This window comes from Bacillus sp. JJ664 (assembly GCF_036962205.1).
Taxonomy (GTDB): Bacteria; Bacillota; Bacilli; order Bacillales; family Bacillaceae_G; genus Gottfriedia.
In genome coordinates this window covers 1-57,671 of record NZ_JBALMS010000005.1, presented here as the reverse complement: position 1 = coordinate 57,671, position 57,671 = coordinate 1, and the positions used below count along the sequence as shown (strand labels likewise).

Below are 57,671 nucleotides of genomic sequence, written 5' to 3'. Positions count from 1 at the left end.
TTGGCCAGTAATGAAAGCAATGTATAAAAAATACCCAGATTTAGCAATCATTCATTTTGATGCACATACTGATTTACGTGATTCATATGAAGGAGAACCATTATCTCATTCAACACCAATTAAAAAGGTTTGTAATTTAATTGGACCAACGAATGTTTATTCTTTCGGAATCCGTTCAGGTATGAAAGAAGAATTTGAGTGGGCTAAAGAAGTGGGAATGAACTTATTTAAATTCGAGGTTCTTGAGCCGTTGAAGAAGGTTCTTCCAACACTTGCTGGTCGTCCAGTATATGTAACGATTGATATCGATGTACTTGACCCAGCTCATGCTCCTGGTACAGGAACACTTGAAGCTGGTGGTATTACATCAAAAGAAATGATCGATAGCATCTTAGCGATTGCAAACAGTGATATTAATGTAGTTGGTGCGGACTTAGTAGAAGTAGCTCCAGTATATGATCACGCTGAACAAACTCAAGTTGCAGCAAGTAAATTCATCCGCGAAATGTTATTAGGGTGGGTTAAGTAATATTAGAGACGATTTTCCGTTCACTATGAACGGAGAATCGTCTTTTTTATAGTTTCCTTTAAATCTGTTTCTAAATGAACCTTTAGCCCATTTCATTAATTATTTATATTCTTTTCTACTAGCTTGTTATTTTAAAGAGGTTTTATTAAGTCGAAATGTTGTTAAAGTCGTTAGTTAGAGCGTAATCCATCAAATCTCCTTGTTAAATAGCACCTACTTTACGAAAACTTCAAAAAAACATTGATAATGATAATCATTACCCTTATAATTGAGAACGATTATTGTTATCATTTTATGGGGAATTTGTGTTAAAGGGAGAAGAAGAGGATGAAAAAAAATTTCAGGAAATTTATATTAACATTACATCTTATAAGTAGTTTAGTTTTTGGACTATTTATTATTACTGTATGTGCAACAGGTAGTGTATTAGTGTTTGACGACCAAATAGAGAAGACACTTAATCCACAATATTTTACACCGGCTAGTAGCGAAAGAAATGTTGGTATAAAAGAGGCTGAACAGATCTTCCGTCAAAATTACCAAGGTTACCAAATATCAAGGCTAGATGTTCCATCAAAAATATCAGATATCTATCATGCTAATCTGTCAAAAGGTGAAAAAGAGGTTGATGCTTATTTAGACCCGAGTAATGGTAAATTATTAGGTAATTACAATAAGGATGCATCATTCGTTTCTTTTGTTAAGGAACTTCACACTCATTTATTAATAGATGACATTGGGGAAATAATTATTGGCATTATTGCAATTGCACTTATTATCATTCTTATTACTGGTGTTTATTTATGGTATCCAGGTATAAAAAATTGTTCAAAAGCTTAAAGATTAGATGGAATAATAGTCAAATGGCACTTAACTTTTCTTTACATAATTTTATTGGAGTCATAACTTTGCCATTTTTACTTGTTGTTGCAGTAACAGGAATGTTATTTCCTTTCCAAGAGAAGATAGAAGAATCATTAAAGCTAAACTTTAAATCTAACTATCCAGAAGAGTTGAAATCGATTGATAAAGGTAAAGGACTTGTTGGTTTAGATAAAATTTCATCACAAATAAAAAAATTACATCCGGATGGCGAACTTTATAAAATGAGATTCCCATCTGATAAATCGGGTGTTATAGAAGTACAATTAAACGATGGCAGTTATGATCCAGAAGGTAAAGGAAACACATCGGAGTTTTTTGATCAATTTAGTGGAAAACATATAGGTACTTTTTCAAAACATACTGAAACTACATACGATAAGTTTTTTGTTTGGAGACAAAGTTTACATAGAGGTACATTTGGAGGACTTTTCACAAAAATCATTTACTCTTTAGTTGGAATTGCACCGCTTGGATTAGGTATTACAGGTGTAACGATGTGGGCATTGAAACGTAAAAACAAATCTAAAAAGTTTCAAAAATTGCAACAAACAGCATAACTTGGTGTTGGGCTTTAACCCAGTGTTTTAGAAAAAATAATAGACTTTATTTTACAAAAACCCGAATAGATTATTCGGGTTTTTTTATTTTTACCAAGTATCTAAATAAAAAAACTGAAAGAAAAGTTTTTATTTAGTAAAAAAAGCGATTTGTAGAAAGATAAAAATAGAAAAACACACAAAGTTAACGTTGACGTTAACGATAGGTTGGGAGTAATATAGAAAAGTGATGAATTTAAGGATTTAGTTTTTAGCGAAAGGGGGATTTAAATAATGCAATATAAAATTGATGATGTTGCCAAAGAGTGTGGATTAACAAAAAGAGCGATTCGATATTACGAAGAGATTGGATTGATTCCTCCGCCGGAAAGAAGTGAAGGTGGATTTCGTTTATACACAGATCAGCATATTGAGCGACTGAAACAAATTATGAATGTGCGTGATGTACTGGGGTTTTCATTGCAGGAGGTACAAGAATATATTTCAATAAGTGATACTTTTGAAGAACGACGTCTAGAATATCGAGCTGCAAAGGAAACATTGGATAATGAAAAAATAAGAGAAAAGCTGACTGAGATCGAACCTATTTTATCTAAGCAATTAAACATGATTGATGAAAAGCTTAGGAAGATGAACGATATCCGTAACAATATGAATGATATGTACCAGAAAATACTTAAAGCTTTAGAAAAATGATAAATATGGGGGATGGAGAAAGTTATGTCAAATTTGGCAAATAGTAAAAACCTAAAGACAGATTCGAAACAAAAATCTAGTCTTTTAGACCAACCAAAGGCAATATGGGCAGTAGGTTTTGCATGTATTATTGCTTTCATGGGAATAGGTTTAGTTGACCCAATTTTACCTGCAATTGCAGAAAAAATGCATGCTTCTCATAGTGACGTAACTTTATTGTTTACAAGTTACAACTTAGTAATGGCATTCGCTATGTTAATTACAGGATTTATTTCTTCTCGAATAGGAATAAAATGGACACTTCTTTTAGGAATTATCATTATTGCAGTTTTCGCAGGACTAGGTGGTAATTCAAATAGTATTTGGGAATTAGTTTGGTTACGTGGAGGATGGGGTTTAGGAAATGCTTTATTCGTAGCCACTGCATTATCGGCAATTGTTTCATTATCTAAGTCAGGTGTTGCACAATCAATTATTTTATACGAAACGGCAATTGGTCTTGGTATTTCTGTAGGACCTTTACTAGGCGGAGAACTTGGATCTATCTCTTGGAGAGGACCATTTTATGGCGTAGCATGCTTAATGATCATTGCATTTTTATTTCTTTCCATTATGATGCCAAAAACAAAAGTCACAAAAAATACTAAAAAAACATCGTTCCTTGATCCATTCCGTGCATTAAAACATAGATCACTTTTAACTTTAGGGATTACCGCATTTTTATATAATTTCGGCTTCTTTACACTTTTAGCATTCTCGCCTTTCTTTATGGGATTAGATGAACACGGTTTAGGTTATGTATTCTTAGGTTGGGGACTTTTACTAGCGATTACATCAGTATTTATGGCACCAAAACTACAACAGAAGTTTGGTACACTTAAATCGATGTATGCAATGTTAACGCTATTCGCCATTACATTAATCATAATGGGAATAGGAACTGAAACAAATAATGTTATCATTTTCTGTGTAATCATTGCAGGTGCATTTTTAGGTAATAACAATACACTAATCACAACAGCAGTTATGCAAGCAGCTCCAGTTGAAAGATCAACAGCATCAGCAGCATATAGCTTCCTACGTTTTATTGGTGGTGCAATTGCTCCTTATTTAGCTGGTAAACTGGCTGAGTGGTTCAATCCTCATGTTCCATTCTATGTAGGTGGATGTTTCGTTTTACTTTCAGTTTTCTTCCTATTTATGAATAAGAAACATTTAATTCATATCGATAAAGCTGAGTCAGCACATTAATTTCTAGTAAACTATATAGACTGTTTGCCGAACGCTTGATTTCTTCGGTGTTTCGTCTACTTGCGTTGCACATTACCTTCTCAGGTAACCTACGCTCCTCATCAGGCTTCACGCCTTGAATGACAAGCGTTTTGAATCAGTCTTACCATCTACATTTTTACACACAAAAAGGTATCTAAAAGATGCCTTTTTCTTATGTAACGAAATATAAAGTATATTTTTCAATATTTTTTCTTCACTATTTTATTTTTTTTATTAGATTATGCTAAAATGGGAAAAGATGATTTTTGGATGTGACTCGTTACGTTCAGTGGAAAAGGACGTGTAAAAGTGAAAGAACAGTTAGGAATTCCTGTTTCAATTGATTTTGAGACTTTGATTAAAGACCCAAGTGGACGTGAAAAGATCAGTTTTCAAGCAAATGGTCTATACTATAAAAAAGATGATCTTACATACTTATTATTTGATGAAAATCATGAGGACCGAAAAGTTAAAGCCACGATGAAGATCGGTAAGGGCGAAGTAACAATCATTCGAAATGGTGGTGTTACAATGCGCCATCTATACAAAGTCAATCAGACTACTGAAGGTACATTTTCAAATGAATTAGGTGTATTCTACACGAAAGCATATACTAAAAAATGTCAATTTCTAGTATCAGAAGGTCCATTAAAAGGCGTCCTTCAATTAGGATATAAGTTATTTGTTGGTGATGAAAATGCTGGTTCGTATAACATTACAGTATCAATAAAGGAGGCTACGACATGAATACTTTAGAACAAGTAAAAAGTCGTTTAAAAGATGAGATAGAAGCTGCAGTATTAAAAGCAGAATTAGCTACAGAGGATCAATTGCCACAAGTAGTTTTAGAGACACCAAAAGATAAGGCTCACGGTGACTTTTCAACAAATATGGCAATGCAATTAGCTCGAGTTGCTAAAAAAGCACCAAGAATGATTGCAGAAGAATTAATAAATGCTTTTGACCAAAGTAAAGCTAGTATTAAAAAAGTAGAAATTGCTGGACCAGGTTTTATTAACTTCTATATGGATAATAGTTATCTGACAGATTTAATACCGACGATCATTGAAGCGGGCCAAGATTATGGACAAACTACTTTTGGAAACGGTGAAAAGGTTTTAGTAGAGTTTGTTTCAGCAAACCCAACTGGTGATTTACATTTAGGACATGCTCGCGGTGCTGCATTTGGTGATTCTTTAAGTAATATTTTAAATAAAGCAGGCTATAGTGTTACACGTGAATACTATATTAATGATGCTGGAAACCAAATTAATAACCTTGCACTTTCTGTAGAAGCTCGTTACATGCAAGCACTTGGTATGGAAAAAGAAATGCCTGCAGATGGTTATCACGGTGCAGATATTATTGAAATTGGTAAAACACTTGCTGCTGAATTTGGCGATCGTTATGTAAATGAACCAGAAGAAGCTCGTTATAAATTTTTCCGTGAGTACGGTTTAAAGTTAGAAATGGAAAAATTACAACGTGACCTACGCAATTTCCGAGTAGAATTTGATGTTTGGTATTCAGAAACTTCATTATATGAAAATGGTAAAGTATTAGAGGCTCTTGCAGATTTAAAAGAACGTGGCGAAACATATGAAGAAGAAGGAGCAACTTGGTTCCGTTCTACTACATATGGTGATGATAAAGACCGTGTATTAATTAAAAGTGATGGTTCTTACACATATTTAACACCGGATATTGCTTATCACCGTGATAAATTAGGTCGTGGAGCGGATAAATTAATTGATATACTTGGAGCTGATCATCATGGTTATATTCCTCGTATGAAAGCAGCAATCCAAGCTTTAGGATATAATGCTGATACGCTTGAAGTTGAAATTATTCAAATGGTTCAGTTATACCAAGATGGTGAGAAAGTAAAAATGAGTAAACGTACAGGTAAGGCTGTTACGTTACGTGACTTAATGGAAGAAGTAGGCGTTGACGCAACTCGTTATTTCTTTGCAATGCGTGGTTGTGACTCACATCTAGACTTTGATATGGACTTAGCTGTATCAAAATCAAATGAAAATCCAGTGTACTACTCTCAATACGCACATGCTCGTGTGTGTAGTATCCTTCGCCAAGGTGAAGAAACGGGTATTGTTTTTGATGGTTCTGCTGATTATGGACTTGTATCATCTGAAAAAGAGTATGAGTTATTAAAGAAATTAGGAGAATTCCCTGCTGCTGTTTCTCATGCGGCATCAAAACGTTCTCCACATCATATTACAAACTATGTATTTGAATTAGCGGGTACGTTCCACAGCTTCTACAATGCAGAAAAAGTACTTGATGCAGAAAATGTTGATAAGTCTAAGGCGCGTCTTGCATTAATGAAAGCTGTTCAAGTAACACTTCAAAATGCATTAGCACTAGTAGGCGTAGCTGCTCCAGAAAAAATGTAAATTATAAATAGTAAATACCATGGACTTACATTGGTCCGTGGTATTTTTTTGGTATGACATTAAAACCAGAAGTTGTTTATAAAGGAAAATCCTAGAAATGTGTTTGCCTTACTCATTCTTAAACGTCAAAATACCACTAACAATCCTCTACGTGAATCCGCAGAAATAAACAATTTTTTTCATTAAATGACAAATATATTTATTTTTTTTTATTTTGACCCCCTTAAAATGAAAACTTCTTTCGAATGTTTATAGTGAGATAACTTAAAAGGGGAGAAAATTCATGAAAAAATTATTCGTACATACAACTGCAACAGCTTTATTATTATCACAATTGGGAATGGCACATACAGCACTAGCTGATACAAATGAAACAACATTACCAGTAGATGCATTAAAACAAGAAGATCCATCTTTAGTAAAAGGTGATTTCCTTTATTTTGTTAAAACAACTGTAGAAAAAATTCAACTTTTACTAACAACTAATAAAGTAAAAGAAGCTGAATTATTAGCAGAGTTTGCTGGAGAGCGTATTCATGAAGCACGCGTTTTAATTAAAGAAGGTAAAGAGGATTTAGCAAAAGAAACAATCAAAGAAGCTGTATCAAAAATGGAAATTGCTCAAAAAGAAGTTGATGTTGAGCTTCCTACTATGAATGACACAACGACAAACACGGATACTACAACGACAGGAACAGATACAACAACAAACACAGATACTGCAACGACAGGAACAGAAACAACAACAAGCACAGAAACAACAACAAGCACAGAAACAACAACAGAAGATAAAGAAACAACAACAGAAGATAAAGAAACAACTACAGAAGACGAAAAGTCTGAAGCAGAAAAAGAAACAAAAAAACTAACAAAAGAACAAAAAGAAATCGCTAAAATCCAACATCACTTAAATAATAACTTACTAGTTTTAGCGAATGTCTTAGACCAAGTTAAAAATCCTAAAGCTAAAGCTGCAATCGCTAATAATATCGAAAAAAGCTTTAATAAAATTGCTGATAAGTTAGAAAAGTTAATGAGAAACTCAGATGGCAATGAATCAGTATTAACACCGGTAATCGAAATTAAATATCCAGAAAGCACTACTGATACTTCTAAAGAAACTACACCAGAAGTAATTACAACAATTACAAAAATTGAAGATGTAGAAGAGCAAGAAGACATGGATACAAATAAAGTTATTGAAGAAGAAAAAACAGTAGAAGAAAATGATGAAGTTGCAGTTGTACCGACAACTACTAAAAAAGAGCATCCTAATGCTGAGAAAAAAGCTTTAAAATTAGTAGAAAAAGAAGAGAAACGAGTTAAGAAAGAAGAGAAACGCGCAGCTAAACGTACGGAAAAAGAAGAAAAACGTGCAGCAAAAAAAGTTGAAAAAGAAGAAAAGCAAAACGAAAAACACGGAAATACAGCACACCATGAGAATCACGGGAAACACCAAGAGAAAGAAAATGGTGGTCATCACGGTAAAGATAACAAAAAAGACAATAAGTAATTAATTACCATTAACCTTTCTATAAAAATCACATGAAACATTATTAAAGATACGATATGCTTTAGTAATGAGGTTCATTAAAACGGTGCCTTACTCATTCATTTATTTTCATGAATGAGTGGCGCCTTATGTTTTGATAACCAATCCAGGAATTTATTGAGAGGAGATGTGGTCTTGTTACTAGCAATTTTTCAGACGCTATATAAACGAAAAGAAAAAATTGAAGATATTGTTTTAACAATCCAACAATCTTCTTCAAAAGAGCTAGATGATTTTATCGTTCAATATGAACCATTTATTTTGAATACTACTTCTACAATTTGTGGGAGATATATTACTAAGCAGGATGATGAATATAGTATTGGCTTACATGCTTTTCATGAGGCGATCAATTTGTACTCCTATAAAAAAGGAGCATCATTTTTATCATTTGCTAAGCTAATCATTAAAAGAGAGTTGATAGATTACTTTAGAAAAGAATCTAGGCATCAACATGTTACATTAACGCAACCTGAATCTGATGAACTACATAATGAATATGACCATCATGCATATGATTCATATATTAAGAATTTTGATGAATTAAATCGCAAAGAAGAGATTATTCACTTTAATGAAATGCTAAACCAATTCGGGATATCCCTAGATAGTTTAGTAGATGTTTCACCTAAACATGAAGATACGAGAGAGCATATATTCTCAGTTGTTGAAATCATTACTTCTGATGAAGAAATGCTAACCTTATTATATAAAAAGAAAAAACTACCTATGAATTTACTAGCAAGTAAAGTCGAACTTAGCCGTAAAACGCTCGAGAAACATAGAAAGTTTATTATTGCCATGTGCATCATTGCAGCGAATGATTATATTTATTTACAAAGTTATTTAAAAAGGGGGGACTGAAGATGAACAAAGGAATCGTTTTAAAAATAAATTCTCATTCTGTTATTGTGCTTACACCAGATGGGGAATATTTAAAATGTAAAAAATTATTGTCTTCATATACAATTGGTGAAGAAATTCAGTTCCCTAACTATGCAGTCGTCGTAAATAATAAAGTGAAAAAATTTATTCCTAAATTAGTCCCTGTTATGATTGCTAGTGCTCTAATTTTAATGTCTTTTGTACTTGTAGATTTTAATAAAAAAAGAGTACTAGCTGCAGGTTATGTAAATATTGAATCTAAAGCAAAAGTTTCATTGATTCTAGATAAGCAATTAAAAGTTATTGCCTTGAAAGCAAAAAATGATCAAGGGAAAAAGATCATTGCGGAGTTAAAGGGCTGGGAAAAAGAGCCAGTAAAAGATGTTACTGAGAAACTGATGGTTGAATTAGAGGAAAATGAAATCATACAGCATGATGAAAAGGTTTCGATTTCAGGTTCAATGGATAAGAAATTTAGTAATGAGCAAAAGAAATTGAATAAAGAAATAAATCATATCAAGCAAAGCAATGCTCATTTTGAAAATGAACAACCAGTTAAAGAAGAACAAAAAAATAAAGATGCGAAAAATAAAAAAGATAAGAAGAACGGTGTAAGCAAACAACCAAGTAATAAGTTTAATACGATAAAAAATGAATCAAAAAATGATTCAAAAACCGTAGTGAAACAAGTGAATCAAAAGGGTAATAAAAATAAAGAGAATAACAATCATTCAAATTCAGGTAGTGGGTCTAATAAAAATCATCAAGAAAACAAAGAGCATCAAGAAAATAAGCATAACCATGATGATCATAAGAAAGACCCTTCAAAAAAAAACAAGAAAAATGATAATAGAGGGCATCAAATAGGCAAAGGGAATCATCATTCAAATAATCGTAAACAAGATGATTACAATAACCATCAAAATAACAGATATAACAAAGGCCATGATCGTGAACGAAATAAAAAATCGATATGATTGCAAAAGAAAACGCTAGGAAGGTATTCCAAGCGTTTTTTGCTTTTTAAATATTTATGTGTTCATGAAAGTATCTTTAACGAAAATTGGGTGCTTGTGGTCGTTTTAAACTTCAATAGTTCCTCCGTCAATTCGTTTGTAGCCTCGAATTTTTGATAAATCATCCATTAATTGTAGCAATGCAATATCCTTCTTTTTGGCTTCAATCATTATATCAATATCCTCGCCGATTGCTTTTGCTATATCAAAAAATGGTTTGATAAAATCGATATTGATTAAGTCGGAGTGAGCTCGAAACTCTTTTTCTGATTTTGGAGAAGAGATATGTATTTTAGGTGTTAAGCTAGTTGATTTCCAAGTATGATAAATTTTTGGTAATAAGCATTCTAAAGGCTCTTCACAGTTATTTGCTATGTGATGATGATAATCAAATACCAATGGGATATTTTCTTTAACACAGATCTCAAGCGTTTCAGCAGTAGTATATGTTTTATCGTCATTTTCAAGCGTCATTTGTTTCTTAATATGAGCAGGTAGTTTTTTTATATTTTCATAAAAACGATTGACCGCTAGCTCCTTATTTCCATAAGCACCACCAACATGAATGTTGATCACACTCTGATTAGCTATTCCCATAGCTTTTAGAACATTATAATGATATTCCATATCAATAACTGCATTATCACTAATATGTGGTTTATCACTTGTAAAAAGCGTAAATTGATTTGGGTGAAAGCTGACTCTTAATTGATGTTTTTTAATAAATTCCCCAATTTCTTTAAATTGGTCTTGAAAGATAGTAAGATAATCAAATTCAACTTCAGGATGAGTTGCTAATGGAACCATAGAAGATGACATTCTATATAAAGGGATTTGCTGGCTTACATTATAATGAAGTGCTCTAAAAGTATTTTTAATATTTTGGGTTGTAACATCTATTAATTTATCTAACCGTTCGTTCTCTTCCATTGCTTTATAACGTGTTAAAGTGAGCGTTTTTGCTGGTGAACAATTATATATAGATAATGCATGTGACACGTATCCAAAGCGAATTTTCATATTTTTCACCTCAAAATGTTTACATTAGTGGAGAAAGTAGTTTAGAAATCCACTTACGACATTTCCAAAAAAATGAAGTGTTCTTATAATGATCAATCGGAAATGTTTTCGTGTTTTCCAAATCTTTTATAAACATTTCTTTGATTTTTAAAATAAAGGGTTTACTTGAAAAAATACAACTCCACTCATCGTTAATGCATAAGCTCCTACGATCGAAATTCACTGAACCAACGTCACATATACAATCATCAATTAATAAAACTTTGGCATGGAAAAAGCCTTTTTGATAATGAAAAACTTTACCTCCACCCTCTAAAATGAGCAAAAGATGAGGAAATGAAGCTTCTTTTACAAGTCTGTGGTCTTCTTTTTCAGGAACCATGACACAAATATCGACACCACGATTAAGTGCTGCTAGCAATGCATTCATTAACTTCTTAGTTGGGATAAAATACGGAGTTCCAATATAAATATGCTTTTCGGCATTTTCTATTAGTTCCTTGTAAAGTAATTCTATACGAGTAAAATCTGAAGAGTAGAAATGGTGTTCTGTATCCCCTTTAATCACTTCATTCGATACTTCAAATGGAAAGTAATTTCCGCCACTCCTAACCCAATCGATTAAAAATTGAGCGTGGAGGTCTCTAACACCCTCACCAATCATGCGGATATGATAATCTCTCCAATAACCTAATTCTTCGTCGAATCCTATATATTCTTTACCAATATTAAAGCCACCAAAGTATCCTACTTTAGAATCGATCACTGTAATTTTCCGATGATTACGGTGTTGTAATCGATAAAATGTATATGGAAAGCCTGCACGTCGATTAAAAAGAAATTCTACGCCGTTTTCCTTTAATTCCTTAATTCTTTTTCGTTTGAGACCGAAGCTACCAATCCAATCCACCAACAGTTTAACTTGGCAGCCTTCCTGCGCTTTTTGTTCAAGTAAAGAGAGGAATTGTTCACTAGTATCATCATTTCGGACAATGTAAAATAGCATCGTTATACTTGATGTTGCTTCTTTAATGTCATCGAGAAGGTGTTTGTAAAGGACATTTCCATCAGTAATTAATTTTGTATGACTGTCCCTTGTAATAAATGGACATGGTTTCTCACGTTTATGAAAAGCTTTGTAGCCAAAATAAAGGTCTAGACCAGCAAGGAGTATAAGCAATAGCAGTGCTATGATAATACAAATAAAAAGAAACATATGATTAAACTCCTTTATCTTGTACGTGTTGATAGTATGACCATTTAAAAAGCGAAATATGAAAAAGGGCTCATTTATCATGAAAAACTATTGACTGAATACTCATTCATTATATAATAATAGTATATATTGTCAGAATATTAGTATGGTTATAAATTTTTAAAAAGTAAGCGTTTTATTTATAACCTAATTTGGGGGAGGAATACATCATGGATCACGCTCTATATTATTTAAATGCGTTAGGGTTTGTAGCCATCACTGGTTATGCACTATATTTATTCGTTTACCTAATTACAACTAGATTAGCTTACATTAGACTTGGAAAAAAAGAAGAGTTCGAACAAAATTTCAAAGAACGTTTCGGGAAAATTTGGGTAAATGTATTTGGGCAAAAAAAGCTCCTTAAAGATAAAAAAAGTGGAATTATTCACGTTTTGTTCTTTTATGGATTTATTTTAGTTCAAGCTGGGGCACTTGATTTTATTTTAAGAGGGCTAATTCCGGGAGTTCATTTGCCACTTGGTCCTTTATATGGTGCATTTACGTTTTTTCAAGAAATAGTTGCCTTGTTAATTTTAGTAGCAGTTATATGGGCATTCCATAGAAGATATATTGAAAAACTAGTCCGACTTAAAAGAGGATGGAAAAATGGTTTAGTATTAATCTTTATCGGTTTATTAATGGTATCTACATTGTTTGGCAATGGGATGGGGTTAATTTGGGATGGAGAAGGTGCTACATTACATGAACCAATCGCTTCTGTAATCGCGACAATCTTTGGTGGTATTAACGAACCATTAGCGATCTCATTCTTTTATGTTGCATGGTGGATCCATTTAATCACGCTTTTAACATTCTTAGTGTACGTACCACAGTCAAAGCATGCGCATTTAATTGCTGGTCCTGCAAATGTATTTTTTAACCGTTTATCTAAACCTGGAAAACTTGAGAAAATTGATTTCGAAGATGAAACTCAAGAGACATTTGGTGTAGGTAAAATTAGTGACTTCCGTCAATCTCAACTAATTGATTTATATGCATGTGTAGAATGTGGACGTTGTACAAATGTTTGTCCTGCAACAGGGACAGGGAAAATGTTATCTCCGATGGATTTAATATTAAAATTAAGAAATCATCTAACAGAAACAGGGGCTATTGTCACTTCACGTGCTCCGTGGGTTCCAACTGTTGCCTTCTCGAATACAAAAGGAAATCAATTAGCATTTGCAGCTGCTGGCAAAGGACAACAAGAATCAGCTGCGACTTTGGTAGACTATAATCCAAGTCTAATTGGAGATGTCATTACAGAAGAAGAAATCTGGGCATGTACTACTTGCCGCAACTGTGAGGATCAGTGTCCGGTAATGAACGAACATGTTGATAAAATTATTGATTTACGCCGCTATCTTGTTCTAACTGAAGGGAAAATGCAACCTGATGCTCAGCGTGCTATGACGAATATTGAACGTCAAGGTAACCCTTGGGGATTAAATCGTAAGGACCGCGAGAACTGGAGAGAGCTAGATGAAAGTATCCACATTCCTACAGTAAAAGAAGCTCAAAAAGCGGGCGAAGAAATCGAATATTTATTCTGGGTTGGATCAATGGGTTCATATGATAACCGCAGTCAAAAGATTGCTTTAGCCTTTGCGAAGTTAATGAATGAAGCGGGCATTAAATTTGCGATATTAGGAAATAAAGAAAAGAATTCTGGTGATACACCAAGACGATTAGGTCAAGAGTTCTTGTTCCAAGAACTTGCAAATAATAATATTGCTGAAATTGAAAAAGCGGGAGTAACTAAATTAGTAACGATCGACCCTCATGCTTATAACACATTTAAAAATGAGTATCCTGATTTTGGTTTATCTGTAGAGGTATATCACCACACTGAATTATTATCTCTATGGGTAAAAGAGGGGAAATTAAAACCATTACATCATGTTAACCAAGTCATCACTTACCATGATTCATGCTATTTAGGTCGATATAATGAAGTATATGAAGCGCCTAGAGATATCTTGCGAGCTATACCGGGAGTAACATTGGTTGAAATGGAACGTAAACGTGAAACGGGCATGTGCTGTGGTGCAGGTGGCGGATTAATGTGGATGGAAGAGCATGTTGGAAATCGAATCAATGTAACACGAACAGAACAAGCACTAGCAGTAAGTCCGAATGTGATTGGAACGGGTTGTCCGTATTGCTTAACAATGTTATCTGATGGAACAAAAGCGAAAGAAGTGGAAGAGAAGGTTCAAACACTTGATGTTGCTGAACTATTAGAGCTATCTATATTTGGTTCGAAACAGACGCAAGCCTCTTAAGAATGTTCTAAAGTAATTCTATAAAACATAAAATATCAATGGAATGGTGTACAACTTGTACACCTTTTTCATTGTTAAAAAGATGATTATTTAAAGGATTATGACAAATGAAGATTGAAATAGATAAAAATCTAAGGGGGTAGATTGATATGAGTAAAACAGTTATTGTCAGTGCAGTTCGTACACCAATCGGTCGTTTTGGAGGGAGGTTAAAAGGTTTTAGTGCATCTGATTTAGGAGCATTTGCTATAAAAGCAGCATTAAACGAAGTAAACCACCCATTTTCATCAATAGATGATGTCGTAATGGGAAGTGTTTTACAGGGTGGACAAGGCCAATTACCTTCAAGGCAGGCTTTACGTAAAGCAGGTTTACCATGGGAAACAAGAACAGAAACAATTAACAAGGTATGTGCGTCAGGTATGCGAAGTGTAATGCTGTCAGATTTACTCATTCGTTCCGGAGAGAGTAAACGTGTTATAGCGGGTGGAATGGAGTCGATGAGTAATACGCCATTTTATCAATCAACATTAAGATGGGGAAATAAATTAGGTAACGCTGAATTAAAAGATGGCGTTTTGTATGATGGACTCACTTGCTCTTTTACAGGTGTTCATATGGGTACATATGGTAATCATGTTGCAAAAATCGAAGACATTTCTCGTCAGCAGCAAGATGAATGGGCATTAAGAAGTCATTTATCTGCTGTAAATGCGATCAATACTGGTAAATTCAAAGAAGAAATTGCTTCTGTGGAATTAAAAGATAGAAAAGGCGTTATCACTAAAGTAGAGGTTGATGAATGTCCTAGAGAAGATACATCAATTGAAAAATTAGCACAGCTTTCTCCTGCTTTTGATCGTGATGGCACAATAACAGCAGGAAATGCGCCTGGTATTAATGATGGGGCATCTGCTCTATTATTAATGAGCGAAGATGAAGCTAAATTAAACAACTACAAGCCTTTAGCTAAAATTCTTGCTACAGAATCAATAGCAGTTGAAGCACAGGATTTTCCGAGAACGCCAGGTTATGTTATTCAAAAACTACTTCAAAAGACAAATAAAAAAGTTTCTGATATAAGCTTATTTGAAATCAATGAAGCTTTCGCTGCTGTTGTATTAGCAAGTGCAAAGATTGCTGACTTACCACTAGATAAAATTAATATAAATGGTGGAGCGATCGCGCTTGGTCACCCAATTGGTTCAAGTGGAGCTAGAATTATTGTAACGCTCATACACGCATTAAAGGCACAAGGCGGCGGACTTGGTATCGCAGCAATCTGTAGCGGTGGTGGGCAAGGCGACGCAGTGTTAATAGAGGTTTAGATGGCCTAAAGACATATGGTTAGAAAAGAACAGGGGAACGGGATTAGTTTTTTATAGACTAATCCTAACTTCTTTCTCTTTTCGAACCTTTTTTATTTTTTAATTTTTCAAAATTCTACAAAAAATAACAAGGAATTTTGAAGTTTTTGTAGAATTATTTAATATGTAGACTGCATATGAAAGCAGATTTCAAACAATTATGGTAACGCTTACAAATTTCGACGATATTCTTGTAATATTGGGCTAGTTAAAGTACTGAAATAAGGAAAAAAGGTAAGAGATTGCTGTATAGAAGAAGGACTTATGTCTTTTTCTAATTCTTAAAATCTTTTCCCCTTAACCCTACCCTATTAATGATAATGGAGGAAGAAAAGTATGCAATTTCGTCTAAGTGAAGAACATGAAATGATCCGAAAAATGGTAAGGGATTTTGCGAAAAATGAGGTTGCACCTTCTGCAGCTGAACGTGATGAGCATGAAAAGTTTGACCGAGGTATTTTTAATCAAATGGCAGAGCTTGGATTAACAGGAATTCCATTTCCAGAAGAGTATGGTGGAATCGGTAGTGACTATTTAGCATATGTTATTGCAGTTGAGGAACTGTCTAGAGTATGTGCTTCTACAGGTGTAACACTATCTGCACATACATCTTTAGCAAGCTGGCCTATTTATAAATTTGGAACTGAAGAACAAAAACAAAAATATTTAAAACCGCTAGCACAAGGTACAAAAATTGGTGCCTATGGTTTAACAGAACCAGGATCAGGTTCAGATGCTGGTGGAATGAGAACAACTGCCCGAAAAGAAGGAAATGAATATATACTAAATGGTTCGAAAATTTTCATTACAAATGGTGGAGAAGCAGAGATTTATGTAGTATTCGCAATTACAGATCCTACGAATAAACATGGAGTATCGGCATTTATCGTGGAAAGTGATTCACCAGGTTTTTCAGTTGGGAAGAAGGAAAGTAAATTAGGAATTCGTTCATCTCCGACAACAGAAATTATGTTTGAAGACTGCCGTATTCCAGTGGAAAATCTATTAGGTGAAGAAGGGCAAGGCTTTAAGGTTGCCATGCAAACACTTGATGGAGGAAGAAATGGGATTGCAGCTCAGGCTGTTGGTATTGCACAAGGTGCATTAGATGCATCAGTTGACTACGCAAAAGAACGCGTACAATTTGGTAAGCCAATTATTACTCAACAAGGTATTGGATTTAAACTTGCGGATATGGCGACTGGTGTAGAAGCTGCGCGTCTATTAACCTACCAAGCTGCTTGGTTAGAGTCAAACGGGCTTCCATATGGTAAAGAGTCTGCTATGTCGAAGTTATTTGCTGGAGATACGGCAATGAAAGTGACAACTGAAGCAGTCCAAGTATTCGGTGGATATGGTTATACGAAAGATTATCCTGTGGAGCGTTTCATGCGCGACGCGAAAATTACACAGATCTATGAAGGTACTCAAGAAATTCAAAAGCTAGTAATCTCTAGAATGCTATAAACGTGATAAGATTCTAAATTCTTTTATGTAGTACAAAAGGCAAAACTAACTTGGTATGAGGGATGAAAAGCCTTTTACCAAGTTTTCTTTCTGAATGAGGTAATGATAATAACGGAGGCTGATTAGTATGGTAGAAAAGTATCAAGCTAAATATAAGATTCGTTTTGTAACTGCATCAAGCTTATTTGACGGCCATGATGTTTCCATCAATATGATAAGAAGATTATTGCAGGAAAATGGTGTTGAGGTTATTCATCTAGGACATAATCGTTCGGTTGAAGAAATTATTAATGCGGCAATTCAAGAAGATGTACAAGGTATCTCTATTTCATCTTACCAAGGTGGACATATGGAATACTTTAAATATATGTATGACTTACTACAAGAAAGAGGTGCTTCACACATCAAATTATTTGGTGGAGGTGGAGGCGTTATTCTTCCTCGTGAGCAAGAAGAGTTAGAAGCATACGGTATAACAAAAATTTATTCTCCTGAAGATGGGCGAACAATGGGACTTCAAGGCATGATTAATCACATGCTACAAAGTACGGACTTTCTTCCTCCTCTAAAGGATATTGAAAATGTGCAGCAAATTACAGCTTCAAATCATAAGGAAATTGCTAGATTCATAACTTTAGCTGAAAACAAAGGGTCTCTGGATTCAAGTTTAGAAATGGCTGCTACATTAGAAAAATCAGAAGTTAACAATAGTGTCGTAATTGGTATGACAGGAACTGGTGGCGCAGGAAAAAGTTCATTAACAGATGAATTAGTTCGCCGTTTTATCCAAGAGTTCCCCGAAAAGACAATTGGTATCGTTTCAATCGATCCGACAAAGCGTAAAACAGGTGGAGCATTACTTGGAGATCGTATTCGAATGAATGCAATCCATCATCCTAATGTTTATATGAGAAGCTTAGCAACAAGAAATAGTCAGTCGGAGATCTCAAATGCTCTTGGAGACTCGTTAGCCATTTTAAAATCAGCAAACTTTGATGTTATTTTTGTTGAAACTAGTGGGATCGGTCAAGGGGATGCTGCAATCACTCAATTTAGTGACATTCATTTATATGTAATGACAAGTGAGTTTGGAGCGCCTTCACAATTAGAAAAAATCGATATGATTGATTTTGCAGATTTAATAGCTATTAATAAATTCGAACGACAAGGTTCTGAGGATGCGTTACGTTTAGTTCAAAAACAATATCAACGTAGTCGTCACTTATTCCATGATGATTTAGATACAATGCCTGTGTATGGAACAATTGCAAGTCAGTTTAATGATGCAGGAACGAACAACTTATTTTTAGCATTAACAGGTGAGATTGAGAAGAAAGCAAATAAGCAATGGAAAACAACATATATTCAACCTGGAAATGTTGAAAAACAACATGTCATTATCCCAAGTAAACGTCGCTTTTATTTAAGGGAAATCTCTGAAACAGTAAGGAATTACCATCAAAATGCTGAGGTAGAAGCAATTAAAGCTTCTAAGCTATATCAAATTGAAGGAACATTAAATGAAATAGAGTCGTTGAATGTTGAAGATGGGAAAGGAACTTTAGTAGAGTTAAAACAGAAATTTGAAGACTCGCTAGCACCGTCATCAAAACAAGCATTAAGCCATTTTAAACAAATTAAAGAAGCCTATTCTCAAGATCAATTGGTACAAAAAATTAGAGATAAAGAAATAAAAGTTGAATTAACAACTAAGACTTTATCTGGAACGAAAATACCAAAAATATCTGTTCCTACTTATCGTGATTATGGTGATTTATTAAGATGGGTGGCAAAAGAAAACGTTCCTGGCTATTTCCCATTTACTGCAGGCGTATTCCCATTTAAACGTCAAGATGAAGATCCAAAGAGACAATTTGCGGGAGAAGGACCGCCAAGTCGAACGAATAAACGCTTCCACTATTTATGTGAAAATGATCCTGCAAAACGTCTAAGTACAGCATTTGACTCGGTTACGCTATACGGAGAGGATCCTGCAACACGCCCAGATATTTTTGGGAAGATTGGTGAAAGTGGCGTTAGCGTATGTACATTAGATAATATGATTGAATTATATAAAGGCTTTGATTTATGTAATCCTATGACTTCTGTGTCGATGACGATTAATGGTCCTGCACCAATTATCTTAGCAATGTTTTTAAATACTGCTATTCATCAACAAGTTGAAATAAAAGAAAAGGAACTTGGGCGAATTTTAACTGTTGAGGAATTTACAGAAGTAAAAGTAACAACATTACAAAAAGTTCGTGGAACAGTTCAAGCTGACATTCTGAAAGAAGACCAAGGTCAAAATACTTGTATTTTCTCTACAGAATTTGCATTAAAAATGATGGGCGACATTCAGCAATATTTTATTGACCATAATGTTCGTAATTACTACTCAGTATCAATTTCTGGGTATCATATTGCTGAAGCTGGAGCAAATCCAATATCACAGCTAGCATTTACTTTATCTAATGGATTTACTTATGTTGAATATTACTTAAGTCGTGGGATGAAAATCGATGACTTTGCACATAACCTATCATTCTTCTTTAGTAATGGATTAGATGCAGAGTATTCGGTAATTGGAAGAGTTGCGCGCCGTATTTGGGCAGTTGCGATGAAGGAAAAGTATGGTGCTTCTGAGAGAAGCCAGAAACTTAAATATCATGTTCAAACATCAGGGCGCTCACTACATGCCCAAGAAATGGCGTTTAATGATATTCGAACGACATTACAAGCTTTAATGGCTTTATATGATAACTGTAACTCGCTGCATACAAACGCATACGATGAGGCTGTTACGACGCCTACAGAAGAGTCTGTTCGACGTGCGATGGCAATCCAGCTTATTATTCAAAAAGAAAATGGATTGTCAAAAAATGAGAATCCAATCCAAGGTTCATTTATTATTGAACAACTAACTGACTTGGTAGAGGAAGCAGTTTTAAAAGAGTTTGAAAGAATTAGTGACCGTGGTGGTGTACTAGGTGCGATGGAGCTTCAATATCAGCGTGGAAAGATTCAAGAAGAATCTCTATACTATGAAACATTAAAGCATAATGGTGAACTTCCAATTATTGGTGTTAACTCATATATCAATCCGAATGAACAAATGGATTCTATTAATTCAATGGAGATTGCTAGAGCTAGTTATGATGAAAAGCAATCACAGATTGATCATGTAGCTGATTTCCAAACAAAACATGGATCGGAAGCAAAAGTTGCATTAGAGCGTTTAAAGCAAGTAGCACGTCAAAATGGAAATTTATTTGAAGAGTTAATGAATACTGTTAGAGTTGCTAGTTTAGGTCAAATTACGCAAGCGTTGTATGAAGTTGGCGGACAGTATAGAAGAAATATGTAAAAGCTTATTCATTAAATGGGCGTCTTTTGACGCTCATTTATCATTTTTTCATTAAAATATAGTGTAATATTGAAAAATATAGTCTAGGTGCTAGCATATTTAATAGACTTTTGTTTATAATGAAAGATATGTATTTTATAACTAACAAGTAAAATTTATACATAATGTGTTTAATTTACGTTGAAAATATTATTTTTAAAGGAGTGCTTACCTTTGAGTTTAAAGCAATACTCGGAAGAGCAATTAAAAGAATTATCGTTAATTGAGTTATCATATGAATTATTCTCTGAAACAAAAGAACCTTTTTCTTTTTATGATTTAGTAGACCGCATGGCATCAGAATTAGGTGTAACAAGAGACGAGCTTTTAGAAAAGCTTCCTCAATTTTATACTGAATTAAACATTGATGGTCGTTTTGTATGTTTAGGTGAAACTCGTTGGGGCCTACGTGCTTGGTATCCGTATGATCAAGCTGAAGAGGAAGTATTACCAGTTGCTAAACCTAAGAAGAAACGTGCTAAAAAGTTTGAAGAAGATGATGATTTTGCTGAATATGAATCTGCAGATGAAGATGATTTTGAAGAAGATGAAGATCTAGTTGAATTAGATGAATTAGATGATGATCTTGTTGATGATGTTGTCGATGAGTTTGATGACGAAGAAATCGAAGAAGATGAAGATCTAGATTTAGAAGACGAAGAGTTAGATTTAGAAGATGAAGACGACGAGGAATTAGAAGAACTTGATGAAGAGGAAGAACGATAAGTTCTTGACTTTTAGATAGTGAATAAGTACAATTCTTATTGGGCTCTTTAAAAAAGAACGAAATATATTTGACGCTCCCTATATTATATAGGGGGCGTCTTTATTTTTTTAATGAGAAACTTGATGTATCAACCTTTTATGGATGGTTTGTTTTGTTGTTTTAAAATAGATAAATCATGTTAACTTGCATGAAACAATCCTATTTTGGACGACAATAAAGCATACATAAAATTATGTTATTAATTAAATTTTTATAAATTTAGCTTTGTATTTCTACTAAAGAAAAATAAAATTACGAATGCTAAAAAAATGAAAGGGGCTCAATTATGACAAAGTATATTTTCGTAACAGGTGGCGTAGTTTCTTCTCTTGGAAAAGGGATTGTTGCAGCATCTTTAGGAAGACTATTAAAAAACAGAGGATTAAATGTAACGATTCAAAAGTTTGATCCGTATATCAACTTAGATCCAGGAACAATGAGTCCTTATCAACATGGTGAAGTTTTCGTAACGGATGATGGAGCGGAAACAGATTTAGATTTAGGTCACTATGAACGTTTTGTTGATATCAATGTAACTAAATTTAATAATGTTACGTGCGGTAAAGTGTATTCTACAGTACTACAAAAAGAACGCCGTGGAGATTATTTAGGAGGAACAGTACAAGTTATTCCTCATATTACAAATGAAATTAAAGATAAAGTTTTCCGTGCAGGTCGCGAAACAAATGCTGATGTTGTCATTACTGAGATTGGTGGAACAGTAGGTGACATCGAATCATTACCTTTCATCGAGGCAATTCGTCAAATTAAAGGTGATGTTGGTCGTGACAATGTAATGTATGTTCACTGTACGCTTCTTCCATATATTAAGGCAGCTGGTGAATTAAAAACGAAACCAACACAACATAGTGTAAAAGAACTTCGTAGCATTGGTATCCAACCAAATGTGATCGTATTACGTTCTGAGACATCAGTACCACAAGAAATGAAGGATAAAATCGCTCAATTCTGTGATGTTGATGCTAAAGATGTAATTGAATGTGTCGATGCAGATACACTTTATGAAATTCCATTAGCGTTACAAGCTCAAGGTTTAGATGCTATCGCATGTAATCATTTAAAAATCAAAACAAATGAACCTGATATGACAGAATGGATTGCATTAGTAGATAAAGTGAAAAATCTAACTAAATCAACAAAAATTGCACTTGTTGGTAAATATGTAGAATTACAAGATGCTTACATTTCGGTTGCTGAAGCATTAAAACATGCTGGTTATTCTTTTGACAGTGAAATTGAAATTAAATGGATTAACGCTGAAGAAGTTACAACGACTAATGTTAGTGATCTATTAAGTGATGTTGATGGAATCCTTGTACCAGGTGGTTTTGGTGATCGAGGAGTAGAAGGTAAAATACTAACTGCTCAATTTGCTCGAGAAAACAATGTACCATTCTTAGGAATTTGTTTAGGAATGCAAATTGCATCTATTGAATATGCTCGTAATGTACTAGGCATGAACGGTGCACATTCTGCTGAAATCGACCCAACAACAAACTTCCCAATCATTGATCTTTTACCTGAGCAAAAGGATGTTGAAGACTTAGGTGGAACATTACGTTTAGGTTTATATCCATGTAAACTTATAGAAGGTACTAAGGCGTATGAGGCTTATGGTGATGAAGTTGTATACGAACGTCATCGTCATCGTTATGAGTTTAACAATGAATATCGTCAACAAATGGAACAAGCAGGATTTGTATTCTCAGGTACTAGTCCTGATGGTCGTTTAGTTGAAATTATTGAGTTACCAAACCATCCTTGGTTTGTGGCATCTCAATTCCACCCGGAATTTATTTCACGTCCAAATAGACCACAACCATTATTTAGAGACTTCGTTGGAGCTTCTTTAAATAATAAAAAATAATCATATTAATGAAACACCCAACACATTGATTTGTGTTGGGTGTTTTTTAATTAATCAAAATCTGCCATTATTTCATTGATTGTTAAAAGTAGACAATGATAAATAAATAATCCTGTTAATAAAGTCGGTAAACCAATACGGTCGCCTTCTTCAGTAGGTACTAATTTACGAGTTAGTTCATAGTTAATAAAAATATCAGCTAGATCTGATAATGAATCATTTTCAATCACTGTAGAAACGACAACAAAGCCAATTCCGTTTTTGATTAGTGTATTTGCAATTTGAATCACTTCTTCATCATCTGCTTGCTTTGCGAATAGGAGGACACGATCGACTGAAGATAATGATCTTATCTGCCCTTCTTCAAATAAAGGCTCAAAGGATTGAGGTGTATCTTCTCCATATTTGATTTCAGAAACAATTCCTGAAAATTCTTTTGCACCGTGTACATATACTTTTCCTTCACCAACAATTGCTTGTGCTAGAAAGCGAGAAGCATCTTCGAATACTTCTTCTTGCTTTAATATCTTTTGAAAAACACCATTTAGTTGTGTTGTAAAAATTTTTAACATTTTGTGTACTCCCTCTTAAAAAAGTATGTGCTAACCATTATACTGTAAAGTAGATAGTGAATTAAATCATTCAGAAAGTAATAATTTATAAAAATTACAAAAAGATGCAGGAAAATAGGACTTCTAAAGAGAATGTAAAAATTTAGGGGAATTTGTATTTTTTGCATGTAGTCAGATCTGGTTAAGAGAGGTGGTACTAATTTTGGGAAGCAAGTTATTAATTGTAGATGATCAGTACGGAATTCGTTTACTACTACATGAGATTTTCAAAAAAGAAGGTTACGAAGTTTTTCAGGCTGCCAACGGTTTTCAAGCAATCGATATTGTTATTAAAGATTGTCCCGACTTAGTAATTCTTGATATGAAAATACCAGGCATGGACGGAGTAGAAATATTAAAACGAATTAAAGAGATTAACAAAGAGATTAAAGTTATTTTAATGACAGCTTATGGTGAGTTAGACATTATTGAAGAAGCTAAAAAATTAGGAGCACTTCGATATTTTCCGAAACCATTTGATATTGATGAAATTAAAAAAGTGGTTAGAGAACATACTTCTCAACCTCAATCTCTTCAATAACACTAGCAGATGGCAAAAGACCATCTGTTTTTTATTTACACTGCGCGTTTTGAAAGCGTTTTCGGAAATAGCGTAAAAAAACGATCTATATGATAGAAAATTGTCTAAAATGTTAAGATAATACGAACATTAATGGATAACTGTTGTATTTTCGTATCATTTTTTGTATTCTTAGTAAGTGATAGAGGTACCTAATAATATACATAATAAAGAACAATTTGTTGCAATCTATTCTTGTTAGTACGATTATGGGTACAAAATTTAACTTATATAAAAGATTAGAAGGAGGGCTTGTCATGCCTTTAGTATCTATGACTGAAATGCTTAACAAAGCAAAAGAAGGTAAGTATGCAGTTGGTCAATATAATATCAATAACTTAGAATGGACTTATGCTATTCTTACTGCTGCTGAAAGAGAACAATCTCCAGTAATCCTTGGTGTTTCTGAGGGTGCAGCAAAGTATATGGGCGGATTTAATACTGTTGTAAAAATGGTAGAAGGTCTATTAATTGATTTAAAAGTAACTGTTCCAGTTGCAATCCATCTTGACCACGGTTCAAGCTATGACGTATGTAAAGCTGCAATCGATGCTGGTTTCACATCAGTAATGATCGATGCTTCACACGATCCATTTGAGCAAAACGTAGAAACTACTAAAAAAGTAGTTGAATATGCACACTCAAAAGGTGTTTCTGTAGAAGCTGAATTAGGTACAGTTGGTGGGCAAGAAGATCATGTTGTAGGTGACATCATCTATGCTGATCCTGCTGAGTGTAAAGAATTAGTTGAACGTACTGGAATTGATTGCTTAGCTCCGGCTTTAGGATCTGTTCACGGGCCATACAAAGGTGAACCTAAATTAGGTTTCGACGAAATGGAACAAGTTGGTAAAGAAACAAATGTACCTTTAGTATTACATGGTGGTACTGGAATTCCTACTGAACAAATTCAAAAAGCGATTGCTCGTGGTACTGCGAAAATCAACGTAAATACTGAAAACCAAATTGCTTTTAACAAAGCTGTTCGTGAATTCGTAGCTAAAGATCTAAACCAATATGATCCTCGTAAAGTAATCGGACCTGGACGTGAAGCTATTATCGCTACAGTTACTGGTAAAATTCGTGAGTTTGGTACTAGCAACAAAGCATAATATAAATAGTTTTCGAATGATTTATGTTATATTATAAATAATGAAACCGTCTAAAACTATTTAGACGGTTTTCTTTTTTAGCTATTTTTTATGGGAATACTTCATCGCGTAGTAGAAGGTTTTCGTAATGAAAATAGAGAATAACTTAAAACGGGTTAAAGAAAAGTTAAAGTATTGATATACATATTGTTAGGTCTCTTAAATTTTATATGAAATGATAAGTAATTTATTATTTAAAATTGAATGATTTACTAGTTTGGATGGAAGATGTAATTGGTCATTAGTGTATTAATGTACAAACAAAAGACTTTACATTAGAAGGTACGTCTCGTATAAACTAAGATTAGATAAATAGAAAATTGGAGAAAATAGGTAGACAACAATTAGGGAATTACAAGAGATATTTTTATTACATCTCTCCCTGTTTTCTTCTGCTCATTTAGAAGGGAGTATACTATGGAAAAGCTTGTGTTAGAAGGCGGTATACCTTTAAAAGGAACAATTCGAGTTAGTGGTGCGAAAAATAGTGCTGTAGCATTAATTCCTGCAACAATTTTAGCTAGTTCACCTGTAACACTTGAAGGGGTTCCTTCTATTTCTGATGTACAAACTTTATGCGACCTGTTAGAGGAAATTGGTGGTCAAGTAGAGATGTCAGATGAAAAGATTATGATTGATCCATCAAATATGGTCGCTATGCCACTTCCTAGTGGAAAGGTTAAAAAACTACGTGCTTCTTATTATTTAATGGGGGCAATGTTAGGTAGATTTAAACAAGCAGTTATTGGTTTACCAGGAGGATGTTATCTAGGTCCAAGACCAATCGATCAACATATAAAAGGTTTTGAAGCACTTGGTGCAAAAGTAACGAACGAACAAGGTGCAATTTATTTACGAGCAGAAGAATTAAAGGGAGCTCGAATTTACTTAGATGTAGTAAGTGTAGGGGCAACTATCAATATCATGTTAGCAGCGGTGCTAGCAAATGGTAGAACAGTTATTGAAAATGCAGCCAAAGAGCCTGAAATTGTAGATGTAGCTACGTTATTAACAAGCATGGGTGCGAAAATCAAAGGTGCAGGTACTGATGTAATTCGAATAGATGGAGTAGAATCACTTTCAGGATGTACGCATACAATTATCCCGGACCGAATTGAAGCAGGAACATATACTATTTTAGCAGCTGCAACAGTTCAAGAAGGCGATAGCGTTGTTGTTGATAATGTTATTCCACATCATTTAGAATCTCTTATTGCGAAAATGAGAGAAATGAATATACAAATTGATACAAATGATGACCAGATTATTGTGACTGGGACAAACAAAGTTATGAAAGCTGTTGATATTAAGACTTTGGTATATCCTGGTTTTCCTACGGATTTACAGCAGCCTTTTTCTGTCTTATTAACAAAAGCAAATGGGACTGCAGTTATAACAGATACAATTTACGGTGCTCGATTTAAACATATCGATGAGCTGAGACGAATGAGCGCCACAATCAAGGTTGAAGGTAGCACTGCAATTATATCTGGACCAACTTCACTACAAGGCGGTCGAGTGAAAGCAAGTGACTTAAGAGCCGGAGCAGCTTTGGTTATCGCTGGTTTGATTGCTGATGGAAAGACAGAGCTTACTGGTTTAGAGCACGTAGATCGAGGGTATGAAGATTTAGTAGAAAAACTATTAGGTCTAGGTGCCAATGTATGGCGCGTTCAGTTAACGCAGCAAGAGGTAGAACAACTTAAAAATGTATAACGATCTGCTTTCTTTGGGCTTCATTTGAATTTAATCAGACGAATACATAGTTTTCGTTGTATAATGATGACGGAAAGCTCTTACAGTTTCAAAACAAAAGGTAAAAAGAAAAGCATGCTCTTTTCATGGATTGTTTTATCACATAGAGTTTGCTAGTGCGACTTCGCATTTCATCAAAGGGGGAGTTTGAAGTGGAAAGAAGTTTATCAATGGAGTTAGTTCGTGTTACAGAGGCTGCTGCACTTGCTTCAGCAAAATGGATGGGTCTTGGTAAGAAAGACGAAGCAGATGATGCTGCAACAACAGCAATGCGTGACGTATTTGATACCATTCCAATGAAAGGTACTGTTGTGATTGGTGAAGGAGAAATGGACGAGGCTCCAATGCTTTACATTGGTGAAAAGCTTGGAAATGGCTATGGACCAAGAGTAGACGTTGCAGTGGATCCTTTAGAGGGCACAAATATCGTAGCTTCAGGTGGATGGAATGCATTAGCAGTTATCGCAATTGCAGATCATGGTAATTTATTGCATGCGCCAGATATGTACATGGAAAAGATTGCAGTAGGTCCTGAAGCAGTAGGGAAAATCGACATCAATGCAACAGTACTTGAGAACTTAACTGCTGTAGCAAATGCTAAAGGTAAAAACATTAATGAAGTGGTAGCAACAGTTTTAAATAGACCGCGTCACGAAAAATTAATTGAAGAAATTCGCGCAGCTGGTGCTCGAATCAAATTAATTAATGACGGAGATGTAGCGGGAGCAATTAACACGGCTTTCGATCACACAGGTGTAGATATATTATTTGGTAGCGGCGGCGCGCCTGAAGGGGTAATCTCAGCCGTTGCATTAAAATGCTTAGGTGGAGAACTTCAAGGAAAGTTATTACCACAAAATGAGGAAGAAATTGCTCGCTGTAAACGAATGGGTATAGAAGACCCAGATCGTGTATTATACATGGAAGACCTAGTAAAAGGTGATGACGCGATCTTTGCAGCTACTGGTGTTACAGACGGTGAATTACTAAAGGGTGTTCAATACAAAGGGAATGTAGGAACAACTCATTCACTAGTAATGCGCGCTAAATCAGGCACAGTACGCTTTGTAGACGGTCGTCATAGCTTGAATAAAAAACCTAACTTAGTTATTAAATAAGGAGCTTTTTCATTAAAAAAGTAGAAGTTGGATGTAGCGAAAGATTGCTCGACTCCTGTGGGATGTGGGTCATGCATGCCTACCCTTTTTCAAGGAGGCTCAACTCACGCCCCATGAAAAGCGAGCAACCTGGAGCGGAAATCAACATACTTCTTTTATCAGATAAAAGCTTTTAAGAATATACTAGAATAACAACTCTTTCCTGTATTTCCCAAAGGAAAGAGTTGTTAATTTATTAGATAGAAAAATAGTTGGCATAAAAAACCCTTTCGAATTATAATCTCAATAGATAGTAAACCTATTAATTCTAATTACTTAGAATATTTTTAGGGGAAAAGGTTACACTAAAGAATAAGTTACTTTATGTAAGTTTCCTTCAAAAAACCTTCTAAATAACCTTCCGAATTAAGATAATCCTTATATGATTGAATAAAAGTAAAGAGTGGTGTTGTATGAGTTTAACAATCTCTGCATTAGAAAACATGAAGTTAAAAGATTTGTATGAACATGCGAAAGTAATGAAAATTTCGTATTACAGCAAATTGACAAAAAAAGAATTAATATTTGCCATCTTAAAAGCACAGGCAGAAAAAGATGGATTATTATTCATGGAAGGTGTACTAGAAATCATTCCTTCTGAAGGATATGGATTTTTACGACCAATCAATTATTCACCAAGTTCAGAAGACATTTATATTTCTGCATCTCAAATTAGAAGATTTGATATGCGTAATGGTGATAAAGTTTCTGGAAAAGTACGTCCACCAAAAGAAAACGAAAGATATTTTGGATTACTACAAGTGGAAGCGGTTAATGGTGATGATCCTGAAAACGCAAAAGAGCGTGTTCACTTCCCTGGACTGACTGCATTATATCCAAATAGACAAATGAAGCTTGAAACAACCCCTGCGAAGTTTTCAACTCGTATTATTGATATGATTGCCCCGGTAGGATTTGGTCAACGTGGTTTAATTGTTGCTCCACCAAAAGCAGGTAAAACAGAACTTTTAAAAGAAATCGCAAATAGTATTACAACGAATCATCCGGAAGCAGAATTAATTGTATTACTAATTGACGAACGTCCAGAGGAAGTTACGGATATTGAACGTTCGGTTAAAGGTGATGTTGTTAGCTCGACTTTTGATGAAACACCTGATAGTCATATTAAAGTAGCTGAGTTAGTTCTTGAACGTGCTATGAGATTAGTAGAACATAAGAAAGATGTCATCATCCTAATGGATAGTATTACTCGTCTAGCTCGTGCGTACAACTTAGTCATTCCACCAAGTGGTCGTACATTATCTGGAGGTATTGACCCAGCTGCATTCCACCGTCCAAAACGCTTTTTCGGTGCAGCCCGTAATATTGAAGAAGGTGGTAGCTTAACAATTCTAGCTACAGCATTAATAGACACAGGTTCACGTATGGATGATGTGATCTATGAGGAATTTAAAGGTACAGGTAACATGGAGCTTCATTTAGATCGTTCGTTAGCTGAACGTAGAATATTCCCAGCTATTGATATACGTAGATCTGGTACTCGTAAAGAGGATCTACTAATCCCTAAAGACCATTTAGACAAGTTATGGTTAATGAGGAAGACTATGTCAGATATACCTGATTTTGTTGAAAGATATTTTAGAATGCTTCGTCAAACAAAAACAAATGAAGAATTCTTCAATACGATGACAGAAGAAAGTAAAAAAACACCAGTCACTAATAAATAGTTGGTAGATATAGGCATCCTTTTTGAAAAATAGTGGGTTGCATTCTCCCGGGTTAGTTGCTATAATTTCATTTGTATGTTAAATGTAAATTATGTGGTATACACATGATTTGATAACTCTGATTTCAAGGATTTCAGGGCGGAAGGAGATGAAAAACATGAAAGCAAATATTCATCCTGATTACAAGAAAGTCGTGTTTATGGATATTAACACTGGCTTCAAGTTCTTAAGCGGATCTACAAAATATTCTAGCGAAACAATCGAATGGGAAGATGGTAACACTTACCCTCTTATCAAAGTTGAGGTTTCTTCTGATTCTCACCCATTCTACACTGGTCGTCAGAAATTTGCTAACGCTGCAGGACGTGTTGAACGTTTCAACAAAAAATACGGTCTTAAGTCTTAAGGTAATAAAGATGAAAAGCAGGCGAGTTATTGCTACTTTGCCTGCTTTTTTTACGCATTTATAGTCCTTTAACATAATAATTTAATTCATAAAAAGAATTTTTATATAAATAGAAATGAATACTTACATGAAAAATCTTAAAGCATTTTAATTTTAAAAATAATGTAATTAGACATAGAACTGATTTAGAAAGGTGAGACTCTTAATGTTTATGATGAGAAAAAATGGTTGGATAGAGATGATTTGCGGGAGTATGTTTTCTGGTAAATCAGAGGAGTTGATCCGCCGTGTTCGTCGTACACAGTTTGCTAAACAAAGTTGTGTAACATTTAAACCGTCGATTGATAACCGATATAGTGAAGTTGAAGTTGTGTCTCACACAGGTATGAAGGTACCTGCTTATGCATTAACACACTCATCTCAAATTCTTAAGTATGTAACAGAAGAGGTTGAGGTTGTAGCAATAGATGAAATTCAATTTTTTGATGATGAAATATTTAACGTTGTTCAGCAATTAGCCAATATGGGTAAAAGAGTAATTTGCGCAGGTCTTGATCAGGATTTTAGAGGGTTACCATTCGGAAAGGTACCTGAAATTATGTCCATTGCTGAGCATGTAACAAAATTAAATGCAGTATGTGCGGTTTGTAGCTCACCGGCAAGTAGAACACAAAGATTAATTAATGGTAAGCCGGCTTTATTTGAGGACCCTATTATTTTAGTAGGAGCATCTGAATCTTATGAGCCAAGATGTCGCCACTGTCACGAAGTACCTACAAATTCTCATCGAACAGAACCAGCATTCCAAAACCAAAACGATTAAGTTTGACCTTTCTTGCTATCTAATATATAGATAATGATTCAGAAAGAATTCATCCTTAAGTGAAAATCCACAAATATTATAAAGTAACTATATTAAGACGAAAATGTCGAGGTGAAAGTTATGTTTGATCGATTGCAAGCAGTAGAAGATCGCTACGATAAATTAAATGAGTTATTAAGTGATCCTGAAATTATAAGCGATTCAAAGAAGTTACGTGAATACTCTAAAGAGCAGTCAGATATTCAAGAAACAGTTGATGCGTATCGTCAGTACAAATCTGTAAAAGAACAGATTAAAGACGCAAAAGCAATGCTTGAAGATAAGCTTGATGCTGATATGCGTGAAATGGTAAAAGAAGAATTAAATGAACTTGAAGCAGAATCAAAAGAGCTTGAAGAGCAATTAAAGATATTACTAATTCCAAAGGATCCTAACGATGATAAAAACGTTATCGTTGAGATTCGCGGTGCAGCGGGTGGAGATGAGGCAGCGTTATTTGCTGCAACACTATACCGTATGTACAGCCGATTTGCAGAGGTAAATGGTTGGAAAACAGAAATTATTGAAGGTAACTATACAGAATTAGGTGGCTTTAAAGAGGTTATCTTTATGATTAGTGGTAAGGGCGCGTTTTCGAAGTTAAAATTTGAAAATGGTGCTCACCGAGTTCAACGTGTACCTGAAACTGAATCGGGTGGACGTATTCATACTTCTACGGCAACTGTTGCTGTTTTACCAGAAGCTGAAGAAGTTGAAATTGAAATCCATGATAAAGATATTCGTGTAGATACATTTGCTTCAAGTGGACCTGGAGGACAATCAGTAAATACGACGATGTCCGCAGTTCGTTTAACGCATATTCCTACAAATACGGTTGTATCTTGTCAGGATGAAAAATCACAAATTAAAAATAAAGAAAAAGCGATGAAGGTTCTTCGTGCGAGAGTTTATGATAAATTCCAACGAGAAATTCAAGCAGAGTACGATCAAAACCGTAAGCAAGCTGTTGGAACGGGTGATCGTTCTGAACGTATTCGTACTTATAACTACCCACAAAACCGTGTTACTGACCACAGAATTGGTTTAACAATTCAAAAGCTTGATCAAATCGTCGAAGGTAAGATTGACGAAATTATCAATGCACTAATTATGGACGATCAAGCAAAAAGAATGGAACAAAGTCAATAATGACAACAAAGATATACGAAGCCCTAAAATGGGCTTCTCTTTTTTTACAAAGACACGGACGAGATGAAAATGTGGGCGAAATAGCATTAAAGCATATTTTAGATTACAACCGAACTCAATTACTGACTCATATGAGAGAAGATTTAAAAGATGGACATTGGTTGCAATTTCAAGAAATGATACAAAAACATATTGAAGGTGAACCAATTCAGTATTTAATTGGGTATGAATATTTTTACGGTAGAAAATTTATTGTAAATAACGAAGTGTTAATTCCGAGGCCAGAAACTGAAGAATTAGTTGAAGGTGTTCTTGAACGTATTCATAAACTTTGGGACCAAACGGATCATATAGAGCTTGTTGATGTAGGAACAGGTAGTGGAGCGATCGCTATTTCACTTGCCCTTGAAAATCCACAACTTACAGTTCATACTGTTGATATTGCGGAGGAATCAATTGAGGTTGCTAAGCAAAACGCTCTTCAATTAGGGGCAAATGTTACTTTTCTTCATAATGATTTATTAAATTATTTTATAGATGAAAACAAAAAAGTTGATATTGTCGTATCGAATCCTCCATATATACCTCACCAGGATTGGTTGCAATTAGATGAGGTTGTAAAGGAGCATGAGCCATATCGTGCGCTAGTTGGCGGTGAAGATGGACTTGATTTTTATCGTCGATTTGCAACAGATTTACCTAAAGTTCTAAATCGTAAAGCATTAGTAGCTTTTGAAGTAGGAATTGGTCAAGGTGAACCAGTTGCAACGATATTAAGAAATACCTTTAATGACGCACAAGTTGAAGTCGTCTTTGATATTAACGGCAAAGATCGTATGGTATATATGATGAAATGAATTACTAAACTTACATTTTAATGATTTCGTTAAGAAAGTTGAGTGAGTATATGACAAGTTTAAATGGCTGGATTGTCTACAATGGACATGTTACGTCCTCAAAATTTATGGATTTATTCTTCAATTTGCAAGAGATTTGTGCAACAAAAGGTCTAAATACAAAATTAGTAAAGCATCATGAGCTCGTCCCTGTTATTGAAAAGGGCAAGCCGATTTTAAAAGGATTATACAGTGAAGAAAAGCCAGATTTTATTATATACTGGGACAAAGATACAGCTTTAGCTCGTCATTTAGAGATTATGGGATTTAAGGTATATAATTCTGCATTAGCTATTAAAAATTGTGATAATAAGTCACTAACATACCAAATTTTATCTGAATATGAAGTGCCAATGCCTAAAACGATAAATGCTCCATTAGTTTATCCAAGCTGTAAAGTTACTGACTACTCTTTTTATGATGTCGTTGAGCAAGAGTTAGGTTATCCATTTGTCCTAAAAGAATCTTATGGTTCTTTTGGGATGCAAGTGTATTTAATTCATAATCGCGAAGAATTTCTAAAAAAAGTAGATGAATTACAATACGTCCCTCATCTATACCAAGAGTTTATTGAATCTAGTAAGGGAAGAGATATGCGTCTATATGTAGTTGGAGATCGTGTAGTCGCATCTATGCTCCGTAGTTCTGAAACAGATTTTCGTGCCAATGCTGAGTTAGGTGGGGATGCATTTGCATACGAACCGACTGGATCCCAAAAAGAACTTGCACTAAGATGTGCAAAAATTTTAGGAGTAGACTTTGCTGGCATTGATCTTCTGTTTGGTGAGAATGATGAAGCGATAGTTTGTGAAGTAAACTCTAATGCTCATATGAAAGCAATTATGAAATGTACTGGAATAAATGTTGCGGAACTCATTATTGATTATATTAAAAATGATTTAATCAAGCCTAAGAAAAAATCGGTTAGGCATGCAATCAGTTCAGATACAAAAAAATAGAATAGTAGTGTTTAAGAATATATCCTTTTGTCTAAACTGTTTCCTAGAGGGATGGTGGAGATAAAATGAGAAGATATAAAGCAAAATCAAAAATGAAAACTACTTATAAAATAATTTCTTTATTTATTATATTATTAATCAGTTCGTCTGTTCTAGTGCCACTTCAAGATACAAACGCAAAAGGTAATGAAATGGTTGTGATTCCTAAGAAGGCGGTACGTTTACGAATTCTAGCAAATAGTGATTCTAGTGGAGATCAGGCATTAAAACGTAAAGTAAGAGATGAAGTTAATGCTCAGATTAATACTTGGGTTAAGGATTTGACTAGCTTTGAAGAAGGACAAAAAGTCATTCAAAGCCATATACCAGATTTAGAGAAAACAGTCCAACGCGTTTTAAAAGAAGAAGGTTCTAAGCAAGCTTTTACGATTACGTATTCTAAAAAAGTAAAGTTTCCAACAAAGCTATACGGTAGCTTTATGTACCCAGCAGGTGATTATGAAGCTGTATTAATTAAACTAGGTGCTGGACAAGGTGCAAACTGGTGGTGTGTATTATTTCCGCCATTATGTTTCTTAGATTTTTCGAATGGTGATGCAACTGTTGATTCGCTTCAAGCACAACAAAAAGTTGAAAAGGAAACAAAGATTGAAGAACCAGAGGAAGGTAAAGGGTTTTCATATTTAAAAGAAGAATCTAGTGAAAAAGAACCGTCTACTGAAGTTGAATCTAGTATTCAAGAAGAATCGACTGAAGAAGCTGTAGAGGTAGCTGCGATTCCGACGGTTGAACAAGAAGATGATATTAAAGTTGAAAGCTTTTTTGTCCACATGTTCAAACAATTATTTTAGTTCTAGTAATCTCCCTATGTGCATAAGTTATTACAAGCATATTAGGGAGGTTCTTTCATGAAAATAAGATCATCTTTACCATCAGATTTTGAAACCATTTTTTCTTTTTTAGGACAAGCTGGACTATCTACAAATGGACTTCAAGAACAACAGGAATCCTTTTTTATATTGGAGGACGAGGTAGGAACAGCTCAGGCAGTCATTGGTTATGAGCAGTATGAAAATGAAGCACTATTAAGATCGTTAGTAGTTGCACCTACCATTTATTCACAGCATATGGTAGTCTTTCTACAAAGTGTTCTTGATAAACTAAGAGAGGAAATGATCTCTCATGTTTATTTGTTAACTAAGCAAAATGTTGTTCAGGATTTATTTCTTTTATTAGGATTTCAACCGACGGATGAGGAAGATGTATCGCTTCATATTAAAGAAATGGATCATTATCAAAATACAATTAAGAATGAAAATGTATTAGTATATCAAAAAGAACTATACACAAAGTTGTCCACAAATTAGCAAGTTTTATCCACAATTTGTGGATAAAACTTGCTTTTCATTCATTTTGTATTGTCTAAATTTGTAATATATACACTAATATTCACTTTTAAGCGAGGTGTTAATCATGGAAACGAAATGTTGGAATGTGGATAAATCTGTGAATAAAGATAAAGTTTACCCACAGATTGTGGATGCAGCCAAAATATTGCAGCTTGGACAAGTTGTTGCTTTCCCAACGGAAACAGTTTACGGATTAGGAGCAAATGCTTTTTCAGATGAAGCAGTTCAGCTGATTTTTCAAGCAAAAGGAAGACCAAGTGACAATCCGTTAATCGTACATATAGCAAACAATAAGCAGCTAGATGAGTTAGTTGAAGAAATTCCAGAAGGTGCAAAAAAATTAATGGAGGCATTTTGGCCAGGTCCATTAACGATTATCTTAAAAAGTAAAAAACAAGTTTCCAAATTTGTAACTGCAGGTTTATCCACAGTAGGGGTTAGAATGCCTGATCATCCGGTTGCGCTTGCTTTAATTGATGCAAGTGGATTACCAATAGCTGCCCCGAGTGCAAATACTTCTGGTAAGCCAAGTCCAACTTCGGCAAAGCATGTATTTGAAGACTTAAATGGCAGGATTGCAGGTATTGTTGATGGTGGAAGTACTGGAGTAGGATTAGAATCCACAGTAATTGATTGCTCACAAGAAGTTTTCACTATTCTAAGACCTGGCAGTATTACGCCAGAAATGATAAAAAAAGTTGTTTCAAATGTAGAGATTGATCCTGCAACTGTAAAAGAAACTGAAGCGCCGAAATCTCCAGGAATGAAGTACAAACATTATGCGCCAGATGCTCAAATGCACCTTGTAAATGGGAGTATGGAGTTTATGCACAAACTTATACACAATGCTAAGTCAGAAGGAAAAAAAGTAGGCATTTTAACAACAGAAGAAAGCATTAACCAATATAAAGCTGATGTTGTACTTGCTTGTGGAAAAAGAGAAGACTTAACGACTGTTGCTGCTTCTCTTTATGATTGTATTCGTCAATTTAATGAAGAGAATGTGGATATTATTTTTTGTGAATCTTTCCCTTATGAAGGAATTGGAATTGCAATAATGAATCGTTTGTGGAAAGCTTGTGGACATTCTATTATTACGGAGTAAAAAAGCGTAATTCCAATTAAAATGAATAAAATTTATTATTACCCCTCATATGTTTGTTGGGACTTGCATATCTTTTAATAGCAAGTCCTAGGAGGGAAAGCATGAGTAGCACATTAATCGAAGAAATGATTACATTAACGATAATGGGATCTGCACTAGGCTTAGATGCGTTCTCTGTTGGGTTAGGTATGGGTGTCATTCAACTAAAAATTAGACAAATCTTAAATATAGGTATCGTCATAGGACTATTTCATGTCATTATGCCTCTTTTAGGGATGATTATTGGATACGAACTATCAGATAAATTTGGAAGAATATCAGTACTGCTTGGTGGTGTATTGTTACTAGGAATTGGATTCCATATGATATATTCCACATTATTTGGTAGGGAAGAGAATAAGTTTTCTCCAACTGGAATTGGTTTATTGCTCTTTGCCTTTAGTGTAAGTGTTGATAGTTTTTCTGTTGGGATCAGCCTTGGGACATTTGGTGCGAAAACGTGGTTAACGATTCTACTATTCGGTATTATCAGTACAATTTTAACGTGGGCAGGCTTACTGTTAGGCAGGAGGGTAGAGCAGGAACTAGGGAAGTTTGGCGAATTACTAGGTGGTTCTGTTTTACTATTATTCGGGCTTAAATTATTATTTTTTTCTACATAATGAATTATTAAAGGATGGTGCTACCTGAAAAACATTGGCTCCATCCTTTTATCTATTTATAGGCCATGGTATAAAACAAGCTATAAGATTTGATACTTATTGGGAATAATGGTTTATTATTAAATAGATGATTGAAATGAAAAGCAAACGATGCAAATTCAAAAGTGTAAATAACATAAAAGATATACACATGAAAGTGAGGAAGTTTATGAAAAACATATTGTTTGTATGTACAGGGAATACCTGCAGAAGTCCAATGGCAGAAGCACTTCTAAATCATTATGGGAATGATGCTCATCAAGCAAAATCTGCGGGGGTCTTTGCAATGCCTGGGGAACCAGCTTCAAAGCATGCAATTACTGCGGTAAGCAATAAGGGTATATCAATAAATCATTCCTCAAAACAAGTGACAGAGGATTTATTAAATTGGTCTTCGCATGTATTGACAATGACTGCTAATCATAAACAGTTCTTAGTCTCTAAATATCCTAACTATGAAGAAAAAATATTTACATTACATGAGTATGCGAACGGAAATCATAGAGAAATTTCGGACCCTTATGGAGGTTCATTAATGAAATATGAAAATACACTTAATGAACTAGAAGGTTTAATAAAGAAAATTGTTAATAAAAGTTGATGAAGATTAACTATTTAAAAGCATAATTAGTATCCCATATTCTGAACATAATAGTGTAATATAGAAGTGAAATATATTTAATGGTAAGAAGTAGTACATAACATGAAGTCAATACGGGGGTAACTGTCATATGAAAGTAGCAATAGCATCTGATCACGGTGGAATTAACATACGCCAGGAAATTATGAATTTAATGGATGAAATGGGTATTGAATATAAGGATTTCGGTTGTGAATGTGGTACATCTGTGGATTATCCTGATTATGCTTTTCCAGTTGCTAAAATGGTTGCGAATGGTGAAGTTGACCGCGGTATTTTAGTTTGTGGAACAGGAATTGGGATGTCAATTGCAGCAAATAAAGTTGAAGGTATTCGATGTGCATTAGTGCACGATACTTTTAGTGCGAAAGCAACTAGAGAGCATAATGATACTAACATGCTAGCGATGGGCGAACGAGTTATTGGGCCGGGATTAGCTAGAGATATAGCAAAAATCTGGTTAACAACTGAATTTGAGGGCGGACGTCACGAAAATCGAGTAAATAAAATTAAAGAATACGAAAAACAAATGTAATGAAATAAAACAAATCAGCCGTTAATCCGAAAAAGCTTTTGAAGATTATCGGTTTTTTTAATTCAAAAAATCAATAGGCCTTAATGAATGGAGGATTAACATATGATGGAAGAATTGAGTTTAGTAAAGCAACAAATGACCGCACTATTAACTGAGCTTAAGGAACAAGTTACATTAACTAGTGAACATATTATGGTAGTTGGTTGTAGTACTAGTGAGGTAAGTGGGAAAAAAATTGGAACATCTGGAACAATGGAGGTTGCAAAAGTATTATTTGAGTCATTTAAAACATTTCAGGATGAGACTGGTGTACAATTGGCATTTCAATGCTGTGAACATTTAAATAGGGCACTTGTTGTTCAAAAAGCGACGGCGAAACAACAGTCATTAGAGGAAGTAACCGTAACACCTGTTCGAACAGCAGGTGGTGCCTTAGCTTCATATGCTTATAGAAACTTAGAAAATGCTGTAATAGTAGAATTTATTAAAGCTGATGCCGGAATTGATATTGGCGATACATTAATTGGAATGCATTTAAAACATGTTGCAGTACCATTAAGAACAAGTATAAAAGAAGTTGGACATGCTCATATTTCAGTAGCGAAAACTCGTCCAAAATTAATAGGGGGAGAAAGAGCAATCTATTCCCTTGAAGAAGAAATTAATTTGTAATAGATTGTGAAAGAGGATTTAAGAACATCTAGGACGAAATGTTATATAGATTAAAGATAAAAGATTTATTTCTATTGAAAATCATGGTAAGATAAAATGGAATTCGGTCGTTTTTTCGAATGATAATGTTGATTTATACTTATAATGTTCGTGTTTTATTAAAAGGGGGATGTAGCCATGGAAAACTTAAAAAAGCAAGATCCATCATTGTATGAAGCAATTCAATTAGAATTAGGAAGACAACGTTCTAAAATTGAATTAATTGCTTCAGAAAACTTTGTAAGTGAAGCAGTTATGGAAGCACAAGGTTCAGTATTAACGAATAAATATGCTGAAGGTTACCCAAGTAAACGTTATTATGGTGGTTGCGAATACGTAGACATCGCTGAGAATATTGCTAGAGACCGTGCAAAAGAAATTTTTGGCGCAGAGCACGTAAATGTACAACCTCATTCAGGTGCTCAAGCAAATATGGCAGTATATTTCACGATTTTAAAACATGGTGATACAGTATTAGGTATGAATTTATCACATGGTGGACATTTAACTCATGGAAGTCCTGTTAACTTTAGTGGACTTCAATATAACTTCGTTGAGTACGGAGTAGACCCAGAAACTCAAGTCATTAATTATGAAGATGTATTAGAAAAAGCTCGCGAGCATAAGCCAAAGCTAATTGTAGCTGGTGCAAGTGCATATCCAAGAGCGATTGACTTTAAAAAATTCCGTGAAATCGCTGATGAAGTAGGAGCGTTATTAATGGTTGATATGGCACATATCGCTGGTTTAGTAGCTGCTGGACTTCATCAAAACCCAGTTCCTTTTGCTGACTTTGTTACAACGACAACTCATAAAACATTACGTGGCCCACGTGGTGGAATGATTTTATGTAAAGAAGAGTATGCAAAAGCAATTGATAAATCAATTTTCCCTGGTATTCAAGGTGGACCATTAATGCACGTAATTGCTTCTAAAGCAGTAGCATTTGGTGAAGCTTTACAGGAAGACTTTAAAGTGTATGCTCAAGCGATCATTGATAATGCAAACCGTTTAGCTGAAGCATTAAAAGCACAAGGAATCCAATTAGTATCTGGTGGTACTGACAATCATTTAATCTTAATTGATGTTCGTTCATTAGAATTAACTGGAAAAGTTGCAGAACATGTATTAGATGAAGTGGGTATTACTTGTAACAAAAATACAATCCCATTTGATCCAGCGAGTCCATTTGTAACAAGTGGAATTCGTATTGGTACAGCTGCAGTTACGTCTCGTGGATTTACACTTGAAGACATGGATGAAATAGCTTCTATTATTGCAGATACATTGAAAGATCATGAAAATGAAGAAGTACTTGAAACTTCACGCAAACGCGTTGATGCTTTATCAAGTAAATACGTATTATATCCTGCATATTAATCAATCAAAGCAGCCATTTATTATGGCTGCTTTTTTAATTTAGAATAGTAGAAATTATGTGATTATAGACACAATAAGTTCAATATAATTTGTGAAATACTTCACAAAAAGAAAGTTAAATTAGTTAGAATATAAGTGTAATCATAATAAATAAAATTGACGGAGGAAAAGTATATGTTTATCAATTTTTTAAGAACAAATAATATAGCAGCCGGTGTTTTAACGGTGCTTCGTCTATACTTGGGCTATTCTTGGATAACTGCAGGTTGGGGTAAATTATCTGGTGAGGGATTTGATGCGACAGGATTTCTAACAGGAGCAATTGGTAGTGCAACTGGCGAGCATCCAGCAGTACAAACATGGTGGGCTGACTTTCTAACTAGTTTTGCGTTACCGAATGTAGATTTATTTAACTTCCTAGTACCAATTGGAGAATTTGCTGTGGGTCTTGGGTTAATTCTTGGATGTTTTACAAAAACAGCGATGTTTTTTGGGCTAGTTATGAACTTCGCATTCTTATTTAGTGGAACGACAAGTACGAATCCACAACTAGTTTTATTAGGAATCTTTATTGTTATTGCAGGTACAAATGCTGGTAAATTTGGTCTAGATACTTTTGTTGGTAAATATATTAAAACAAAATTACCTGATTTAAACACGAAAAATAATCAAATGATATAAAAAGTTACTAACTTACTCGTTAGACCTTTGGATTTATAAATACAACAATTATATAAAAATGAAAAATATCTCTTTGAAGTAGTTTAATTCTTAACTCTTTAAAGAGGTATTTTCATTGTTTTATATTATTCTGATATACTTTTGAACATGTTAATAAGGACTAATGTTCTTTAAAAAAGGCAAATGAAATGAAAACGATTTTAAGATCTGACTTGAATTATTTAAACTCTTTCGGTATTCTTTTTAAAGATAATATATTACTAAGTCTTTGCAAGGAGCGATATTAATGAGTAAAGTATACGTTTTTGATCATCCGTTAATTCAGCATAAAGTTACACTTATTCGTAGTAAAGATACTGGAACAAAAGAATTTCGTGCATTAGTAGATGAAGTTGCAGGGTTAATGGCATTTGAAATTACTAGAGATCTTCCTTTACAAGAAGTTGAAATTCAAACACCAGTTGCAACTGCTAAATCAAAGGTAATCGCTGGTAAAAAGTTAGGAATTGTTCCTATTTTACGTGCAGGTTTAGGAATGGTCGACGGATTCCTTCAACTTGTTCCTGCAGCAAAAGTTGGGCATGTTGGCTTATATCGTGATCCAGAAACATTAAAGCCTGTTGAATATTATGTTAAACTTCCTACGGATGTAGAAGAGCGTGATTTCATTGTAATCGATCCAATGTTAGCTACAGGTGGATCTGCTGTTGAGGCGATTAACTCATTAAAAACACGTGGTGCTAAAAACATTAAGTTTATGTGCTTAATTGCAGCTCCAGAAGGTGTTGAAATATTACAACAAGCACATCCTGATGTAGATATTTACATAGCTGCACTTGATGAAAAGTTAAACGATCATGGTTACATCGTACCTGGATTAGGGGACGCTGGAGATCGTTTATTTGGTACGAAATAATAATTAACGCAGCCGCCCTACAAAGGGCTAGCATTCTGCGTTGCACACATGCTTGCAGTGCTCATTGCCGACTAGGGTAAGTCTGAGCCTCGAAAGAAATGCATTTTTAATCAACTGAATCACTAAATGTTTGTTTTTACAAATGGGCTTTCCTCTATGGAAAGCTTTTTTATTTTATATAATTAGGAAAAGTCTTAATGAACAATGTTGGTATAAATCAAATTTAGAGTTATAATAATTAAAAATTTGTTTCGGAAATTGTTTTGATTGAAAAAAGGGGATTAACGTGGGATGTCACTAGAAAAACAGCGTTTAATAATAGATGCAGCAAGATTATACTATGATTCTGATTTTAGTCAACAAGAGGTCGCCAATACTTTAGGGATCTCTCGACCAACTGTTTCAAGATTACTTCAGCAAGCAAAGGAACTTGGTTATGTACGGATCGAAATTATTGACCCGCTAGAGAACAATCATGATTTAGCAAAAGAGTTAAAGAAAAAATATAATTTACAATCAGTCGAGGTTTGTTATTCGCCAATTGATGATTACAGCGAAGTCACACAGATTATTACAAAAAAAGCTGCAGATGTACTCGGAGATTATGTAAATGATGGTGATATTGTAGGGGTTACTTGGGGAACCACAATGTATCACATTGCTAAAAAATTAGAGAAAAAATCTGTAAAAGGTGTAGAAGTTATTCAGTTAAATGGTGGGATTAGTTATTCAAAAACGAATACATATGCATCTGAGACAGTAAACATGTTCGCTGAAGCGTTTAATACAATTCCTAGATATTTACCTTTGCCAGTCATTTTTGATAATCCGCAAGTAAAACAAATGGTTGAATCAGATCGTCATATAGAAAGGCTGATTGAGCTTGGTAAACAATCAAATATTGGGATATTTACAGTCGGAACTGTAAAAAAAGACGCGTTGTTATTTAGAGTTGGATACTTTAATGAGGTAGAAGAACAAGATATACAAACTTATGCAGTAGGGGATATATGCTCACGCTTTTTTGATAAAAAGGGACAAATCTATTCAAATTTACTAAATAGCAGAACAATTGGTATTGAATTAGATGAGTTAAGGAATAAGGAAAAGTCCATTTTAGTGGCGGGTGGGGAGAAAAAAACTGATGCGATTCACGGCGCATTAGTTGGAAAATACGCTAATATTTTAATTACAGATCAATTTACTGCTAAGCGATTAATAGAAATAAATAATGAATAAAAACTTATATTTTTTTAGTTGAAAGACTAATCAAATATAGGTTTTTTTATAGGAAAAACTAACCATGAACATAAGTTCAAATTGTATTTTACAAAATTTCACTAAGGTGATATAGTAAAAGCATGTTCAATAAGTTATAAAAAGTTGTTTTTAAAAGTAGGGAATGAAATGTTTATTCCCATTAAATTATAAATTAATTAAGGAGTGACCCAAATGAGTTACGCAAATTTAGTTGACCATACGTTATTACGTGCAGATGCAAGAAAAGAAGAAATTTTAAAATTAGCTGAGGAAGCTAATGAATTTAGCTTTGCTTCAGTATGTGTTAATCCTACATGGGTTTCATATGCTAGTGAATTATTAAAAGAATCAACTGTAAAAGTTTGTACTGTTATTGGTTTCCCTTTAGGTGCAAACACTCCTGAAGTAAAAGCATTTGAAACAAAGAATGCAATTGAAAATGGTGCAGATGAAGTTGATATGGTAATTAACATTGCAGCATTAAAAGATAGCAATAACGAATTAGTAGAAAGAGACATTCGTGCAGTTGTTGAAGCTGCTAATGGTAAAGCTTTAGTGAAAGTTATTATTGAAACTTGTTTATTAACAGATGAAGAAAAAGTTAGAGCTTGTGAATTATCAGTTAAAGCTGGTGCTGACTTCGTGAAGACATCTACTGGTTTCTCAACTGGTGGAGCAACAGTTGAAGACGTAGCATTAATGCGTAAAACTGTTGGTGCAAACGTAGGAGTAAAAGCTTCTGGTGGAGTTCGTAACTTAAAAGATCTTGAAAATGTAGTATCTGTTGGTGCAACTCGTATTGGAACTAGCTCAGGTGTTAAGATTGTTCAAGGTGAAGAATCAAACACAGCTTATTAATATTAATTTCTAAAAATATTTAATTTACAAAAAAGTGTGTGGGTTATTGCTCTTTCTGAAATTCATTGTTAATATGTAAAAGCGAAGACAAAACTCACACACTTTTAAATGAATTGCCAAACTTTTCATTAGAGGTGATAAAGAGATGAATACACAATCTTTAATAAATGAAGCTATAAAAGCAAGAGAAAATGCATATGCTCCTTACTCTAAATTTAAAGTAGGCGCAGCAATTTTGATGAACGATCAAACTGTGTTTACTGGTTGTAACGTTGAAAACGCTTCATACGGTCTTACAAATTGTGCTGAGAGAACAGCCATTTTTAGTGCAGTAGCTAATGGTAAAGGATCAGGTAAAATTGAAGCGATAGCAATTGTCGGTGATACAGAGGGACCAGTTTCTCCATGTGGCGCATGCAGACAAGTTATTGCTGAATTTAGTGATGAAAACACGAAAGTATTTTTAACAAACTTAAAAGGTGATGTCGCTGAAACGACAATTAACCAATTATTACCAGGTTTATTTAGCTCGAAAGATTTAGAAGTTTAATATATAGTAGATTAATAGTTGTCTGACATCTAACAAGCGTTATACTTGTCTGACATCTTACAAGTTTAAAACTGTGTACGTTTTGAAAGCGCTTATATAAAAATTAAAATCTCGGGGGAGAGTAACATGAAATACATTATCGCACTTATTGGGCTATTAGTTGTATTTGGACTAGCTTTTGTTGCTAGTAGCGATCGTAAAAACATCAAATATCGTCCAGTTGTAATCATGGTAGTTATTCAAATCGTTTTAGCTTTCTTATTATTAAATACAGATGTTGGTTTATTCTTAATTAAAGGTATTTCAAATGGGTTTGGTAAATTATTAGAATATGCTGCTGAAGGTGTTAATTTCGTATTTGGCGGACTAGCAAATGATGGAGCGTTTCCTTTCTTTACAAATGTTTTATTACCAATCGTTTTTATTTCTGCGTTAATTGGTATTTTACAATTTACAAAAGTTCTGCCCTTCATCATTAAATACATTGGTTTAGTTTTAAGTAAAATTAATGGAATGGGTAAATTAGAGTCTTATAATGCTGTTGCTTCAGCAATTTTAGGACAATCAGAGGTTTTCATTTCAGTTAAGAAACAATTAGGACATTTACCTAAAAATCGTCTTTACACATTATGTGCTTCGGCAATGTCAACTGTATCTATGTCAATCGTTGGTGCTTACATGACAATGATCGACCCAAAATATGTAGTAACTGCTATTGTTTTAAATTTATTTGGTGGTTTTATTATTTCATCAATTATTAATCCTTACACAGTAACAGCTGAAGAGGATATTTTAGAAGTTCAAGAAGAAGAAAAACAAACATTTTTTGAAATGCTTGGCGAATATATTTTAGATGGATTTAAAGTAGCAATTATCGTAGCGGCAATGTTAATCGGTTTCGTTGCAATCATTGGTGCGGTTAATAATATCTTTGATATGATTTTTGGTATCTCATTCCAAGGTATTCTTGGTTATGTATTTGCTCCTTTTGCGTTCATTATGGGTGTACCATTTAAAGAAGCTGTTTCTGCAGGTAGTATTATGGCTACTAAATTAGTTTCTAATGAGTTCGTAGCTATGATGGATCTTGGTAAACAAGCAAAAGAATTTAGCCCACGTACATTAGGAATCGTATCTGTATTCTTAGTATCATTTGCTAACTTCTCTTCAATCGGTATTATCGCAGGTGCAGTTAAAGGTTTACATGAAAAACAAGGTAATGTTGTAGCTCGTTTCGGTCTTAAATTATTATTCGGTGCAACATTAGTAAGTGTATTAACAGCGATCATCGTAGGTATCGTTTTAAATTAAATTTATCCAAGCGTTTGATTTTATATCAAGCGCTTGTACTTTTTTCTGTATATCATATTACTAGGAGGGTTGAGTTTAATAAGATTATTACTTTCTTATTAAATGAATCGATATGGCAACCGTAGGATTACTTTTATCTGGTGCGACTCTATTTTTGAATAGTCTTGTATTATTAAATAAAGCTGATGCAAAAAGTGCATCACTTCTAAATATATTTGTTGGTGCATTACAAGTAATCATTCCTTTATATTTATTAACAAATATGGGGGATGGCAAGTGGGAATTATATAATCTTGCTTGTATTTTCTTCTTCGGAATAACTTACTTATATAATGGTTTTACGAATTTAAAAGGTTTTAGTGCCACTGGCTTGGGTTGGTTTTCACTTTGGGTATCAATTATGTCCGTTTTATATGCATTAGTAAGCTTTATACTTATTCATGATATTGTGAACGGATTGTTATGGGTTCTTTGGGCTTACTTATGGTACTTATTCTTTGCAGGCATAGTGTTAGGAAAGAAAATTGAAAGATATACTGGGATTGTTGCTATGATTCAATCTTGGATTACTATCACACTTCCTGCATTCTTAATGATACTAGGTGTATGGCAAAATGAGGTTGTAACGAAAGCTTGGATTGTTATTTTAGGCGCGGCAGTTTTATACTTTGTGATAAATGAAGTAAAATCAGTTGTTAAACAGAAAAGATTTCAGCTCTTTAACCAGGCGGAATTAAAAAATTAATGAAATGTTTCAATAATATAAGTAACTTGTAGACTAACTTTTACGGATCAACCCGTTAAGTTAGTCTTTTTTTATTGGTAGATTCCTATTATAAATGGAGATAAAAAGTCTGGGGTTGGACTACTAAAATGGTAACTAGAAATTTTTGTTCTCTTTAGAGAAAATTTCCTTTTTATACATGAATGAAGGAGTAGTGAGAAATGATATAGGAAAATAAATGTCTAAAAAGGAGAAAGTTCATTGAATGAAAAAGAATTATTTTAAAATAATTATATGTCTAGTTTTTTTCCTTGTTCCAATGAAAAATTATACTGTTCTGGCAAAAGAACAGCAGAAAAAAGTAGCGTTATTTTCCATTCAGGATGGGATGCTAACCCAAGCACTAAAGTATATGGGAAAATATTACCCTGATATAAAGGTGAGACAAAAGTTTACAGAAACATATTATGGATTTTCAGTATCTGGCTCACTAGAAGAATTGTCACAAATAGCAAAAATGCCTTTAGTAAATGATTTCCATTTTGTAACTACTTACAAAGCACATGTGGAGGAAAGCATTCCTTTTATCGGTGCAGATGAAGCGGAGAATTATCGAGATCAACGTGGAAGAATCATTACAGGTGAAGGGATTAAAGTCGGCATAATTGATACTGGTGTTGATTATCGACACCCAGATTTAAAATCAAATTATAGTGGCGGGTACGATACAATCGATCAAGATAAAGATCCGATGGAGACAAGGCTTGAAGAAAGAAGTACATTCCACGGTACTCATGTTGCAGGTGTAATTGCTGCTAACGGTAAAAGAAAAGGTGTAGCACCAAAAGCACAAATCTATGCATATCGAGCACTTGGACCAGGTGGAGTAGGAACATCTGAAACGGTATTGGCAGCAATCGAACGTGCGGTAAAGGATAAGGTCGACATTATAAACTTATCACTTGGCAACGAAGTAAATGGACCGGATTGGCCTACAAGTATCGCATTAAACAAGGCAGTAGAAAAAGGGGTGCTTGCAATTACTGCAGCAGGAAACTCTGGCCCTGGATTATGGACAGTTGGATCACCTGCAACTGCAGCAAAAGCTCTATCTGTTGGTGCGAGCTATCCACCTTTGTATTTCCCATCTATTCATATTAAAGAAAAAGAACAAATTATTACCCCGATGATCGGATCTTCCAAGTGGCCACGGGATTTAGATGGTAAAATCGTTTTTAAAAAGTACGGAGATAAGAGTGAAATGAAGAGAGTACGAAATAAATTCGTATTGTTAGAGAGAGGGAAGCTTACATTTACCGATAAGGTTAAAAATGCAGAAGCGGCGGGTGCGAAAGCAGTTATTGTCTTTAATAATGTGGATGGTGATTTTGTAGGACAAATAAAAGGAAATATAAAAATACCTGCTGCTACCGTCTCTAGAAAAGTAGGGTTAGCGATCCAAAAAGAAATAGAAAAGGGTAAAACGATCGCGACGACGGGGCAAGAAAAAAAGGTCGATGTGCTAGCGGATTTTAGTTCAAGAGGTCCAGTTACTGGAACATGGCAAATGAAACCTGACCTAGTAGCGCCAGGTGTGCAGATTAAAAGTACAATTCCTGGAGGTTATTTATCATTACAAGGTACGAGTATGGCTAGCCCTCATGTTGCAGGTGCAGCTGCTTTACTAAAACAATTACATCCTAATTGGAGTATGGATGATTTAAAAAGTGTCCTTGTAAATACAGCAACACCATTATATAAGAATAATAAAACGGTCTATCATTCATATGAACAAGGTGCGGGCAGATTAGATATTGATAAAGCTTTAGAAACTGAAACAACACTATTTCCTACCTCTTTATCTTTAGGTGTAACGAAGAAAGAGAGTGCGTCAATAGAGAAGGACTTCACTGTTAGGGTTTCTAATAAATCAAATAAAGAAAAACAAGTAATGACGACAAATAATCAACAGGTTAACGGAATAAAATGGGTATTACCAAAAACTTTCACTATTCCACCAAATACTTCTAAATCCATTAAACTCCATGCGACGGTGGACACAAAAGTTTTAAAAGATGGATTCTATGATGGTGCAATTACCGTTAGTACGCCAGATGAAACATTACGAATGCCTTACTTATTGCTGCAAGGAGAACCGAATTTTCCAACTGTAATGGGATTTCACTTTGGTAGGGTAAAAGGTAAAGGTAAAGGTAGTTATAAATATGAATTATATTTACCGAGTAAAGTTGAGGAATTCAAAATTGCAGTGTTTGAAGCAGAGACATTTCGTTTGATAGATGTAATTGATCAACAAAAGAACAGTGAGCGTGGAATTATAAAGAAGGAGTTGGTATTAAAAAACTTCCCAAAAAGTGGTATTTTCAAGTTTGTCATCTTCTATAAACGTAAACAATATGAGAGTGCAACTGAATCTTATGTAAATGTTTCTAGAATATATGTAGAAGACTAAAAATTGGTAAGCGATTTTTAATAGTTTTTTAATTTAAGTAATTGACACATTTTTGTAACATATTGTATGCTTAACATGAATGTTTAAAAGGGTTTTTATTGAATGTAAACCCTTTCTATTTAAATATTTTGAATATGTGAACATTTTGTGAACTTAGCTTTAATGTGGAGATTTTAATAAATATTTGTTGTATCATAAACCATGATAAGAATTTTGGCAATTTTTTGGGAAAGAATGAAAATTGACGTGTGGAGGGATTGGCTATGAAAAACAACAATCAACATCCTCTTAAAGCAATGGCACTCATGTCTTCCATTCTAGCTCAACTTGTTGGATCTATTCTAATAGGAATCTTTCTCGGAAGATGGATTGACACATATTTTGATTGGCCTGTTCCAGTATTTATGATAATCGGATTATTGTTGGGATTATTCACTGGTATCTACGGCACACTTAAGCTAATTAAGCAATTTACTCCAGGGGACTAGTTACATGCAAAAAGAACATTTTAGACGTTTCGCACGAGATATGTTATACATTACTGCCCTTGCAGTTTTAGGATGGGCATTTACCGACTATAAAACAATCTTTACAGGTTATATTCTCGGTATCGTAACTAGCTTTTACTGTATATGGATTCTACACAGAAAGATAAATACCTTTTTTGATCGAGTTTTAAAGCAACAAAAAGTTCGTTCACTTGGTACTGTAATTTGTCTTTCAGCGGTGGCTCTAGCAATGGTCATCGCCCTTCGGTATGACGATTTTGTCAATATACCGGCATTAACGGTGGGACTAATGACAGGACATCTTGTCATTATGATAAATTTTGCATTACAACATACGTCTTTTGCAAGGAAGAGAGGTGAATAAATTGGAACACGGCACTTATGGTTTTAATTTTCTTGGTTTAGATTTTACTTTAACAAATGTTCTGATGACTACCATTGCTGCAGTAATTGTTTTTATCATCGCAATTGCATGTTCAAGAAGTCTGCAACTTCGCCCGTCGGGAAAGCAAAACTTTTTTGAATGGGTTATAGATTTCGTTAAAAACATTATCAACAGTACAATGGATTGGGAAACTGGTGGTCGCTTCCTTACACTAGGTGTGACATTACTTATGTACATATTTGTTTCAAATATGTTAGGTCTTCCATTCGATATTTCAGTCGATGGAAAATCAGTTTGGAAATCACCTACATCTGACCCAGTTATCACGTTATCATTAGCAATCTTTATTGTTGGGTTATCACATTATTATGGTATTAAAATGAGAGGCTTTAAGGCTTATGGAAAAGGATTTTTCCAGCCGATGGGATTCTTATTTCCACTAAAGATTATTGAAGAGTTAGCAAACACATTAACGTTAGGTCTTCGTCTTTACGGGAACATTTTTGCAGGTGAGATCTTATTAGGATTACTTGCAACAATGGGAACACATGCTTATGCAACAAGTGCAGGAGAGGGTATTCTTTGGACAATCGCTGCAGCAGTACCAATGCTAGTATGGCAAGGTTTCTCTGTTTTCGTTGGTTCAATCCAAGCGTTTATCTTCGTAATGTTAACAATGGTTTACCTGTCACATAAAGTGGCGGACGAGCATTAATTGCTCAATAACATAGTTAGTTCGTTAAAATTCAAATAAAAATATATTTCTTAGGTATAAGAAGGAGGAAATTTAAAATGGCTTTAATCGCAGCGGCAATCGCAATAGGTTTAGGTGCACTAGGTGCAGGTATTGGTAATGGTTTAATTGTTTCACGTACAGTAGAAGGTGTTGCTCGTCAACCAGAATTACGTTCAACTCTTCAAACTTTAATGTTCATCGGGGTTGCATTAGTTGAGGCACTTCCAATCATCGCAGTAGTTATCGCTTTCATGGCTTTCGGTAAAGCGTAAGATTATACAATTAGTTTAAAAATGGCGAAGTTTGTGTTCACATTTACTTCGCCTTTCCTTTATGACACTCGTTATAAAGATTCCTTTTGAAAGTTAAGTTCAGTCAGTTAGTGACACGGACTATGTTATAAAGAAAAAATCATTAAATGAAACCCTTGAAGGGAGTGAAGGCTTGTGTTAAACGGATCACTATTCGTATTAGCTGAAGCAGGGCATAGCGGTATTGCTTGGGGCGATGTCGTGTATCAATTATTAATCTTCGTAATCCTACTTGCACTTCTAGGTAAATATGCCTTAGGACCAGTAATGGGAATTATGAAACAACGTGAAAATCACATCGCTAATCAACTAGATTCAGCTGAAAAAAGTAATGCTGAAGCAATGAAACTAGTTGAAGAGCAAAAGCAAGAGTTAGTTGCAGCTCGTACAGAAGCTCGTGAGCTTCTTGAGAAAGCTAGAAAACAAGCTGATGTTCAACGTGAAGAAATCGTTGCGGCAGCAAAAACTGAAGCTGAAAACATGAAAGAAAGCGCTAAGCGTGAAATTATTCGTGAAAAAGAGCTTGCAGTACAATCAGTTCAACAACAAGTGGCTTCATTATCTGTATTAATTGCTTCTAAAGTACTTGAAAAAGAAGTGAAGTCTGAAGACGCATCTGCTATTTTTGATCAATATCTTAAAGAAGTAGGCGAAGCGAAATGAGTAACGAATTAGTTGCAAAACGCTATGCAAACGCTCTTTTTGAATTAGCAACAGAACAAAATTTAGTAGAAACTGTTGAACATGACCTACAAGTTGTAAAAAAGGAATATGTAGAAAACAATGAGTTACACAAGTTTCTACAACATCCTGGAATCACAAAAGAAAGCAAAAAGTCTGTATTAAACGAGACATTTGCTTCAATCTCTGAAACTGTACTTAACCTAGTTTGCTTACTAGTTGATCGCCAACGTTTAAGCATCATTCCAAACTTAGTAACTGAGTATGTGAATATTGCGAATGAAACTCGTAATATTGCAGATGCAACAGTTTACTCTGTGACGGCAATGTCTTCTGAAGAACTAGAAAAAATCGGAGCTCTATTCGCTTCGAAATTAGGTAAAAATTCTATACGAATCAAAAACGAAATTGATTCATCATTAATTGGTGGTTACAAAGTTCGTGTTGGAAATCGTATTTTTGACGGCAGCTTAAAAAATAAGCTTGTACGTATTGAACGTGAATTAATCGCAAAATAGTTTGTAGATAGGGGTGAAATGCATGAGCATCAAAGCTGAAGAAATCAGTGCGCTGATTAAAAAGCAAATCGAAAATTACCAAACTGAAATAGAAGTTAGTGATGTTGGTACAGTTATCCAAGTTGGTGACGGTATCGCTCGTGCTCATGGTCTTGACCAATGTATGTCTGGAGAGCTAGTTGAGTTCTCTAACGGCGTTATGGGACTAGCACAAAACTTAGAAGAAAACAACGTAGGTATTATCATCTTAGGACCTTACACAGGTATTAAAGAAGGCGACGAAGTTCGTCGTACTGGACGCATCATGCAAGTTCCAGTTGGTGAAGCATTAGTAGGACGTGTAGTAAACTCATTAGGTCAACCAGTTGATGGATTAGGCCCAATTGAAACAACTAAAACTCGTCCAATTGAAAACGCAGCACCAGGCGTAATGGCACGTAAATCAGTACATGAGCCATTACAAACAGGTATCAAAGCGATCGACGCTCTTGTACCAATCGGACGTGGACAACGTGAGTTAATCATCGGTGACCGTCAAACTGGTAAAACAGCAGTTGCTATCGATACAATTCTTAACCAAGCTGACCAAGACATGATCTGTATCTATGTTGCGATCGGACAAAAAGAATCAACAGTTCGTGGACTTGTTGAAACTTTACGTAAGCATGGCGCTTTAGATTACACAATCGTTGTAACTGCACCTGCTTCATCTCCAGCTCCAATGTTATACTTAGCTCCTTTCGCTGGTGTAACAATGGGTGAAGAGTTCATGTACAATGGTAAACACGTATTAGTAGTATACGATGATTTATCTAAACAAGCGGTAGCTTACCGTGAGCTTTCATTACTATTAAAACGTCCTCCAGGCCGTGAAGCTTACCCAGGGGATGTATTCTACTTACACTCTCGCTTATTAGAGCGTGCAGCTAAGTTAAATGATGAGTTAGGTGGCGGTTCATTAACTGCATTACCATTCATCGAAACACAAGCTGGTGATATCTCAGCTTATATTCCAACAAACGTAATCTCGATTACTGACGGACAAATATTCTTACAGTCTGACTTATTCTTCTCTGGCGTACGTCCAGCGATTAACGCGGGTCTTTCTGTATCACGTGTTGGTGGTTCAGCGCAAACAAAAGCGATGAAATCAGTAGCAGGTACGCTACGTCTTGACTTAGCGTCATTCCGTGAGCTTGAAGCATTTGCTGCGTTCGGTTCTGACTTAGATAAAGCTACGCAAGCTAAACTTAACCGTGGTGCTCGTACAGTTGAAATCTTAAAACAAGGTTTACACAAACCTTTAAAAGTAGAAAAACAAGTAGTTAGTCTTTATGCTCTAACACGTGGTCACTTAGACAGCGTACCGGTTGAAGACATCACTCGTTTTGAAGAAGAAATGTTATCTTGGATGGATTCAAATGCTAAAGGTCTTTTAGATGCTATTCGTACTTCTGGTAAATTACCAAACGAAGCTGACCTTAATGCTGCGATCGATAGCTTTAAAAAGAACTTTGTTGCTTCTAAATAAGAAAGCAATTTAAATAACTGATATTGAAGGAACGAGCTTTAGCTCGTCCTTCCTTTAACTGTTTACCAAAAGGTGGTGAAAACCTGTGGCATCATTACGCGATATAAAAACGAAAATTAATTCAACAAAAAAGACAAGCCAAATCACAAAAGCGATGGAGATGGTTTCTGCTGCGAAATTAAACCGTGCTGACCAAAATGCTAAGCAATTTGTTCCTTATATGGAAAAAATGCAAGAAGTAGTTGGTAGCATTGCGAAAGGTGTAAACAGTAGACATCCGATGCTTGTAACTCGTCCTGTTAAAAAGACTGGTTATATTGTTATCACTTCAGACCGTGGTTTAGCTGGTGCATTCAATAGTAATGTATTACGTGCTGTAACAAATACAATTAAAGAGCGTCATCGTTCAAATGATGAGTTTGCTGTTATTGTATTAGGACGTGTTGGACGTGATTACTTTAATCGTTTAGGTTATCCAATCGTTGAAGAGGTTTTAGGTATTCCTGATCAACCTTCATTCGATGACATTCAAAAGTTTGCTAATCGTACAGTTCAAATGTACTCTGATGGCATTTTTGATGAGCTTTACTTATCTTATAACCATTTCGTAAGTAAGATTTCTCAAGAAGTAACTGAGAAAAAGCTTTTACCTTTAACAGATATTGACACAGGTAAAGCAACTACTAATTACGAATTTGAACCTTCTGATGATGAAATCCTAGAAGTTTTACTGCCACAATACGCAGAAAGCTTAATCTACGGTGCATTATTAGATAGTAAAGCAAGTGAACATGCTTCTCGTATGACGGCTATGAAAAGTGCGACTGATAACGCGAAAGAAGTTATTAGCAAGCTTACTCTTCACTATAACCGTGCACGTCAAGCTGCAATTACGCAAGAAATTACTGAGATTGTCGGCGGTGCAGCAGCATTAGGTTAATTCTGCCTTCAATGACATATAAATCGTTCGGCTTTTAAGGAAACAATGCTAGGAGGAAAAGCGATGAGCAATGGTATTATTACTCAGGTATTAGGACCAGTAGTAGACGTTAAGTTCGAAAACGGCCAATTACCACAAATTTATCATGCGTTACGTGTTCGTCAAGAAGCGGGCAGCGCAAATGAAGTTAACATTGAATTAACATTAGAAGTTGCTCTTCACTTAGGTGACGATACTGTTCGTACAGTTGCAATGGCTTCAACTGATGGATTAGTACGTGGAATGGAAGCAGTTAACACAGGTAAACCAATTTCGGTTCCAGTTGGTGACGCTACATTAGGACGCGTATTCAATGTATTAGGTGACAACATTGACTTAGATGAAGAATTAGGGGAAGACGTTCGTCGTGACCCAATTCACCGTCAAGCACCTAAATTTGAAGAATTAACTACAAAAGTAGAAATCCTTGAAACTGGTATCAAAGTAGTAGACTTATTAGCTCCTTACATCAAAGGTGGTAAAATCGGTCTATTCGGTGGTGCAGGTGTAGGTAAAACGGTATTAATTCAAGAATTAATCAACAACATCGCACAAGAGCACGGCGGTATTTCAGTATTCGCTGGTGTAGGTGAGCGTACTCGTGAAGGTAACGACTTATACCACGAAATGAAAGACTCAGGCGTTATCAAGAAAACAGCGATGGTATTCGGACAAATGAATGAGCCACCTGGAGCACGTCAACGTGTTGCATTAACTGGTTTAACAATGGCTGAATATTTCCGTGATGAGCAAGGACAAGACGTGTTATTCTTTATCGATAACATCTTCCGTTTCACTCAAGCAGGTTCTGAGGTTTCTGCCCTATTAGGTCGTATGCCTTCTGCGGTAGGTTACCAACCAACTCTTGCTACTGAAATGGGACAATTACAAGAGCGTATTACTTCAACAAACAAAGGTTCTGTAACTTCGATTCAAGCGATTTACGTACCAGCCGATGACTATACGGATCCAGCACCAGCTACAGCGTTCGCTCACTTAGATGCAACAACTAACTTAGAGCGTCGTTTATCTGAGATGGGTATTTACCCAGCGGTAGATCCATTAGCATCTACATCTCGTGCGTTAAACCCAGAAATCGTTGGAGCTGAGCACTATGAAATAGCTCGTCAAGTTCAATCAACATTACAACGTTATAGAGAACTTCAAGATATCATCGCAATCTTAGGTATGGATGAGTTATCAGAAGAAGATAAATTAGTCGTAGCTCGTGCTCGTCGTATTCAATTCTTCTTATCTCAAAACTTCCACGTTGCGGAGCAATTCACTGGACAAAAAGGTTCTTACGTACCAGTTAAAGAAACTGTAAGTGGATTCAAAGAGATCTTAGAAGGTAAATATGATACGCTTCCTGAAGATGCATTCCGTTTAGTTGGACGCATTGAAGAAGTAGTAGAAAAAGCAAAAACACTAGTATAATATTTGTCTAATTGAAATCTCGTTCTTTCATCGTTTGATCATAAGAACTTGATTTGCTCACAAAGCTAGACAGGAGGAGTTAACTATGAAGACAATGAAAGTCAGTATCGTCACTCCTAATGGACCGGCTTATGAAGGCGAAACAGAATTCGTTAGCACGAAAGCAACTAGCGGTGAGCTTGGTATTTTACCTGGACACATTTCAACTGTGGCACCGTTAGCAACAGCACCTGTTAAAATTAAAACACCAACTGGAACTGATTTTGTTGCAGTTAGTGGCGGATTCATTGAAATTCGACCTGAAGCCGTTACAATATTGGCTCAATCTGCTGAAGCATCAACTGAAATTAATGTTGAGCGTGCAGTAGAAGCAAAAAAACGTGCAGAACAACGTTTACAAGAAAAACGTCCTGACACAGATATCAAACGTGCGGAACTTGCTTTACACAAAGCAATGAACCGTCTGAATGTAGCACAATATAAGTAATTTTTTATAAAAAAGAGGGCCCTTACTGGGCTCTTTTTTATTGAAATCAAGTAAAATTATAATAGTATGGATCTTCTTAATTTTTAACCTTAAACAATTCCCTCATTTTTTCTCATCATCACATGAATATACCAAAATTTTTTTTCGATATTTGCTTTTATTAAGTGAGTTGTGGAAATGTTGATAACTTTCTGTGGATTTGTGGATAACTTTTATATTGATATAAAAATTTGATAAATATCCCAATTGATTTAAAGTTTCTATTAATATTAATTGTTGATTATACTTAATTCATTAAGAGTATGAATAGTAAATAGTTTGTTCGTTAGTTCCTGGAATGGATATTAACATTCTTTTTTTACAGAG

53 protein-coding genes and 1 pseudogene (1 of these 54 running past the window's edge) are annotated in these 57,671 nt (G+C 34.8%); 51 read left to right on the top strand and 3 right to left on the bottom strand.

The window, feature by feature from the left end:
• The 9 genes and pseudogenes from speB to V7056_RS00820 all read left to right on the top strand — a co-directional run.
• Positions 1 to 529 carry the 3' portion of an agmatinase gene (gene speB / locus V7056_RS00860; RefSeq protein WP_088001479.1) on the top strand. Its footprint begins 344 nt before the window's first position, so 529 of the gene's 873 nt are visible here — the last part of the coding sequence; its start codon lies off the left edge, out of view; the stop codon is at positions 527 to 529.
• A 327-nt stretch (positions 530 to 856) separates the two neighbouring features.
• Positions 857 to 1,971: pseudogene (locus V7056_RS00855) on the top strand (PepSY-associated TM helix domain-containing protein).
• Positions 1,972 to 2,244: 273 nt separating this feature from the next.
• A complete protein-coding gene (locus V7056_RS00850; RefSeq protein ID WP_499698476.1) occupies positions 2,245 to 2,667 on the top strand; it encodes a MerR family transcriptional regulator in 423 nt (140 codons plus the stop codon).
• A 24-nt stretch (positions 2,668 to 2,691) separates the two neighbouring features.
• The gene (locus V7056_RS00845; protein WP_499698475.1) at positions 2,692 to 3,918 is read left to right on the top strand and encodes an MFS transporter; all 1,227 of its coding nucleotides are present in this window, start codon (positions 2,692 to 2,694) and stop codon (positions 3,916 to 3,918) included.
• 330 nt (positions 3,919 to 4,248) lie between these two features.
• A complete protein-coding gene (locus tag V7056_RS00840) occupies positions 4,249 to 4,686 on the top strand; it encodes a YwiB family protein (protein ID WP_499698474.1) in 438 nt (145 codons plus the stop codon).
• Positions 4,683 to 6,353 (top strand): arginine--tRNA ligase, encoded by a 1,671-nt coding sequence (argS, locus tag V7056_RS00835; protein WP_499698473.1) that lies wholly within the window; start codon positions 4,683 to 4,685, stop codon positions 6,351 to 6,353. Before V7056_RS00840 ends, argS begins: the two co-directional genes overlap by 4 nt.
• A 283-nt stretch (positions 6,354 to 6,636) precedes the next feature.
• The gene (locus V7056_RS00830; protein WP_499698472.1) at positions 6,637 to 7,866 is read left to right on the top strand and encodes a DUF5667 domain-containing protein; all 1,230 of its coding nucleotides are present in this window, start codon (positions 6,637 to 6,639) and stop codon (positions 7,864 to 7,866) included.
• A 174-nt stretch (positions 7,867 to 8,040) separates the two neighbouring features.
• A complete protein-coding gene (gene sigI / locus V7056_RS00825) occupies positions 8,041 to 8,769 on the top strand; it encodes an RNA polymerase sigma-I factor (protein WP_499698471.1) in 729 nt (242 codons plus the stop codon).
• 2 nt (positions 8,770 to 8,771) lie between these two features.
• Positions 8,772 to 9,767: an anti-sigma factor domain-containing protein gene (locus V7056_RS00820; protein ID WP_499698470.1), complete on the top strand. Its 996-nt coding sequence runs from the start codon at positions 8,772 to 8,774 to the stop codon at positions 9,765 to 9,767.
• A 105-nt stretch (positions 9,768 to 9,872) separates the two neighbouring features.
• Here the strand turns inward: V7056_RS00820 and uvsE are convergent, their stop codons facing one another.
• Both uvsE and cls read right to left on the bottom strand, forming a co-directional pair.
• Positions 9,873 to 10,826: a UV DNA damage repair endonuclease UvsE gene (uvsE, locus tag V7056_RS00815; protein WP_499698469.1), complete on the bottom strand. Its 954-nt coding sequence runs from the start codon at positions 10,824 to 10,826 to the stop codon at positions 9,873 to 9,875.
• A 19-nt stretch (positions 10,827 to 10,845) separates the two neighbouring features.
• Positions 10,846 to 12,042: a cardiolipin synthase gene (gene cls / locus V7056_RS00810; RefSeq protein WP_499698468.1), complete on the bottom strand. Its 1,197-nt coding sequence runs from the start codon at positions 12,040 to 12,042 to the stop codon at positions 10,846 to 10,848.
• 209 nt (positions 12,043 to 12,251) lie between these two features.
• Between cls and V7056_RS00805 the strand changes: the two genes are divergently transcribed.
• From V7056_RS00805 to pyrG, 6 genes are all read left to right on the top strand, one after another.
• A complete protein-coding gene (locus V7056_RS00805; RefSeq protein WP_499698467.1) occupies positions 12,252 to 14,369 on the top strand; it encodes a (Fe-S)-binding protein in 2,118 nt (705 codons plus the stop codon).
• 149 nt (positions 14,370 to 14,518) lie between these two features.
• Positions 14,519 to 15,697 carry an acetyl-CoA C-acetyltransferase gene (locus tag V7056_RS00800; RefSeq protein WP_499698466.1) on the top strand — a complete coding sequence of 393 codons (1,179 nt, stop codon included), beginning with the start codon at positions 14,519 to 14,521 and terminating at the stop codon, positions 15,695 to 15,697.
• Between the two features lie 375 nt (positions 15,698 to 16,072).
• Entirely contained in the window at positions 16,073 to 17,203 is a 1,131-nt protein-coding gene (locus tag V7056_RS00795) for an acyl-CoA dehydrogenase (RefSeq protein WP_499698465.1), read from the top strand.
• 127 nt (positions 17,204 to 17,330) lie between these two features.
• Entirely contained in the window at positions 17,331 to 20,570 is a 3,240-nt protein-coding gene (gene icmF / locus V7056_RS00790) for a fused isobutyryl-CoA mutase/GTPase IcmF (protein ID WP_499698464.1), read from the top strand.
• Positions 20,571 to 20,783: 213 nt separating this feature from the next.
• On the top strand, positions 20,784 to 21,335 hold the full coding sequence (rpoE, locus tag V7056_RS00785; RefSeq protein WP_499698463.1) for a DNA-directed RNA polymerase subunit delta: 552 nt from the start codon (positions 20,784 to 20,786) through the stop codon (positions 21,333 to 21,335).
• A gap of 326 nt (positions 21,336 to 21,661) precedes the next feature.
• Positions 21,662 to 23,263: a CTP synthase gene (pyrG, locus tag V7056_RS00780; RefSeq protein ID WP_499698462.1), complete on the top strand. Its 1,602-nt coding sequence runs from the start codon at positions 21,662 to 21,664 to the stop codon at positions 23,261 to 23,263.
• 50 nt (positions 23,264 to 23,313) lie between these two features.
• On the opposite strand, the gene V7056_RS00775 is transcribed toward pyrG, so the two are convergent.
• A complete protein-coding gene (locus V7056_RS00775) occupies positions 23,314 to 23,835 on the bottom strand; it encodes a DUF2529 family protein (RefSeq protein ID WP_499698461.1) in 522 nt (173 codons plus the stop codon).
• Between the two features lie 202 nt (positions 23,836 to 24,037).
• Between V7056_RS00775 and V7056_RS00770 the strand changes: the two genes are divergently transcribed.
• From V7056_RS00770 to V7056_RS00595, 36 genes are all read left to right on the top strand, one after another.
• Positions 24,038 to 24,415 carry a response regulator gene (locus tag V7056_RS00770; RefSeq protein WP_499698460.1) on the top strand — a complete coding sequence of 126 codons (378 nt, stop codon included), beginning with the start codon at positions 24,038 to 24,040 and terminating at the stop codon, positions 24,413 to 24,415.
• Positions 24,416 to 24,711: 296 nt separating this feature from the next.
• Positions 24,712 to 25,566: a class II fructose-bisphosphate aldolase gene (locus tag V7056_RS00765; RefSeq protein WP_499698459.1), complete on the top strand. Its 855-nt coding sequence runs from the start codon at positions 24,712 to 24,714 to the stop codon at positions 25,564 to 25,566.
• A gap of 456 nt (positions 25,567 to 26,022) precedes the next feature.
• Positions 26,023 to 27,321, top strand: a complete 1,299-nt coding sequence (gene murA, locus V7056_RS00760) for a UDP-N-acetylglucosamine 1-carboxyvinyltransferase (RefSeq protein ID WP_499698458.1) — start codon at positions 26,023 to 26,025, stop codon at positions 27,319 to 27,321.
• Positions 27,322 to 27,512: 191 nt separating this feature from the next.
• The gene (gene glpX / locus V7056_RS00755) at positions 27,513 to 28,478 is read left to right on the top strand and encodes a class II fructose-bisphosphatase (protein ID WP_499698457.1); all 966 of its coding nucleotides are present in this window, start codon (positions 27,513 to 27,515) and stop codon (positions 28,476 to 28,478) included.
• Positions 28,479 to 28,930: 452 nt separating this feature from the next.
• Positions 28,931 to 30,205: a transcription termination factor Rho gene (rho, locus tag V7056_RS00750; RefSeq protein ID WP_088001436.1), complete on the top strand. Its 1,275-nt coding sequence runs from the start codon at positions 28,931 to 28,933 to the stop codon at positions 30,203 to 30,205.
• Between the two features lie 157 nt (positions 30,206 to 30,362).
• Positions 30,363 to 30,611: a type B 50S ribosomal protein L31 gene (locus V7056_RS00745; protein WP_088001434.1), complete on the top strand. Its 249-nt coding sequence runs from the start codon at positions 30,363 to 30,365 to the stop codon at positions 30,609 to 30,611.
• Between the two features lie 205 nt (positions 30,612 to 30,816).
• Positions 30,817 to 31,434: a thymidine kinase gene (locus V7056_RS00740; RefSeq protein ID WP_499698456.1), complete on the top strand. Its 618-nt coding sequence runs from the start codon at positions 30,817 to 30,819 to the stop codon at positions 31,432 to 31,434.
• 120 nt (positions 31,435 to 31,554) lie between these two features.
• Positions 31,555 to 32,622: a peptide chain release factor 1 gene (prfA, locus tag V7056_RS00735; RefSeq protein ID WP_499698455.1), complete on the top strand. Its 1,068-nt coding sequence runs from the start codon at positions 31,555 to 31,557 to the stop codon at positions 32,620 to 32,622.
• Positions 32,622 to 33,479, top strand: a complete 858-nt coding sequence (gene prmC, locus V7056_RS00730) for a peptide chain release factor N(5)-glutamine methyltransferase (protein WP_499698454.1) — start codon at positions 32,622 to 32,624, stop codon at positions 33,477 to 33,479. Before prfA ends, prmC begins: the two co-directional genes overlap by 1 nt.
• 50 nt (positions 33,480 to 33,529) lie before the next feature.
• The gene (locus tag V7056_RS00725; RefSeq protein WP_499698453.1) at positions 33,530 to 34,477 is read left to right on the top strand and encodes an ATP-grasp domain-containing protein; all 948 of its coding nucleotides are present in this window, start codon (positions 33,530 to 33,532) and stop codon (positions 34,475 to 34,477) included.
• Between the two features lie 65 nt (positions 34,478 to 34,542).
• Complete coding sequence (gene spoIIR / locus V7056_RS00720) at positions 34,543 to 35,328, top strand: stage II sporulation protein R (protein ID WP_499698452.1); 786 nt, start codon at positions 34,543 to 34,545, stop codon at positions 35,326 to 35,328.
• Between the two features lie 57 nt (positions 35,329 to 35,385).
• Positions 35,386 to 35,844: a GNAT family N-acetyltransferase gene (locus V7056_RS00715; RefSeq protein WP_499698451.1), complete on the top strand. Its 459-nt coding sequence runs from the start codon at positions 35,386 to 35,388 to the stop codon at positions 35,842 to 35,844.
• 106 nt (positions 35,845 to 35,950) lie between these two features.
• Positions 35,951 to 36,991 (top strand): L-threonylcarbamoyladenylate synthase, encoded by a 1,041-nt coding sequence (locus V7056_RS00710; RefSeq protein WP_499698450.1) that lies wholly within the window; start codon positions 35,951 to 35,953, stop codon positions 36,989 to 36,991.
• Between the two features lie 101 nt (positions 36,992 to 37,092).
• On the top strand, positions 37,093 to 37,653 hold the full coding sequence (locus tag V7056_RS00705) for a manganese efflux pump MntP (protein ID WP_499698449.1): 561 nt from the start codon (positions 37,093 to 37,095) through the stop codon (positions 37,651 to 37,653).
• 208 nt (positions 37,654 to 37,861) lie between these two features.
• The gene (locus V7056_RS00700; protein ID WP_499698448.1) at positions 37,862 to 38,293 is read left to right on the top strand and encodes a low molecular weight protein arginine phosphatase; all 432 of its coding nucleotides are present in this window, start codon (positions 37,862 to 37,864) and stop codon (positions 38,291 to 38,293) included.
• Positions 38,294 to 38,423: 130 nt separating this feature from the next.
• Positions 38,424 to 38,867 (top strand): ribose 5-phosphate isomerase B, encoded by a 444-nt coding sequence (gene rpiB, locus V7056_RS00695; protein ID WP_499698447.1) that lies wholly within the window; start codon positions 38,424 to 38,426, stop codon positions 38,865 to 38,867.
• 105 nt (positions 38,868 to 38,972) lie between these two features.
• The gene (locus V7056_RS00690) at positions 38,973 to 39,539 is read left to right on the top strand and encodes a TIGR01440 family protein (protein ID WP_499698534.1); all 567 of its coding nucleotides are present in this window, start codon (positions 38,973 to 38,975) and stop codon (positions 39,537 to 39,539) included.
• 177 nt (positions 39,540 to 39,716) lie between these two features.
• Positions 39,717 to 40,958: a serine hydroxymethyltransferase gene (gene glyA, locus V7056_RS00685; RefSeq protein WP_499698446.1), complete on the top strand. Its 1,242-nt coding sequence runs from the start codon at positions 39,717 to 39,719 to the stop codon at positions 40,956 to 40,958.
• Positions 40,959 to 41,132: 174 nt separating this feature from the next.
• Positions 41,133 to 41,639, top strand: coding sequence for a DoxX family protein (locus tag V7056_RS00680; RefSeq protein WP_499698445.1), 507 nt, complete (start codon positions 41,133 to 41,135; stop codon positions 41,637 to 41,639).
• A gap of 286 nt (positions 41,640 to 41,925) precedes the next feature.
• Positions 41,926 to 42,555: a uracil phosphoribosyltransferase gene (upp, locus tag V7056_RS00675; protein WP_088001407.1), complete on the top strand. Its 630-nt coding sequence runs from the start codon at positions 41,926 to 41,928 to the stop codon at positions 42,553 to 42,555.
• 291 nt (positions 42,556 to 42,846) lie between these two features.
• A complete protein-coding gene (gene deoR / locus V7056_RS00670) occupies positions 42,847 to 43,794 on the top strand; it encodes a DNA-binding transcriptional repressor DeoR (RefSeq protein WP_499698444.1) in 948 nt (315 codons plus the stop codon).
• Between the two features lie 213 nt (positions 43,795 to 44,007).
• Complete coding sequence (gene deoC, locus V7056_RS00665; protein ID WP_499698443.1) at positions 44,008 to 44,673, top strand: deoxyribose-phosphate aldolase; 666 nt, start codon at positions 44,008 to 44,010, stop codon at positions 44,671 to 44,673.
• Positions 44,674 to 44,818: 145 nt separating this feature from the next.
• A complete protein-coding gene (locus V7056_RS00660) occupies positions 44,819 to 45,223 on the top strand; it encodes a cytidine deaminase (protein WP_088001401.1) in 405 nt (134 codons plus the stop codon).
• Positions 45,224 to 45,349: 126 nt separating this feature from the next.
• Positions 45,350 to 46,534 (top strand): NupC/NupG family nucleoside CNT transporter, encoded by a 1,185-nt coding sequence (locus tag V7056_RS00655; protein ID WP_499698442.1) that lies wholly within the window; start codon positions 45,350 to 45,352, stop codon positions 46,532 to 46,534.
• A gap of 112 nt (positions 46,535 to 46,646) precedes the next feature.
• Positions 46,647 to 47,279: an AmiS/UreI family transporter gene (locus V7056_RS00650; RefSeq protein WP_499698441.1), complete on the top strand. Its 633-nt coding sequence runs from the start codon at positions 46,647 to 46,649 to the stop codon at positions 47,277 to 47,279.
• A 244-nt stretch (positions 47,280 to 47,523) separates the two neighbouring features.
• Positions 47,524 to 49,731 (top strand): S8 family serine peptidase, encoded by a 2,208-nt coding sequence (locus V7056_RS00645; RefSeq protein ID WP_499698440.1) that lies wholly within the window; start codon positions 47,524 to 47,526, stop codon positions 49,729 to 49,731.
• Positions 49,732 to 49,994: 263 nt separating this feature from the next.
• Positions 49,995 to 50,219, top strand: a complete 225-nt coding sequence (locus V7056_RS00640; protein WP_088001393.1) for an AtpZ/AtpI family protein — start codon at positions 49,995 to 49,997, stop codon at positions 50,217 to 50,219.
• 4 nt (positions 50,220 to 50,223) lie between these two features.
• Positions 50,224 to 50,604 (top strand): ATP synthase subunit I, encoded by a 381-nt coding sequence (locus V7056_RS00635; RefSeq protein ID WP_088001391.1) that lies wholly within the window; start codon positions 50,224 to 50,226, stop codon positions 50,602 to 50,604.
• Between the two features lies 1 nt (position 50,605).
• Positions 50,606 to 51,340, top strand: coding sequence for a F0F1 ATP synthase subunit A (gene atpB, locus V7056_RS00630; protein ID WP_499698439.1), 735 nt, complete (start codon positions 50,606 to 50,608; stop codon positions 51,338 to 51,340).
• A gap of 77 nt (positions 51,341 to 51,417) precedes the next feature.
• Entirely contained in the window at positions 51,418 to 51,633 is a 216-nt protein-coding gene (gene atpE, locus V7056_RS00625; RefSeq protein ID WP_025568599.1) for a F0F1 ATP synthase subunit C, read from the top strand.
• Between the two features lie 174 nt (positions 51,634 to 51,807).
• Positions 51,808 to 52,335 (top strand): F0F1 ATP synthase subunit B, encoded by a 528-nt coding sequence (atpF, locus tag V7056_RS00620; protein ID WP_499698438.1) that lies wholly within the window; start codon positions 51,808 to 51,810, stop codon positions 52,333 to 52,335.
• A complete protein-coding gene (locus V7056_RS00615; protein WP_499698437.1) occupies positions 52,332 to 52,871 on the top strand; it encodes a F0F1 ATP synthase subunit delta in 540 nt (179 codons plus the stop codon). Before atpF ends, V7056_RS00615 begins: the two co-directional genes overlap by 4 nt.
• Before the next feature lie 22 nt (positions 52,872 to 52,893).
• Entirely contained in the window at positions 52,894 to 54,402 is a 1,509-nt protein-coding gene (gene atpA / locus V7056_RS00610) for a F0F1 ATP synthase subunit alpha (RefSeq protein ID WP_499698436.1), read from the top strand.
• An 85-nt stretch (positions 54,403 to 54,487) separates the two neighbouring features.
• Complete coding sequence (atpG, locus tag V7056_RS00605; protein WP_088001381.1) at positions 54,488 to 55,342, top strand: ATP synthase F1 subunit gamma; 855 nt, start codon at positions 54,488 to 54,490, stop codon at positions 55,340 to 55,342.
• Positions 55,343 to 55,405: 63 nt separating this feature from the next.
• Positions 55,406 to 56,818: a F0F1 ATP synthase subunit beta gene (gene atpD / locus V7056_RS00600; RefSeq protein ID WP_499698435.1), complete on the top strand. Its 1,413-nt coding sequence runs from the start codon at positions 55,406 to 55,408 to the stop codon at positions 56,816 to 56,818.
• An 85-nt stretch (positions 56,819 to 56,903) separates the two neighbouring features.
• The gene (locus tag V7056_RS00595; RefSeq protein WP_088001376.1) at positions 56,904 to 57,305 is read left to right on the top strand and encodes a F0F1 ATP synthase subunit epsilon; all 402 of its coding nucleotides are present in this window, start codon (positions 56,904 to 56,906) and stop codon (positions 57,303 to 57,305) included.
• The last annotated feature ends 366 nt before the right edge of the window (positions 57,306 to 57,671 follow it).

What these genes read in the sequence shown, in the direction of transcription:
- V7056_RS00650 (WP_499698441.1), top strand. Translation starts at nt 46,647, where the DNA reads ATGGCAACCGTAGGATTACTTTTATCTGGTGCGACTCTATTTTTGAAT.
- murA (WP_499698458.1), top strand. Translation starts at nt 26,023, where the DNA reads ATGGAAAAGCTTGTGTTAGAAGGCGGTATACCTTTAAAAGGAACAATT.
- cls (WP_499698468.1), bottom strand. Translation starts at nt 12,042, where the DNA reads ATGTTTCTTTTTATTTGTATTATCATAGCACTGCTATTGCTTATACTC.
- rpiB (WP_499698447.1), top strand. Translation starts at nt 38,424, where the DNA reads ATGAAAGTAGCAATAGCATCTGATCACGGTGGAATTAACATACGCCAG.
- V7056_RS00660 (WP_088001401.1), top strand. Translation starts at nt 44,819, where the DNA reads ATGAATACACAATCTTTAATAAATGAAGCTATAAAAGCAAGAGAAAAT.
- deoC (WP_499698443.1), top strand. Translation starts at nt 44,008, where the DNA reads ATGAGTTACGCAAATTTAGTTGACCATACGTTATTACGTGCAGATGCA.
- V7056_RS00830 (WP_499698472.1), top strand. Translation starts at nt 6,637, where the DNA reads ATGAAAAAATTATTCGTACATACAACTGCAACAGCTTTATTATTATCA.
- glyA (WP_499698446.1), top strand. Translation starts at nt 39,717, where the DNA reads ATGGAAAACTTAAAAAAGCAAGATCCATCATTGTATGAAGCAATTCAA.
- V7056_RS00800 (WP_499698466.1), top strand. Translation starts at nt 14,519, where the DNA reads ATGAGTAAAACAGTTATTGTCAGTGCAGTTCGTACACCAATCGGTCGT.
- V7056_RS00615 (WP_499698437.1), top strand. Translation starts at nt 52,332, where the DNA reads ATGAGTAACGAATTAGTTGCAAAACGCTATGCAAACGCTCTTTTTGAA.
- argS (WP_499698473.1), top strand. Translation starts at nt 4,683, where the DNA reads ATGAATACTTTAGAACAAGTAAAAAGTCGTTTAAAAGATGAGATAGAA.
- V7056_RS00680 (WP_499698445.1), top strand. Translation starts at nt 41,133, where the DNA reads ATGTTTATCAATTTTTTAAGAACAAATAATATAGCAGCCGGTGTTTTA.
- V7056_RS00635 (WP_088001391.1), top strand. Translation starts at nt 50,224, where the DNA reads ATGCAAAAAGAACATTTTAGACGTTTCGCACGAGATATGTTATACATT.
- rho (WP_088001436.1), top strand. Translation starts at nt 28,931, where the DNA reads ATGAGTTTAACAATCTCTGCATTAGAAAACATGAAGTTAAAAGATTTG.
- upp (WP_088001407.1), top strand. Translation starts at nt 41,926, where the DNA reads ATGAGTAAAGTATACGTTTTTGATCATCCGTTAATTCAGCATAAAGTT.
- icmF (WP_499698464.1), top strand. Translation starts at nt 17,331, where the DNA reads ATGGTAGAAAAGTATCAAGCTAAATATAAGATTCGTTTTGTAACTGCA.
- V7056_RS00775 (WP_499698461.1), bottom strand. Translation starts at nt 23,835, where the DNA reads ATGTTAAAAATTTTTACAACACAACTAAATGGTGTTTTTCAAAAGATA.
- V7056_RS00645 (WP_499698440.1), top strand. Translation starts at nt 47,524, where the DNA reads ATGAAAAAGAATTATTTTAAAATAATTATATGTCTAGTTTTTTTCCTT.
- V7056_RS00715 (WP_499698451.1), top strand. Translation starts at nt 35,386, where the DNA reads ATGAAAATAAGATCATCTTTACCATCAGATTTTGAAACCATTTTTTCT.
- V7056_RS00725 (WP_499698453.1), top strand. Translation starts at nt 33,530, where the DNA reads ATGACAAGTTTAAATGGCTGGATTGTCTACAATGGACATGTTACGTCC.
- V7056_RS00805 (WP_499698467.1), top strand. Translation starts at nt 12,252, where the DNA reads ATGGATCACGCTCTATATTATTTAAATGCGTTAGGGTTTGTAGCCATC.
- pyrG (WP_499698462.1), top strand. Translation starts at nt 21,662, where the DNA reads ATGACAAAGTATATTTTCGTAACAGGTGGCGTAGTTTCTTCTCTTGGA.
- V7056_RS00740 (WP_499698456.1), top strand. Translation starts at nt 30,817, where the DNA reads ATGTTTATGATGAGAAAAAATGGTTGGATAGAGATGATTTGCGGGAGT.
- V7056_RS00710 (WP_499698450.1), top strand. Translation starts at nt 35,951, where the DNA reads ATGGAAACGAAATGTTGGAATGTGGATAAATCTGTGAATAAAGATAAA.
- V7056_RS00655 (WP_499698442.1), top strand. Translation starts at nt 45,350, where the DNA reads ATGAAATACATTATCGCACTTATTGGGCTATTAGTTGTATTTGGACTA.
- V7056_RS00820 (WP_499698470.1), top strand. Translation starts at nt 8,772, where the DNA reads ATGAACAAAGGAATCGTTTTAAAAATAAATTCTCATTCTGTTATTGTG.
- V7056_RS00765 (WP_499698459.1), top strand. Translation starts at nt 24,712, where the DNA reads ATGCCTTTAGTATCTATGACTGAAATGCTTAACAAAGCAAAAGAAGGT.
- V7056_RS00705 (WP_499698449.1), top strand. Translation starts at nt 37,093, where the DNA reads ATGAGTAGCACATTAATCGAAGAAATGATTACATTAACGATAATGGGA.
- V7056_RS00595 (WP_088001376.1), top strand. Translation starts at nt 56,904, where the DNA reads ATGAAGACAATGAAAGTCAGTATCGTCACTCCTAATGGACCGGCTTAT.
- V7056_RS00700 (WP_499698448.1), top strand. Translation starts at nt 37,862, where the DNA reads ATGAAAAACATATTGTTTGTATGTACAGGGAATACCTGCAGAAGTCCA.
- prmC (WP_499698454.1), top strand. Translation starts at nt 32,622, where the DNA reads ATGACAACAAAGATATACGAAGCCCTAAAATGGGCTTCTCTTTTTTTA.
- V7056_RS00850 (WP_499698476.1), top strand. Translation starts at nt 2,245, where the DNA reads ATGCAATATAAAATTGATGATGTTGCCAAAGAGTGTGGATTAACAAAA.
- deoR (WP_499698444.1), top strand. Translation starts at nt 42,847, where the DNA reads ATGTCACTAGAAAAACAGCGTTTAATAATAGATGCAGCAAGATTATAC.
- V7056_RS00640 (WP_088001393.1), top strand. Translation starts at nt 49,995, where the DNA reads ATGAAAAACAACAATCAACATCCTCTTAAAGCAATGGCACTCATGTCT.
- prfA (WP_499698455.1), top strand. Translation starts at nt 31,555, where the DNA reads ATGTTTGATCGATTGCAAGCAGTAGAAGATCGCTACGATAAATTAAAT.
- uvsE (WP_499698469.1), bottom strand. Translation starts at nt 10,826, where the DNA reads ATGAAAATTCGCTTTGGATACGTGTCACATGCATTATCTATATATAAT.
- V7056_RS00745 (WP_088001434.1), top strand. Translation starts at nt 30,363, where the DNA reads ATGAAAGCAAATATTCATCCTGATTACAAGAAAGTCGTGTTTATGGAT.
- atpD (WP_499698435.1), top strand. Translation starts at nt 55,406, where the DNA reads ATGAGCAATGGTATTATTACTCAGGTATTAGGACCAGTAGTAGACGTT.
- V7056_RS00845 (WP_499698475.1), top strand. Translation starts at nt 2,692, where the DNA reads ATGTCAAATTTGGCAAATAGTAAAAACCTAAAGACAGATTCGAAACAA.
- atpA (WP_499698436.1), top strand. Translation starts at nt 52,894, where the DNA reads ATGAGCATCAAAGCTGAAGAAATCAGTGCGCTGATTAAAAAGCAAATC.
- V7056_RS00690 (WP_499698534.1), top strand. Translation starts at nt 38,973, where the DNA reads ATGGAAGAATTGAGTTTAGTAAAGCAACAAATGACCGCACTATTAACT.
- atpE (WP_025568599.1), top strand. Translation starts at nt 51,418, where the DNA reads ATGGCTTTAATCGCAGCGGCAATCGCAATAGGTTTAGGTGCACTAGGT.
- V7056_RS00795 (WP_499698465.1), top strand. Translation starts at nt 16,073, where the DNA reads ATGCAATTTCGTCTAAGTGAAGAACATGAAATGATCCGAAAAATGGTA.
- spoIIR (WP_499698452.1), top strand. Translation starts at nt 34,543, where the DNA reads ATGAGAAGATATAAAGCAAAATCAAAAATGAAAACTACTTATAAAATA.